45 protein-coding genes and 7 tRNA genes (2 of these 52 cut by a window edge) are annotated in these 57,671 nt (G+C 50.7%); 45 read left to right on the forward strand and 7 right to left on the reverse strand.

What is annotated here, in order from left to right:
* The 4 genes from LX66_RS11145 to LX66_RS11160 all read left to right on the forward strand — a co-directional run.
* Positions 1-451 carry the 3' portion of a DUF4129 domain-containing protein gene (locus tag LX66_RS11145; RefSeq protein WP_145713175.1) on the forward strand. 389 nt of this gene lie to the left of the window's left edge, so only the last 451 of its 840 coding nucleotides appear in the window; the start codon falls outside the window, past its left edge; the stop codon is at positions 449-451.
* A 13-nt stretch (positions 452-464) separates the two neighbouring features.
* Positions 465-1,700 carry a DUF4350 domain-containing protein gene (locus LX66_RS11150; RefSeq protein ID WP_145713178.1) on the forward strand — a complete coding sequence of 412 codons (1,236 nt, stop codon included), beginning with the start codon at positions 465-467 and terminating at the stop codon, positions 1,698-1,700.
* Positions 1,701-2,681: an AAA family ATPase gene (locus LX66_RS11155; RefSeq protein WP_145713179.1), complete on the forward strand. Its 981-nt coding sequence runs from the start codon at positions 1,701-1,703 to the stop codon at positions 2,679-2,681.
* Positions 2,682-2,754: 73 nt separating this feature from the next.
* Positions 2,755-4,095: a DUF58 domain-containing protein gene (locus LX66_RS11160; protein ID WP_145713181.1), complete on the forward strand. Its 1,341-nt coding sequence runs from the start codon at positions 2,755-2,757 to the stop codon at positions 4,093-4,095.
* Here LX66_RS11160 and LX66_RS11165 read toward each other — a convergent pair.
* From LX66_RS11165 to LX66_RS11180, 4 genes are all read right to left on the reverse strand, one after another.
* Complete coding sequence (locus LX66_RS11165; RefSeq protein WP_145713183.1) at positions 4,092-4,793, reverse strand: hypothetical protein; 702 nt, start codon at positions 4,791-4,793, stop codon at positions 4,092-4,094. The genes LX66_RS11160 and LX66_RS11165 overlap by 4 nt on opposite strands.
* Positions 4,794-4,811: 18 nt before the next feature.
* Positions 4,812-5,822, reverse strand: coding sequence for an OmpA family protein (locus tag LX66_RS11170; RefSeq protein ID WP_145713185.1), 1,011 nt, complete (start codon positions 5,820-5,822; stop codon positions 4,812-4,814).
* Positions 5,823-5,930: 108 nt separating this feature from the next.
* Positions 5,931-6,911, reverse strand: coding sequence for an NAD(P)H-dependent flavin oxidoreductase (locus LX66_RS11175; protein ID WP_244620373.1), 981 nt, complete (start codon positions 6,909-6,911; stop codon positions 5,931-5,933).
* Between the two features lie 19 nt (positions 6,912-6,930).
* Positions 6,931-7,512 (reverse strand): riboflavin synthase, encoded by a 582-nt coding sequence (locus LX66_RS11180; protein WP_145713190.1) that lies wholly within the window; start codon positions 7,510-7,512, stop codon positions 6,931-6,933.
* Positions 7,513-7,668: 156 nt separating this feature from the next.
* Here LX66_RS11180 and rpsU point away from each other — a divergent pair, with 156 nt between their 5' ends.
* The 14 genes from rpsU to LX66_RS11250 all read left to right on the forward strand — a co-directional run bounded on the left by rpsU (position 7,669) and on the right by LX66_RS11250 (position 18,057).
* Positions 7,669-7,866 (forward strand): 30S ribosomal protein S21, encoded by a 198-nt coding sequence (rpsU, locus tag LX66_RS11185; protein ID WP_145713192.1) that lies wholly within the window; start codon positions 7,669-7,671, stop codon positions 7,864-7,866.
* Positions 7,867-7,942: 76 nt separating this feature from the next.
* Positions 7,943-8,890 carry a tyrosine-type recombinase/integrase gene (locus LX66_RS11190; RefSeq protein ID WP_407643577.1) on the forward strand — a complete coding sequence of 316 codons (948 nt, stop codon included), beginning with the start codon at positions 7,943-7,945 and terminating at the stop codon, positions 8,888-8,890.
* A 166-nt stretch (positions 8,891-9,056) separates the two neighbouring features.
* Positions 9,057-9,356 carry an HPF/RaiA family ribosome-associated protein gene (locus tag LX66_RS11195; RefSeq protein WP_145713195.1) on the forward strand — a complete coding sequence of 100 codons (300 nt, stop codon included), beginning with the start codon at positions 9,057-9,059 and terminating at the stop codon, positions 9,354-9,356.
* 233 nt (positions 9,357-9,589) lie between these two features.
* Positions 9,590-9,663 (forward strand) — tRNA-Thr (locus tag LX66_RS11200).
* A 117-nt stretch (positions 9,664-9,780) separates the two neighbouring features.
* Positions 9,781-9,863: transfer RNA gene (locus LX66_RS11205), tRNA-Tyr, on the forward strand.
* Between the two features lie 116 nt (positions 9,864-9,979).
* Positions 9,980-10,052 (forward strand) — tRNA-Gly (locus LX66_RS11210).
* 73 nt (positions 10,053-10,125) lie between these two features.
* Positions 10,126-10,200, forward strand: a tRNA-Thr gene (locus LX66_RS11215).
* 54 nt (positions 10,201-10,254) lie between these two features.
* A tRNA-OTHER gene (locus LX66_RS11220) sits at positions 10,255-10,330 on the forward strand.
* Positions 10,331-10,400: 70 nt separating this feature from the next.
* Positions 10,401-11,588: an elongation factor Tu gene (gene tuf, locus LX66_RS11225; protein ID WP_145713197.1), complete on the forward strand. Its 1,188-nt coding sequence runs from the start codon at positions 10,401-10,403 to the stop codon at positions 11,586-11,588.
* A gap of 106 nt (positions 11,589-11,694) precedes the next feature.
* Positions 11,695-11,765: transfer RNA gene (locus tag LX66_RS11230), tRNA-Trp, on the forward strand.
* A gap of 101 nt (positions 11,766-11,866) precedes the next feature.
* Positions 11,867-12,058, forward strand: a complete 192-nt coding sequence (gene secE, locus LX66_RS11235; RefSeq protein ID WP_145713199.1) for a preprotein translocase subunit SecE — start codon at positions 11,867-11,869, stop codon at positions 12,056-12,058.
* Positions 12,058-12,648, forward strand: coding sequence for a transcription termination/antitermination protein NusG (nusG, locus tag LX66_RS11240; RefSeq protein WP_145713201.1), 591 nt, complete (start codon positions 12,058-12,060; stop codon positions 12,646-12,648). The genes secE and nusG overlap by 1 nt, the downstream gene beginning before the upstream one ends.
* Before the next feature lie 149 nt (positions 12,649-12,797).
* The gene (locus tag LX66_RS11245; protein ID WP_145713203.1) at positions 12,798-16,925 is read left to right on the forward strand and encodes a DUF6531 domain-containing protein; all 4,128 of its coding nucleotides are present in this window, start codon (positions 12,798-12,800) and stop codon (positions 16,923-16,925) included.
* 1 nt (position 16,926) lies between these two features.
* A complete protein-coding gene (locus LX66_RS11250) occupies positions 16,927-18,057 on the forward strand; it encodes a hypothetical protein (protein WP_145713205.1) in 1,131 nt (376 codons plus the stop codon).
* Between the two features lie 73 nt (positions 18,058-18,130).
* On the opposite strand, the gene LX66_RS11255 is transcribed toward LX66_RS11250, so the two are convergent.
* Positions 18,131-18,709, reverse strand: a complete 579-nt coding sequence (locus LX66_RS11255) for a DUF1579 domain-containing protein (protein ID WP_145713207.1) — start codon at positions 18,707-18,709, stop codon at positions 18,131-18,133.
* A 288-nt stretch (positions 18,710-18,997) separates the two neighbouring features.
* Between LX66_RS11255 and rplK the strand changes: the two genes are divergently transcribed.
* The 9 genes from rplK (at position 18,998) to LX66_RS11300 (ending at position 32,734) form a co-directional block, all read left to right on the forward strand.
* A complete protein-coding gene (rplK, locus tag LX66_RS11260; RefSeq protein WP_145713209.1) occupies positions 18,998-19,441 on the forward strand; it encodes a 50S ribosomal protein L11 in 444 nt (147 codons plus the stop codon).
* A 48-nt stretch (positions 19,442-19,489) separates the two neighbouring features.
* Positions 19,490-20,179 carry a 50S ribosomal protein L1 gene (rplA, locus tag LX66_RS11265; protein ID WP_145713211.1) on the forward strand — a complete coding sequence of 230 codons (690 nt, stop codon included), beginning with the start codon at positions 19,490-19,492 and terminating at the stop codon, positions 20,177-20,179.
* Positions 20,180-20,215: 36 nt separating this feature from the next.
* Positions 20,216-20,725 (forward strand): 50S ribosomal protein L10, encoded by a 510-nt coding sequence (gene rplJ / locus LX66_RS11270; RefSeq protein ID WP_145713213.1) that lies wholly within the window; start codon positions 20,216-20,218, stop codon positions 20,723-20,725.
* Between the two features lie 162 nt (positions 20,726-20,887).
* The gene (gene rplL, locus LX66_RS11275) at positions 20,888-21,265 is read left to right on the forward strand and encodes a 50S ribosomal protein L7/L12 (RefSeq protein WP_145713215.1); all 378 of its coding nucleotides are present in this window, start codon (positions 20,888-20,890) and stop codon (positions 21,263-21,265) included.
* A 208-nt stretch (positions 21,266-21,473) separates the two neighbouring features.
* The gene (gene rpoB, locus LX66_RS11280) at positions 21,474-25,283 is read left to right on the forward strand and encodes a DNA-directed RNA polymerase subunit beta (RefSeq protein ID WP_145713217.1); all 3,810 of its coding nucleotides are present in this window, start codon (positions 21,474-21,476) and stop codon (positions 25,281-25,283) included.
* A 127-nt stretch (positions 25,284-25,410) separates the two neighbouring features.
* Positions 25,411-29,706 carry a DNA-directed RNA polymerase subunit beta' gene (rpoC, locus tag LX66_RS11285; RefSeq protein ID WP_145713219.1) on the forward strand — a complete coding sequence of 1,432 codons (4,296 nt, stop codon included), beginning with the start codon at positions 25,411-25,413 and terminating at the stop codon, positions 29,704-29,706.
* Positions 29,707-29,806: 100 nt separating this feature from the next.
* Positions 29,807-30,526 carry a DUF4397 domain-containing protein gene (locus tag LX66_RS11290; RefSeq protein ID WP_145713221.1) on the forward strand — a complete coding sequence of 240 codons (720 nt, stop codon included), beginning with the start codon at positions 29,807-29,809 and terminating at the stop codon, positions 30,524-30,526.
* 99 nt (positions 30,527-30,625) lie between these two features.
* A complete protein-coding gene (locus tag LX66_RS11295; protein WP_158642602.1) occupies positions 30,626-31,219 on the forward strand; it encodes an OmpH family outer membrane protein in 594 nt (197 codons plus the stop codon).
* A gap of 102 nt (positions 31,220-31,321) precedes the next feature.
* Positions 31,322-32,734, forward strand: coding sequence for an APC family permease (locus LX66_RS11300; protein ID WP_145713226.1), 1,413 nt, complete (start codon positions 31,322-31,324; stop codon positions 32,732-32,734).
* Between the two features lie 503 nt (positions 32,735-33,237).
* Here LX66_RS11300 and LX66_RS11305 read toward each other — a convergent pair.
* Positions 33,238-33,771 (reverse strand): RNA polymerase sigma-70 factor, encoded by a 534-nt coding sequence (locus tag LX66_RS11305; protein WP_145713228.1) that lies wholly within the window; start codon positions 33,769-33,771, stop codon positions 33,238-33,240.
* A 121-nt stretch (positions 33,772-33,892) separates the two neighbouring features.
* Here LX66_RS11305 and LX66_RS11310 point away from each other — a divergent pair, with 121 nt between their 5' ends.
* The 8 genes from LX66_RS11310 (at position 33,893) to LX66_RS11345 (ending at position 43,683) form a co-directional block, all read left to right on the forward strand.
* Entirely contained in the window at positions 33,893-34,498 is a 606-nt protein-coding gene (locus LX66_RS11310; protein WP_145713230.1) for a DUF4254 domain-containing protein, read from the forward strand.
* A 5-nt stretch (positions 34,499-34,503) separates the two neighbouring features.
* Positions 34,504-35,538 (forward strand): glycosyltransferase family 9 protein, encoded by a 1,035-nt coding sequence (locus tag LX66_RS11315; RefSeq protein WP_145713233.1) that lies wholly within the window; start codon positions 34,504-34,506, stop codon positions 35,536-35,538.
* Positions 35,539-35,637: 99 nt separating this feature from the next.
* A tRNA-Gln gene (locus LX66_RS11320) sits at positions 35,638-35,708 on the forward strand.
* A 246-nt stretch (positions 35,709-35,954) separates the two neighbouring features.
* Positions 35,955-36,914: a FecR family protein gene (locus LX66_RS11325; protein WP_145713236.1), complete on the forward strand. Its 960-nt coding sequence runs from the start codon at positions 35,955-35,957 to the stop codon at positions 36,912-36,914.
* A gap of 213 nt (positions 36,915-37,127) precedes the next feature.
* Positions 37,128-40,217, forward strand: a complete 3,090-nt coding sequence (locus tag LX66_RS11330) for a TonB-dependent receptor domain-containing protein (RefSeq protein ID WP_158642603.1) — start codon at positions 37,128-37,130, stop codon at positions 40,215-40,217.
* Between the two features lie 54 nt (positions 40,218-40,271).
* Positions 40,272-41,660 (forward strand): hypothetical protein, encoded by a 1,389-nt coding sequence (locus LX66_RS11335; RefSeq protein ID WP_145713242.1) that lies wholly within the window; start codon positions 40,272-40,274, stop codon positions 41,658-41,660.
* Positions 41,661-41,799: 139 nt separating this feature from the next.
* On the forward strand, positions 41,800-42,582 hold the full coding sequence (locus LX66_RS11340) for a hypothetical protein (RefSeq protein ID WP_145713245.1): 783 nt from the start codon (positions 41,800-41,802) through the stop codon (positions 42,580-42,582).
* Between the two features lie 372 nt (positions 42,583-42,954).
* The gene (locus tag LX66_RS11345) at positions 42,955-43,683 is read left to right on the forward strand and encodes a hypothetical protein (protein ID WP_145713248.1); all 729 of its coding nucleotides are present in this window, start codon (positions 42,955-42,957) and stop codon (positions 43,681-43,683) included.
* Between the two features lie 178 nt (positions 43,684-43,861).
* On the opposite strand, the gene LX66_RS11350 is transcribed toward LX66_RS11345, so the two are convergent.
* Positions 43,862-45,286 (reverse strand): S41 family peptidase, encoded by a 1,425-nt coding sequence (locus tag LX66_RS11350; RefSeq protein WP_145713251.1) that lies wholly within the window; start codon positions 45,284-45,286, stop codon positions 43,862-43,864.
* A 397-nt stretch (positions 45,287-45,683) separates the two neighbouring features.
* Here LX66_RS11350 and LX66_RS11355 point away from each other — a divergent pair, with 397 nt between their 5' ends.
* The 10 genes from LX66_RS11355 to LX66_RS11400 form a co-directional block, all read left to right on the forward strand.
* Entirely contained in the window at positions 45,684-48,029 is a 2,346-nt protein-coding gene (locus LX66_RS11355) for an SLBB domain-containing protein (protein WP_158642604.1), read from the forward strand.
* Between the two features lie 6 nt (positions 48,030-48,035).
* Positions 48,036-49,130 carry a lipopolysaccharide biosynthesis protein gene (locus LX66_RS11360; RefSeq protein WP_158642605.1) on the forward strand — a complete coding sequence of 365 codons (1,095 nt, stop codon included), beginning with the start codon at positions 48,036-48,038 and terminating at the stop codon, positions 49,128-49,130.
* Positions 49,120-50,358: an oligosaccharide flippase family protein gene (locus LX66_RS11365; protein ID WP_145713258.1), complete on the forward strand. Its 1,239-nt coding sequence runs from the start codon at positions 49,120-49,122 to the stop codon at positions 50,356-50,358. The genes LX66_RS11360 and LX66_RS11365 overlap by 11 nt, the downstream gene beginning before the upstream one ends.
* Positions 50,359-50,393: 35 nt before the next feature.
* On the forward strand, positions 50,394-51,386 hold the full coding sequence (locus LX66_RS11370; protein ID WP_158642606.1) for a polysaccharide pyruvyl transferase family protein: 993 nt from the start codon (positions 50,394-50,396) through the stop codon (positions 51,384-51,386).
* A 16-nt stretch (positions 51,387-51,402) separates the two neighbouring features.
* Complete coding sequence (locus LX66_RS11375) at positions 51,403-52,422, forward strand: glycosyltransferase family 2 protein (RefSeq protein ID WP_145713262.1); 1,020 nt, start codon at positions 51,403-51,405, stop codon at positions 52,420-52,422.
* Position 52,423: 1 nt separating this feature from the next.
* On the forward strand, positions 52,424-53,701 hold the full coding sequence (locus tag LX66_RS11380) for a hypothetical protein (protein ID WP_145713264.1): 1,278 nt from the start codon (positions 52,424-52,426) through the stop codon (positions 53,699-53,701).
* Positions 53,680-54,915 (forward strand): glycosyltransferase, encoded by a 1,236-nt coding sequence (locus LX66_RS11385; RefSeq protein WP_145713266.1) that lies wholly within the window; start codon positions 53,680-53,682, stop codon positions 54,913-54,915. Before LX66_RS11380 ends, LX66_RS11385 begins: the two co-directional genes overlap by 22 nt.
* Positions 54,916-54,959: 44 nt before the next feature.
* Complete coding sequence (locus LX66_RS11390) at positions 54,960-56,456, forward strand: glycosyl hydrolase family 28-related protein (protein WP_158642607.1); 1,497 nt, start codon at positions 54,960-54,962, stop codon at positions 56,454-56,456.
* 181 nt (positions 56,457-56,637) lie between these two features.
* Complete coding sequence (locus tag LX66_RS11395) at positions 56,638-57,414, forward strand: glycosyltransferase family 2 protein (protein ID WP_145713270.1); 777 nt, start codon at positions 56,638-56,640, stop codon at positions 57,412-57,414.
* A gap of 136 nt (positions 57,415-57,550) precedes the next feature.
* On the forward strand, positions 57,551-57,671 hold the start of the coding sequence (locus LX66_RS11400) for an SRPBCC family protein (RefSeq protein ID WP_145713273.1). 308 nt of this gene lie beyond the right edge of the window; 121 of the gene's 429 nt are visible here — the first part of the coding sequence; the start codon lies at positions 57,551-57,553; the stop codon falls past the right edge of the window.

The following is a 57,671-nucleotide window of genomic DNA, read 5'->3' on the forward strand; positions in this document are numbered from 1 at the left end:
GCAGAGTATCCGCATCGTGATATATATTGTGCTGGTGACGGGGCTGGTGTTACTGCTCGTGTTTTTCCTGCGCCAGCAGGGCTACCGTTTTTCCCGGAAGCCGGTGGAAACGGATGCGGCAGGTAACATGGAGGAAGATCCCGGTGTGGGCGGCTATGAAAAGCAGGTGCAGGAAGCCATTGCCGCCGGGCAGTTCCGGCTGGCGGTACGGTACCTGTATTTACAGGCCCTGCGGCAGTTGGCGGAGCGGCAGTTGATCACCCTCACCAGGGACAAGACCAACGCAGACTACCTGCGGGTATTGTTACAAACGCCCTGGCACCGGCCATTTGCCAGCCTTACAAGAGATTATGAATATATATGGTACGGAGAAGTGGATGTGAATGCAGCGCAGTTCAGCCGTATTCACGGACAATTCCGGCAATTTATAAACGACCTGGTAAGTCAATAATTTATTTGCCTTCGTGAAATCAAAGATCTTCATTATTATCACCGGCCTGGTAGTGTTGTGCTTTGTGCTGTTGCTGGTGGCCGGCAACCAGTCGCGCAACAGCGCCGAGGCGAAGGACCTTACCCGGCAAAGCTTTTCCCACAAGGATAAGCACCCGGGCGGCTGCTACGTGGCCTTTACCTGCCTGCAGCACCTGTACAGCGGCGAATCGCTGAAGGTGATGACCAAGCCCTTTACGCGCAGCTATGAGAAAAATGACTACCTGAAAAGGGGAGATGGCAACCTGTACATACTGGTGGCCGACAAGCTGTATGCCACCACCCAGGATATAGAGAATATGCTGCGCTTTGCTGCGGACGGCAATCAATTGTTCCTGGCTGTGAACCAGCCGGACAGCCTGCTGAAAGAACGTTTAGGCATTGCCGTGGATTCTGCGTACACCTCCCTGAGCATTCCATCCAGCGTGCAGCATTTTGTAAATCCTTTCCTGGCCCCGGACACCGCCTTTCACCGCGAGGGCATTTACGGCGGGCGCTTCTTCACCCGGCTGGATACGCTCAATACCACCATACTGGGCACCAACGGCATTACCGGCCACCACGGTCCGCAGCCCAACTTCATCCGGATCAGCTATGGCAAAGGGGATGTGTTCGTGTCGCTGAACCCTTCCTCCTTTACCAATTATTTCCTGATGCACGGGCGTAACATCAGCACCCTGGAAAAGCAGGTGGCCTATACCTACAATACGCCGTCCGGGGTGTACTGGGACGAATATTACAAGTACCTGAAAGGCCCCCAGACGGATTTCAGCGAGTGGCAGGTGCTGATGCGCTATCCGGCCCTGCGCTGGGCGCTGTGGCTGTTCCTGGCCCTGCTGCTGCTGTATGTGCTGTTTGAAAGCAAGCGGCGGCAGCGTATTATACCGGACAGGCCCGTGCTGGCCAACAATTCGCTGGAATTTGTGGAAACGCTGGGCCAGCTCTACTACCAGCAGGGCAATAACCGCAACCTGGCGCAGAAAATGATCCTGCACTGGACGGAATATGTGCGCACCCGCTTTTACCTGAGCACCCAGCACCTGAACCCGGCCTTTGCAGACACGCTGGCCCGCAAGTCCGGCATGCCCTATGCGGCCGTGCGGAACATCGTGGACAGCATACATCATATACAGTTGTCGGAGCATGTTACCGACGACTTTCTACAACAGTTCTATAAAAACATACATCAGTTTTACCTAAATACGAAATAGATGGACGTTAACACTTATGAACCCAGGTCTGAGCTTTCTACCCTTCACCAGTCAGTGGAGGCCATCCGTGCGGAGATCGGCAAAGTGATAGCCGGCCAGCACCAGATGATAGACCTGCTGATCACGGGCCTGCTGACACAGGGACATGTGCTGATAGAGGGCGTGCCGGGCGTGGCGAAAACGCTCACCGCCAAGCTGCTGGCCCGTTGTGTGGATGCGGACTTTTCGCGTATACAGTTCACACCCGATATTATGCCGGCCGATGTGCTGGGCACCGCCGTATTCAACCCCCAGAGCCGGGAATTTGAATACAAGCGCGGGCCTGTTTTCAGCAACCTGGTGCTGATAGATGAGATCAACCGGGCGCCGGCCAAAACGCAGGCCGCCCTGTTTGAAGTAATGGAGGAACGGCAGGTGACCAATGATGGCGCTACCCATGCCCTGCCCCTGCCTTTCATGGTGATCGCCACGCAGAATCCCATAGAGCAGGAAGGTACGTACCGCCTGCCGGAAGCGCAGTTGGACCGCTTCCTGTTCAAGATAGAGGTGCAGTATCCTGCCATTGCCGAAGAAGTGGCCATGCTGCAGGCCATGCACCAGCATAACAGCATACCCGATATTACCCAACTGGTGAACCGGGTGGTGACCGCCACCCAGGTACTGGAGTTCCAGGCCCTGGTGCGCAAGGTGCATATTGAGGAAAAGCTGCTGCATTACATTGCGGCGCTGGTGCAGGAAACCCGCGTAAACCCCTCGCTGTACCTGGGCGGCTCTCCCAGGGCCTCGCTGGCGGTAATGAACTGCGCCAAGGCAGTAGCCGCCATGCGCAACCGCGACTTTGTAACACCGGACGATATCGTGGAAATGCTGCCGCATGTGCTGCGCCACCGCATTATGCTCACGCCCGAGCGCGAAATGGAGGGCATTGCCGCCGATGAGGTGATTGCCCAGATCGTGAAGGCCGTGGAGGTGCCGAGGTAGGAAGTAAGAAGTAAGAAGTAAGAAGTAGGAGGTAAGAAGTAGGAAGTAAGAGGTGAAATATAAATTATAAGGGATGAAACTGAAGCAGCTTTACGGTTCTCTATTTTTTGGTACCCGGTTTTACCTGTGCCTGGGCGGCAACGTATTGCTGTTCATCCTGGCCTTCTTTTTCCCGCCGGTATACAATATTGCGCTGCTGATCTTTGCGGCGCTAGTGGTATTGCTGCTGCTGGATATGGCCCTGCTGTACGCTGCGGCAGCGCCATTGAGCCTGGAACGCCGCACGCCGGTGCGCTTCAGCAACGGGGATGATAACGAGGTGCTGATCACCGTGAGCAGCCGGTACCGCTTCCCGGCTGCGCTGACGGTAATGGACGAGCTGCCTTTCCAGTTCCAGTTGCGGGACCATGTGCTGAAAACCCGGCTCAAGCCCGGCGCGCAACAGGAGTTTCACTTTACGCTGCGGCCGGTGGAACGGGGCGCCTACCAGTTCGGTAACACCAACGTATTTGCCGCCAGCCCTTTTGGCCTGGTTAGGCGCCGCTTTGTTTTTGAGAATGAGCAACTGGTAAAAACATACCCCTCTTTCTTACAGCTCCGCAATTTTGAGCTGATGTCCTTTATGAACCGGCTGAGCGAGCTGGGCGTGCATAAAAAGCGCACGGTTGGCCACAGCATGGAATTTGACCACATCAAGGAATATGTGCGCGGCGATGATGTGCGGATGCTGAACTGGAAAGCCACGGCCCGCCGGGATAACCTGATGGTAAACACCTACGTGGAAGAACGCTCCCAGCAGGTATACTGCGTGATAGACAAGGGCCGTACTATGAAAATGCCCTTTGAAGGGCTCACCCTGCTGGACTACGCCATTAACGCCACCCTGATATTCAGCAACGTAGCCCTGCAGAAGGGCGACAAGTCCGGGCTGGCTACTATTGCGGCGCAGCAAATGGAAATACTGCCGGCCAGCAATAAAAAAACGCAGTTGAACAAGCTGCTGGAAATGCTGTATGCCCAGGAAACCCAATGGCAGGAAAGCGATTATGAAAAGCTGAGCATTTCGCTCAGGAGCGCTTTATCGCAACGCTCGCTGCTGATCCTTTTTACCAATTTTGAATCCATGCCCGGCCTGCAAAGGCAGTTGCCTTACCTGCGCAAGCTGGCGCGCTACCATTTGCTGCTGGTGGTGTTCTTTGAGAATACGGCGCTGAAAGAGATGTCTGAGCAGCCGGCCCGCGGCGTGGAAGATATTTATAAGCAGGTGATCGCCCAGCAGTTTGCCTATGAAAAAAAGCTGATCGCCCGGGAACTCTCCAAGTATGGCATTATGTCCTTACTGTGCACGCCCCAGCAGCTTACCGTGCAGGTCATTAACAAGTACCTGGAGCTGAAAGCAAGGATGCTGATCTAATTGCCTTTTTTTCGCTTTCGATTGTTAAATACGTCTTGCTTATCCTGGATGATCATGGAGTCGTCATCCGCTTTTTGCTTTACAGGAACAATGGATTCGACTTTGAGGGTGGGCTTGCTTTTATACACCGCCTTTACGGTGATGAACCGGGTAGTATCGCCGGTCTTAAGCAGCAGGTCCTGCCCCAGTAGCTGACCGGCGGAGCTTTCCAGCCGTACGGCGGAAGTATCCAGCGGGTACACTTTGCCGGTGCTGAAGCGGCCTTCCACGTTCAGGTAGAAGTGGATGCCCCGTTTCAGGCTGTCGGCATAATGATTAAAACGTATCCCGGTAATGTAGGGAAGCTGCAGGGTGGTTTCAAAGGGAGGGTGGTTGCCTGCATCGGGCAGGGATACCAGCAGTTTTACCTGGTAATGCTGCTGTGCCAGCCGCTGCCGGTCAAAACGGAGGTAGCCGTTACGGAACTCGCCGTCGGGTGTGCTCACTTTAATGGCCCGCCAGCGGTAATCTCCGTCCAGGAAGCCTTCCGTTTGCCGTACATCGCCATTACTGTAGGTAATCTCCAGCCCCACCGGCGCCTGGTTGTACAGTTCCACCACGGCAGTGGTGTCGTAATAGGCCGTAACGCCTGTTACTACCGGCTGCGCCCCGAGCAGGAGGGGCTGGAGTAAAAAGATGCCGAGCAGGAATCGCTTCATCTGTTAAAAAGTTTGACCTTATTTTTTCACCAGTTCCACCCGGCGGTTCTTTGCTTTCCCGTCCTCGGTGCCGTTATCCGCAAGGGGTTGGGTCTGACCGAGTCCTTTGCTTTCCAGCCGGTTGGCGGCGATGCCTTTCCCGGTCAGCGCGTTCTTCACCGCAGCCGCCCGCTGTTCGGACAGCTCCATGTTGTGCGCAGCATTGCCGGTATTGTCCGTATGGCCTTCGATGGAAATTTTCAGATCCCCGTTGTCGGACAGCAGTTTATAGATCTCGTCCATCACCGGCTGGGACTCGGATTTGATGTCTGCCTTGTCTGTATCAAAATTAATGTATAAGGCAATATGCCCTTTGCTGTCCAGCTCCTGCTTCATTTCGTCGGCCCTGATGATGGAGGCGGTTTGCTTCATTTCGCCTTTCTGGGACACTACAATGGAACCGCCGGCGGTATTATGGCTGGTTTGCACCCATATTTCCGCCCCGGGCTTGCGGATCACGTAGGTTTTCACGTCGTCGTTCCAGATATCGGCAGGCCCGTGGTATTTATACAGCTCGTCCCGTCCCAGCCTTTCCAGCTCCGATGGGGGAATATGGCCTTCGGCCACCAGCACGCCGCCCAGGCTTTTGATCAGGTTGTCATAGTTCCTTTCAAACAGCAGGGGCTCAAACTCCTTTCGTTTGGCTTCATCATGAAATATATAGGCGGTGAAGGTACGGCCTTCAACCGGCACCAGCTTATTATCCACGAAGTGATAGATGCGGTGAAATTCCTTGTCTTCCTCTACCTGGTAGCGGAAACCTTCCGGCGTGCTGAAGTAGGGGAAGGCGCCCAGGTCCTTGTCGGAAACGGGAATACTGTTGATGTCGAAAGCCTGGCCCTGCGGCGCCGTGGTGGCCTGTGCTTCGCCGGCGGTACCGGTGCCGGCCGTCGTGTCAGCATCCTGCTGCTGGCCATTCTTGTTGTTGCTGTTACAGGCCAGGATAAATAAGGCGCTGAAGAGGAATAAAGGCTTCAGGGAATGTTTCATTCTCTTGTGTTTATTGGGTTTGATGAATTAACTGGTTAACTGCATTCCAAAACAAAGGGGTAAATATAAAAATTTATCCGGATACGGCTGCCGGTATGGTGTGGTGGGTTATACTTTATAATTACCGGCTTCTTTTAAGGCAGCGGCCAGCTCGCTGACCAGGCGGTCCACAATTTCCTGTACGGAAGTAATGTCCTCCACCATTTCCACGCTTTGCCCGGCGCTCCAGAGGTGCTGGTAGGAGCCGGGGCGGATGGCCTGTTCCAGTTTCTTCATGCCCCGCAACTGCACCAGCATTTTGAAGTATTTACGGGTGCGGGGATTGCGGCTCAGCAGTTTTTCCATCCAGTTTTGCTTATAGCCTATTTTTTTGGCGGCGGGGGTGTTGATGATGTTGCAGGGAGTGCCGGAGAGTCGTTCCGTGAGCACAATGTCCTCCATGCCGTATTCCAGGATGGCCTGCTTGTAGGCATCGCTTACAGTGGCTTCCCGGCTGGCAATAAAGCGGGTGCCGATGGAGGCGGCGTGCGCGCCCAGCACCAGCGCACTGGCCATTTGCCGGCCGGTGGCAATACCGCCGGCAGCTACCAGGAATTTGTCCGGGAATGCCTTTTGCAGCGCCGGCACCAGCACGTGCATAGGGTAGGGGCCGGCATGCCCGCCTGCCCCGGCGCAGACGGCTATAAAGCCATCACAGCCGGCCTGGGCGGCCTTTTCCGCGTGCTGCAGGTTGGTAACATCGCACAGCACTTTGGCGCCGTAGCTGTGGGCGGCGGTGATCACCTGCTTTGGATTGCCCAGGGAGGTGATGTAAAAGGGCACATGGGCGCTTACGCAGGCTTCCAGGTGCTTCAGGTACAGCGGGTTGGTCTTTTGAACGATCAGGTTTACGCCGTAAGTGCCGCGGCTGGCGGCCTGGTGCGCATTCAGCCGCTGCAGCAGGGTTTCCAGCTCACCTTCCTTCCGGAAATTCAGGGAAGGGAAGGTACCGGCAATGCCGGCGTCCATGGCGGCCTTTACCATCGGCTCGTTGCTCACCAGGAACATAGGGGCCTGGATGATAGGATGTTGTATGTTCAGGAGGTTCATGGGTTGAATATTTGATCTCCTACCTCATATTTCTTACTACATATTTCCCCAATATATCAAATTCCAGGTTAACGGTATGGCCGGGCGCAACGGCAGCTATATTGGTATGCTCGTAAGTGTAGGGGATAATAGCCACGGAAAACTCCTGGTCTGTAACATCAAACACGGTGAGGCTGATACCGTTCAGGCAGATGGACCCTTTTTCCACTAGCAGGCCGGCAAAGGCGGCGGGGTAGCGGAAGCGGTACTGCCAACTGCCGTCCTGCTCCGTTTTGGAGCGGCATTCCCCTATGCCGTCTACGTGGCCCTGTACCAGGTGGCCGTCAATACGGCCGTTGAACAGCATGGCCCTTTCCAGGTTCACCAACTGCCCGGGGACCAGCTGGCCCAGGTTGGTTTTCTGCAGGGTTTCGGCTACCGCCACGGTTTCGTAGGCGTTTTCCAGCAGGCGGGTTACGGTCAGGCAGGCCCCGTTGTGGGCAATGCTCTGGTCTACTTTCAGCTCCCGGGCCAGCGGCGTACCAATAGTGATGACCAGGTTGCCGCCGGCCTGTTGGGTGGATAATACTTCTCCTAATGATTCAATAATACCTGTGAACATAACTTTAATGTGCAGATGTACAAATGGGTTGATAACGGCGAAGATAGGGCAAATCACTGCACATTGGCCTATCTGCCCGCCTGCACATCGCGTTTGTTTTTTTAAAACAATGTCGTATCTTTGCTTTCCCTAAAAAATATTAAAGGAGCATTTACTATGTTGATTATCGATTCTAAAGATTGCGAAAACATTGACAAGGCGCTGAAGAAGTACAAGAAAAAGTTTGAAAAGGCACGCATACTGCTGCAGTTGCGCAGCCGTCAGTCTTTTACCAAGCCTTCCGTAAAGCGTCGTAACCAGGTGCTGAAAGCGGTGTACCGTCAGCAGCTGGCCAGCGGCAAGATCGAAGCTTAATCGCGCAAAGCTCTCAGCGCTCAAAATACTTGATGATTGTAAGGTTTTGTTTAACTTTACAATCATCAATTTTTTTGTGTTGAGCGAAGCACCATTACACCCGGCGGTAGACCGGTTCTTATCCTACATCCAACTGGAAAGGCGTTATTCAGCGCATACTTTTACCGCTTACCGCCAGGATCTCCATCAATTCTTTACCTTTCTTGCCAAAGAGTACGGGCAGCCGGAGCTGAATGCCATCAGCCACCAGCATATCCGTACCTGGCTGGCAGGCCTGATGGCCGAAAAACAGCAGCCGCGCACCGTTAACCGCAAAATATCCGCGCTCAAATCCTTTTTCAAGTATATGGTCAGGCTGGGGCTCATATCCCAAACGCCTATGACCCGGGTAACAGCGCCCAAGGTAAGCCGCCGCCTGCCGGGGTTTATAGACGAAAAGGGCATGCAGGCCCTGGAGGACAACCGCAGCATGCGCCGCGGCCAGGAAGACGCTTCCATTTTTACCCCGGACCTGGAAGGGCATACCCACCGGCTGATCTTTGAGCTGCTGTACCATACCGGCATCCGGTTGTCCGAGCTGATACACCTGCAGGAGCGGCAGGTAGATACCGGCAATCTCAGCATCAAGGTGCTGGGAAAGGGCAGTAAAGAAAGGATCATTCCCATCAGCAGGGAGCTGCTGGCACAGTTGCAGGACTATACGGCGCGCAAGCGGCGGGAGCTGGAAAATCCCGCGGCGGATGTACTGATCGTGCATCCCGGGAGCGGGCGCAAGCTGTATCCCAAGTACGTATACAATATGGTAAGGGGCTACCTTACCCGGCACCAGATCACCACCATTACCCGCAAGAGCCCGCACGTACTGCGGCATACCTTTGCCACCCACCTCACCAATAACGGGGCGGACATCAACGCCATCAAGGAGCTGCTGGGGCATTCCAGCCTGGCGGCCACGCAGGTGTATACCCATAATACCATCGAAAAGCTGAAGGACGTGTTCCGGCAGGCACATCCGAAGGCGTAGCGGTTTAACAATGTTAACAAATTATTAAGTGGGAATCGTGCTAAAAACAACAAAAAGCACTAAATTAGTAATGCAATCATGTACATGGTCAGTTCTTTAAAAAATAGCCTATGAAGTCATGTTTACCAATTTGATTTGAGATTGTTAAATATTAAAATTTAGTGTCATGAACGTTCAAATCCAAACGGTGCATTTTGATGCAGATTCCAAACTTATTGATCATGTGAACAAGAAGATCCAGAAGCTTTCCAATTTTTACGACCGTATCGTCAGTGTGGATGTATTTCTAAAATTAGACAATGTAGCGCACCAGATCAAAGACAAGATAGCTGAAATAAAGATCCGTATACCCCGCCACGACCTCTTTGTAAAGCATGAGTCCAAATCCTTTGAAGAATCCTTCGATCTCGCCTTTAATGCCGCCGTTAACCAGATCAAACGGCAAAAAGAGAAGAAATTTCAGTAAATCCTGAAAAATATTTTGAAGTTAATATCCTCTTTACTACCTTTGCCATCCCGATTCAAAAAGGGATCGGCGAGGGTAGTAAAGTTCTTTACTGTAGGGCATTTTAGCCAAAACAGATCAGGTAAAAAAAGAAGTGTATCCCGGAGCTGAAAAAACAAATTTTGAGATTACATCAAAGCTGTTATTTTTGCGCTTCCTTATCCGGGTGCCCTGCTACGCAAAATACTTGGTATGCCAGCATAGCTCAGTTGGCCAGAGCTACTGATTTGTAATCAGTGGGTCGGGGGTTCGAATCCCTCTGCTGGCTCAGTCCCGGCTATGCCGGGACAAGATCCAAATCCCAACAGCCAAATTCCAAACCGAATCTGGTTGTTTGAATGCGGAATTTTGGAATTTGGGTTTTGGATATTGGAATTTAACTAAAGGGCAGGTTCCAGAGTGGCCAAATGGGGCGGACTGTAAATCCGCTGTCTTTCGACTTCATAGGTTCGAATCCTATCCTGCCCACTACACGATTGAGTTCCGCTTTTGCCCTCCGCAGAGGCGGAACTTAGTTGTTGAATGATGATGATGAAACGCGGAGATTGGAACCTGGAATTTGTTCTTTGGAATTTCCATCATATGCGGGAGTAGCTCAGTTGGTAGAGCGACAGCCTTCCAAGCTGTAGGTCGCGGGTTCGAACCTCGTCTCCCGCTCGCATAAAATGTTGCATGCATAACGCGGAACGTCCTGTTCCAAAGCGCTAAGCATGCTGCATTAAGCACAAAAGCTGTTGTAGCTCAGGGGTAGAGCACTTCCTTGGTAAGGAAGAGGTCGTGAGTTCAATTCTCATCAACAGCTCCAATATTGTTTCAGTAATTCCTTTTCGGCCTGCTGATCAAAGTTTAGCATAACTAAGCGTTGTAGCTCAGTGGTAGAGCAGTTCCGGTTCTCTTGTCGGAAAAGGGCATGGGTTCAATTCCCATCAACTGCGCAAGTTTGTAAAACAGTTTTTTAAACAACTATTAATACAATCTTTACAAACCATCTAAAAAGAAAATACAATGGCAAAAGAAACCTTTAAGCGGGATAAACCCCACGTAAACATTGGCACCATCGGCCACGTGGACCACGGTAAAACTACCTTGACTGCTGCCATTACAACCATTTTGGCTAGCAAGGGCATGGCAGAGAAGAGAGGATATGACGAGATCGATGCGGCCCCCGAAGAAAAAGAAAGAGGTATTACCATCAATACAGCTCACGTTGAGTATCAGACAGCTAACCGTCACTATGCTCACGTTGACTGTCCGGGCCACGCTGACTATGTGAAGAACATGATCACTGGTGCTGCGCAGATGGATGGTGCTATCCTGGTGGTGGCCGCTACAGATGGTCCGATGCCGCAAACAAGGGAGCACATCCTGCTGGCCAGGCAGGTAGGTGTACCCCGTATTGTAGTTTTCATGAACAAAGTTGACCTGGTAGACGATCCCGAACTGCTGGAACTGGTAGAGATCGAGATCCGCGACCTGCTGAGCAAAAACGGTTTCGACGGCGACAACACCCCCATCATCAAAGGTTCCGCTACCGGCGCGCTGGCTGGCGACGACAAATGGGTAGGTGCTATCGACGAGCTGATGGCTGCTGTGGATGAGTACATTCCGCTGCCTCCCCGCCCGGTTGATCAGCCGTTCCTGATGTCTGTAGAAGACGTGTTCTCTATCACTGGTCGTGGTACCGTGGCTACCGGCCGTATCGAGCGCGGTAAGATCAAGATCAACGAACCCGTTGAGATCGTAGGTCTGATCGAAAAATCCCTGAACTCTGTATGTACCGGTGTGGAAATGTTCAAGAAGATCCTGGACGAAGGTGAAGCTGGTGACAACGCAGGTCTGCTGCTGCGCGGTATTGAAAAGAAAGATATCAAGCGCGGTATGGTTATCTGCAAACCCGGTTCCATCACTCCGCACACTGAATTCAAATGCGAAGTGTACGTACTGAGCAAGGATGAAGGTGGCCGTCACACGCCGTTCTTCAACAAATACCGTCCCCAGTTCTACTTCCGTACTACCGACGTAACCGGTGAAGTGCAACTGGCAGAAGGTGTGGAAATGGTAATGCCCGGCGATAACGTGTCCCTGACTGTGAAGCTGATCGCTCCCATCGCCATGGACAAAGGTCTGAAATTCGCTATCCGCGAAGGCGGCCGTACCGTAGGTGCCGGTCAGGTTACTGAGATCATCAAATAAGCATCTCGCTTTATAATAAAGGCCATTAGCATTTAGCAATTAGTGATTAGCGGGTTTTGTTGTAGATTTGCTAAAAGCTAAAAGCGCACCGCTAATGGCTTTTTACACGGGCATAGTTCAATGGTAGAATAGCGGTCTCCAAAACCGTTGATACGGGTTCGAATCCTGTTGCCCGTGCTTGAACCTGGTGAAAGTGAATAGTGAATGGTGAATGATATTTGCAAAAATTTGCTACATTCACTTTTCACTGTTCACTTTTCACCATTAGCAGTATTACTATGAACAAGATCAGAAACTATTTTCAGGAGTCCTACCACGAGATGGTGCACAAGGTGTCCTGGCCTACCTGGCAGGAGCTCCAGTCCTCTACCATGATCGTGCTGATAGCCACCGTTATCATCACGCTGATCGTATGGGGCATGGATGCACTCTCCAATGTAGTGCTCACTCAATACTATAAAATGTTTTAATGATGGATGCATCCAATAACCCTGGACAGGAAGTAAGCACTCCCGGACAGGAAACAAAATGGTACGTGCTGCGCGTTGTCAGTGGCAAGGAAAAGAAGGTGAAAGAGTACCTGGATATTGAGGTGCGCCGTTCAGATTGGGGCAATGTGATCACCCAGGTATTCCTGCCGGTAGAAAAAGTATATAAAGTGCAGGCCGGTAAAAAGGTCATGCGCGAAAAGAACTTTTATCCCGGTTATGTCATGATAGAAGCCATAGACGGTAAAATGACCGATGAAGTGATACAGGCCATCCGCAATGTTTCCGGTGTGATCCACTTCCTGGGAAAAGAACACCCGGTAGCCCTGCGCAAGGCGGAAGTAAACAAAATGCTCGGTAAGGTAGATGAAATGAGCGATCAGGGCATCACCATGAGCGAGCCCTTCATTGTTGGCGAAACCATCAAGATCATTGATGGTCCGTTCAACGACTTCAACGGCGTAATTGAAGAAGTGATAGAAGACAAGAAAAAGCTGAAGGTGACCGTAAAGATCTTCGGCCGCGCCACGCCCGTGGAACTGAACTTTATGCAGGTAGAAAAGATCAGCTAATAACCCAGGCTGAACGGTAATATTTTTGAGAGCGCCACAATCATGTATGTGATTGTGGCGCGTTTGTTATCTTTGAACACCCGTCCCGTTTTCCCCCCATACCTCCACGGCACAACGTTGAACCGCGTAACCCATATTAACCGGAAGCCATGTTGGTGAGTAATAAGCATTTTATCCCCGTTATAGGGCTGGATATCCATATCGTTTTATTGTTCGGTTTTCCCATTCCGCTGCCACACCCGTATATTGGTTTGGTAGTAGACCCGATGGACTATATTCCATTCATTGGCGCTACCACCAAAATTAATCACGTACCCCGCGGCAAAAGCGATACCAGCGGCATCTTCATTATCCTGTTCCATATTCCCATGGGCGGCCCCTTCCTGCTGGCGCCCATGATCGGGCATGACTCCGTGAACTTCTTCGGCAGCAAGCGCGTGAAAGTGGAGGGCAATCTCATGAGCCCTTCCGGCCATATGCTGATGACCTGTAACGACATCGGTATCCCGCTCTCGCTGCAGCCGGGAAAAAAATTCAAGCCTATTCCCAGCCTGTACCTGCCTACGTCTTTTTCCATCCCCTTGTCCTTTGGCCGGCCGGTCATGGTAGGCGGCCCTTATGTGCCGGACTGGGGCGGCGCTTTGCTGAACCTGGTGATGTCCTTTGGTTTTGGCGCGTTGATGAAAGGGCTGGGAAAGGCCGGCCGTGGCGCACTGAAAGGATTTAACCATGCCATGAAGAAAACCCTGAAAGGGAAGTTTGGCAGCAACAAGCTCAGTGCTTTCCTCTGTAAAAAAGGCTTTGAGCCGGTAGACCTTGTGCAGGGCATTGTGATCTACGATGTTACGGATTTTGAGTTGCCCGGTCCCATCCCGCTGAAATGGGAGCGTTCCTGGAACAGCGACAGCTCCCAGGAAGGGGTGCTGGGCTACGGCACCCAACTGGGCTACGATATGCGCGTACAGCCCTTTGAAGAGGAAGATGCCACCGCGGTGCTGCTGGGCGACGGGCGCAGCGCCATCTTTGAATTACTGCCCTATGCCGGCAACAGCGATTATAACCGGCATGAAAAACTGACCCTTACCCGCACGGACCTGGATGAGTACCAGTTGTTTGATCATGGGGAGCGCCTGTATTATCACTTTCGCCAACTGCACCCGCTGGACGCCCAGTACCGGCTGTACGCCATTCGCCATGAGGCAGGTTTTAAGATCAGCTTCCACTACAACAGCAAAGGTCACTTGTTGCAGGTAACGGACAGTGTGGGCCGGCGCCTGGAGATGGAAAATGACGCGCAGGGCCGCATCACGGAAGTAAAGGCCCGCCACCGTGGCCAGGAGCAGGTAATGGTGCGCTACGCCTATAACGAGGCCGGCGACCTGGCGGAAATAACCGATGCGCTGGGGCAGGCCACCCGCATCCGCTACCGTAACCACCTGATGGTGGAGAAAACGGACCGTAACGGGCAGACTTTCTATTGGGAATACGAAGGCAGCGGTGAAAAGGCCCGCTGTATCCATACCTGGGGCGACGGTGGCCTGCTGGAAGGATGGATCGAATATCACCCGGAAAAGGGCTACAACCTGGTGACCAATTCCCTGGGGCACACCACTACCTACTATTATACGCCGGACTATGTAGTGACCCAGGTAAAAGACCCCCTGGGGCATTCCCGGTTCTTTGAGTACACGGAGCATTTTGAGCTGTACCGCGAGATAGACGAGGAGGCTAACGTTACCGGGTATACGTATGACGGGCGGGGCAACCGCACCGGCATTGTACAGCCGGATGGCAGCTCCTACACCTTCCGCTATGATGCGGAGGACCGGCTGATCCTGGCTACCGATCCGCAGGGCAACAGCCGTACCTACATTTATCACAAAAATGAAAAACATAAAGGGCTGCTGCATACCATTACGGAGGCAGACGGCGGCATTACCATTTTCCGCTATAATGTGCACAACCTGCTCAGCAGGATAGAGGAGGAGCAGGAACAGCAAACCCTGCTGGCTTATGACGAAGACCATAACCTGGCTGTGCTGACTCTGCCGGATGGCGCCCGCTCCACCTGGGAGCATGACTCCTGGGGCCGCTGCACCCGGTCGGTGAATCCCCTGCTGCAGGAGCAATATTTCCGGTACGATAACCTGGGCCGGGTAACGGAAGTGCACCTGCCGGATGGCAATCATATCCGGCTGCAGTACAATGCCTATGACGAGGTGCTGCAGCTTGCAGACAAACATCACCAGGTGCGCTTTACCTATACGCCGCTGGGTAGCCTGAAAACGCGGGAGGAAAATGGCGCCAGGATCTATTTCGTCTACAACAAGGAAGAACAGTTGACCGGCGTGGTGAATGAGCACGGGGAAATCTATCGCTTTACCCGCAACCAGCGGGGAGATGTTATACAGGAGACCGGCTTTGACGGTATCAGCCGCCGGTATGAACGGGATGTAACCGGGAAGGTAGTGAAGCTGGAGCGCCCGGGCGGCCGCTGGACTGAATACGAGTACGATTACAATGGCCGCCTGACCCGTGCGGAATATGACGATGGCACCTGGGAAACGTATAGCTATGACCGTAATGGACAGCTTGTTGAAGCCATAAACGAGCATGGCACCCTCCGCTTGCAGCGCGATGTAATGGGCCGCGTGGTGCAGGAGTGGCAGAACGGCTGTACGGTCAGCAGCACCTATGGAGGGGACGGCCGGCGCAGCCGTTTACAGAGCAGCCTGGGCGCAGACATCCAACTGCAGCGTAATGCAGCCGGATACATAACAGGCATACAGGCGCAGGCAGCAGGTATGCCCACTCCCTGGACAGCCGAAATAGCACGCAACCCACTGGGGCTGGAAATAGCGCGCAGCCTGCCGGGCGGCGTAAAAAGCAGTTGGAGCTATGACAAAGCCGGCATGCCGGAAAGCCACCTGGTGAACAGCGGGGAGCGCAGCATCCGCCGCCGGCACTATCGCTGGGACGCTAACCGCCGGCTGAAGCAGATCGTGAACGGGTTGCAGAATGGCGCAGTCAGGTTCGGGTATGATGATTTTGGCAACCTGGCCTGGGCGCAATACGAAGACGGGCAATATGATTACCGCCTGCCCGATAAGGCGGGTAACCTCTACCAGACCAGGGAGCGGCAGGACCGCAGCTACGGAGCCGGCGGCCGGTTGCAGTTCACTGGGGATGCCCGCTTCCTGTACGATGAGGAGGGCCGGCTGGTAAAGAGAATAATAACCCGCACGGGCATGACATGGACCTATGAATGGTACAGCAACGGTATGCTGAAGAACGTGGTACGGCCGGACGGGCAGTCCGTGGAATTCCGCTATGATCCCCTGCGCCGGCGTACTGAAAAGCTGTACAAAGGACAATTGACCCGTTTTGTATGGGATGGCAATGTGCCCCTGCATGAGTGGCAATATCCTGCAAAGGACAGGCCCGTTACGGAAATAGACGAGCTGGGAGACATCCGGCAAAGCCATCCGGAGCCGGTGCCTGCTGCCGCACTGCTCACCTGGGTATTTGAAGAAGGCTGTCATACACCGGTTGCAAGGCTGGGCGGCAGCGGGCAGTACGCCGTGGTAGCGGACCACCTGGGCACGCCCTGCGAGGTGTATGATGTGAGCGGGAAACAGGTGTGGGCCGGGGAATTGGATATTTATGGCAGGCTGCGTAAGTTAGCAGGCGATGGCGCGCTGATGCCTTTCCGGTACCAGGGGCAGTATGAGGATGCGGAAACGGGGCTATACTATAACCGTTTCCGTTATTACGCCCCGGCGGATGGGATATACATCAGCCAGGACCCCGGGCGGCTGGCAGGCGGCTGGTCGCTATACAGCTATGTAACAGACCCGAACGTGTTCATAGATGTGTTCGGGCTGGTGCAGCAGGTGATCCGCACCATGAGCGCCGCGGAAAAGGATCTCACCATCGATAACAAGGGCCTGGTAAGAGGGCCCAACAACTCACGTGGCGCCAAATGGGTATCCATAGGCGAAACCTATGACACCGCCAAAAAGTCGGATTTTAAAGTTGTATTCCATACGGACGACAGCATCAACGATTTCCTGTCGACCAATACGCTGGACTATGAAGACATGGTAGGCGGGGAAAGTAAAAACACGGATAAAATACTTACCAAGAGCAATGAGCGGGGCGCTTATGGAATAGGTGTGGACCGGCTTGAAGGCTTCAGGGAAAAAATACAGAAGATCGAAATATTCAAAAAGGAGAAAGGGAAGTGGAAAAAGGTGCGGGAAATAAAGTGTAAATAACATGGAAAAACGGGATATCAAAGAACTGGTGGCCTACAGCGATATGCGGGCAACGGGCGCCCGGGGTGACCTGTTTTCGGCAGACGGCCTGCTGGTGAATAAAAAGCACGGGCGCGTATATGCCTGCTGCTACCGGGATGCGCCGGAGCTGTCTATTGACGACTTCCTGTCCGCAGAGTTATACGGGGAAATAGCGGCGCAGGAGGGAGGCGGGCGGCTGCACGACCTTCTTTTCCTGGCGGAGATACTGCTGGACGCGTTACGGTATGCGCCCCGGCCATCCGCCATTAACAGGCGCCTGAAGCTGTTCTGCCTGAAGAACCTGCTGTTCCTGCGCAGCACCGGGCCGGTGGAGCACCGGGAACAGTATATGGAAACACTTTTTCGCTTCCTGTTATTTTTCCATCCCGCCCCGGAAGATTACCTGGATGCGTTTTCTCTCAAAGGGGATCAATGCCTGTACAAGGGCGGGACCATCCGCCCTGTAGAGGAGCTGCATGCCCTTTTTGCGCGTCTTATTGCCCGGCGGGAACATATGGCGGCGCTGGCTCCTTTTACGGAAAAGCAGTTGGCCTTAAGCCGTGACATTACCCTGGATTTACTGGAGGGCCTGCTGTGCCCGGGCGGTCCCGTGTCTTTCCTGCCTGTTAACAAGGGGCGCAACCTGCTGACCTGGATATTTTCCGGCCCCGGGCATTTTTTTGAGCTTTACCAGGAGGACCGGGAGCGTATTTTCCTGCTGCTGGAACAGCATATAGACCACTACCTCGTAAAAAGCTGGGATAACGATCCCCGCCTGCAGGCGTCTATATATTATGGCCCGGTAAAGCAGGAAGCGGTGGAAGGATATTTCAACAGGCCAGCCAGGGTCAACCGGAAAAAGAAATACCTGGTGGAGTTCTTTACAGATATGTGCGTTTTCTATGTGCTGCGGGACCCTGCCGGCCTGGAAGGCCTGCTGGCGTATTTTAAGGACAAGCCGGCCATGCAGCGGAAAGTGATGGCCATGCTCTTCCCGCACCCGTTCTATAACGGGGAGGCCAAACTGCAACTGATCCGCAGCGGCGGCCATGAAAGGCTGCCGGAGGGTTTCTGGACAGCGCGGCTCAGAAAAATGGCGGACAGCCTGTAATAATAATAGAAAGCAGGGGAGCGCCGGCCCTGGCCGGTGTTCCGAAACCAGCCAGGGCCGGCGCTTTATACAATTATTTGCGGGTAAACACCAGTTCCATGGTCTTTGACTCCTGGCCGTTCATGGTGGAGTACATTTCCATTTTGTGAGTGTTCTCGTCCACCCACTCAAAAACTTCCCGTACATCATAGTCCTTGCCGGTGGAGGGGTCCAGCATTTTGCCGGTAAAGATGATGATCTTGCCGGAAGCGTCCGGCTTGCCCTCCATGTAGGTAATGCCGGTGCCCATGTTGTCGATCCAGGAGCTGACAAATACCTTTTTGGCATTATCATAGCCCAGGGTGCCGATGCCCTCAAAGGGCATGTCCATGAAGCTGGCGGTGTTTTGGGACTGCTGGTAGCGCCCGCCCAGTATCATGCTATACACGGTTTTGCCTGTGCTTTTCATGGGCTCGGCGCCGGGGGCCATCCAGGAGGTCATGGTGAATTCCCATTCCCCGTCTGATTTGGCCAGCATTTCGTGCATGGGGCCGGGGGTCATATAGTCCATCCAGGCTTTTTGGGCAGCCTGTTCTTCTGCAGATTGTGCCTGGGCCGGATGGAGCAGGGGCAGCAGGCACAGCAGGGTAGCTGTGAACAACAGATATTTCATAAAGGGTAAATTTGGCCTAAAGGTACATAGAACCGGGATAATTGATTATCTTTGCTACCTGTTTTGACAAGCCCCAATCATGGAGAATTGCAATAGAATTGTCAAAAATTTCCCTTATAAGCAAAAAGAATGCCCAACTTTAAATTCTTTTTGCCAACTTAATATTATTATCTACCTTTGCATCCCCTTTAAAAGGCAAAATTTAATTTAAAAGGTTAAATTTTAACACCTTTTAGTTTGGGAGTTCTGCGGTAAGCAGGACGTTTTCACCAAATTAAAACAAGTATTATGGCAAAAGAGATTGCAACGTACGTAAAATTGCAGGTAAAGGGCGGCCAGGCCAACCCTGCACCTCCTATCGGGCCCGCCCTGGGTTCCAAAGGTGTGAATATCATGGAGTTCTGCAAGCAGTTCAATGCCCGTACCCAGGACAAAATGGGGAAGGTGCTGCCTGTATTGCTGACCGTGTACACCGACAAATCCTTTGATTTTGTTATTAAAACGCCGCCGGCAGCCGTTCAGTTAATGGAAGCTGCCAAGTTGCAGAGTGGTTCCAAGGAGCCGAACCGTAATAAAGTAGGTAAGGTAGACTGGGCTCAGATCGAGGCGATCGCCAAAGATAAGATGTCCGACCTTAACTGTTTTACGCTGAAAAGCGCGATGACCATGGTGGCAGGCACTGCCCGCAGCATGGGTATTACCGTGGAAGGAGACGCTCCCTGGGGAAACTAATTATGTCAACCCTGTGTAAGCAGGAAATTCTTTAAAATCATTTGACAAATGGCAACTAAACAAAGAAAAGCGGCTGACGCAAAGGTGGACAAAAACAAGGTGTATACCCTGAAGGACGCCGCTGCGCTCGTAAAAGATATTAACTGTACCAAGTTCGACAGTTCTGTCGATCTGCATATCCGCTTAGGCGTTGATCCTAAGAAGGCCGACCAGGCTATCCGTGGTTCTGTAACGCTTCCCCACGGAACCGGTAAGACCAAAAGGGTGCTGGTACTGTGCACACCCGATAAAGAAGCCGACGCCAAAAACGCCGGCGCAGATTATGTAGGTCTGGATGAATTTATCCAGAAGATCGAAGGCGGCTGGACAGACGTGGACGTGATCGTGGCTACGCCTGCCGTAATGCCCAAGATCGGTAAGCTGGGTAAGATACTGGGTCCCCGTAACCTGATGCCCAACCCGAAGACCGGTACTGTTACCAATGATGTAACAGCAGCCGTAAATGACGTAAAGGGCGGTAAGATCACCTTTAAGGTAGACAAAGCGGGTATTATCCACGCTTCCATAGGCCGGATCTCCTTTGCTCCTGAAAAAATAGAGCAGAATTCGCTGGAACTGATCAACGCGATCATCAAGCTGAAACCGACCACTGCCAAAGGCACTTACCTGAAAGGGTTATCCATGGCCAGCACGATGAGCCCCGGTATCCTGATAGACACTAAATCTGTTCAAATCTAATCACGCCCGGGTGGCGGATTGCAAAACAAAATGGCAATGAACAAAGAGCAAAAAAGCGAAGTGATCGAGCTGCTGAAAAGCAAGTTCACACAATATAACAACTTCTATATCACCAATACGGAATCTCTGACCGTAGAGCAGGTGAATAAATTAAGAAGGGTGTGCTTTGACAAGCAGGTGGAAATGAAGGTAGCGAAGAACACACTGATCCGTAAGGCGCTGGAGTCCCTGGATGCAGAGAAATATACCGGCGTTTACGAGTCCCTGAACGGCGTAACCGCCCTGATGTTCTCCGAAAGCCCGAAAGAGCCCGCGCTGATCCTTTCCTCTTTCCGGAAAGAAAGCAACACCGACAAGCCCGTGCTGAAAGCAGCATTTGTAGCGGATGAAGTGTATACCGGCGATAATCAACTGGCTGCGCTTACCCGTATCAAGACCAAGAACGAGCTTATCGGCGACGTTATCGGTCTGCTGCAATCTCCCGCCAAGCGCGTTATCGCCGCTTTGCTGGAAAAAGCGAAGAAAGAAGAAACTCCTGCGGAGTAAGGCCCAAATCCCAAAACCCAAATTCCAAAATGCGGAGAGTTTCGCGAAGATCATTTGGAATTTGGATAATGGAATTTGGAATTTTAAACATGGCTTCCAAGTCACTATATAAACACTCTGTGTAAACAACATTTAAAAAAATTATCTAAAAAACATTATACAATGGCAGACGTAAAAGCATTGGCCGAACAATTGGTAGGCTTAACTGTTAAGGAAGTACAAGAACTGGCTGACGTACTGAAAGCCGAATACGGCATTGAACCTGCAGCCGCTGCAGTAGTAGTAGCCGGTGGTGGCGACGGTGGTGGCGCAGCCGCTGCTGAAGAAAAATCTTCCTTCGACGTTATCCTGAAAAGCGCTGGTGCCAGCAAGCTGAACGTGGTTAAGATCGTAAAAGATCTGACTGGTCTGGGTCTGAAAGAAGCCAAAGAACTGGTAGACGGTGCTCCGAAACCGGTGAAAGAAGGCGTAAGCAAGGCCGAAGCAGAAGACCTGAAAGCGAAGCTGACAGAAGCTGGTGCTGAAGTTGAGGTTCAGTAATTCTTTGATGATATACCACATTCACGGTATAGTGATCTGATTTTTAAAGGTCAAAAGTGCATCTGCACTTTTGGCCTTATTCCCGTTGGGAAAGCATCTTTTCACTATTTTTTTGATGGTATATTGACGAAGAAATCTTAATTTCCCGGATTGCGTTGTGAATTTCTGTTCACAATTTATACAAGTCATATAACTGCTAACTTCGAATATGTCTCTAAAAAAAGCCCAAGCAAACGAAAGAGTTAATTTTGGAAAGATCAAACAAGTGACTGAGACACCGGATCTGTTGGCTATCCAAATTCAATCTTTCAAGGATTTCTTCCAGTTAGAAACCACACCAGACAAGCGTAACAATGAAGGTCTTTTCAAAGTGTTCAAGGAGAACTTCCCGATTACAGATACCAGGAATATCTTTAATCTGGAGTTTCTCGACTACTTTGTAGACCCGCCGCGCTATACGATTGAAGAGTGTATTGAGAGGGGGCTTACCTATTCCGTACCGCTAAAGGCCAAGCTACGCCTTAGCTGTAACGATGAAGAGCACGTGGACTTCCAGACCATCGTGCAGGATGTGTTCTTAGGCAACATTCCCTACATGACCCCGAGAGGGACCTTCGTGATCAACGGTGCAGAACGCGTGGTCGTATCACAACTGCATCGCTCCCCTGGTGTTTTCTTTGGGCAATCCATACATCCTAACGGCACTAAGATCTACTCCGCAAGAGTGATCCCGTTCAAGGGCGCCTGGATGGAGTTTGCTACGGACATCAACAACGTGATGTACGCTTATATAGACCGGAAGAAGAAATTCCCGGTTACCACCCTGCTGCGTGCCATCGGCTATGAAACGGATAAAGATATCCTGCAGTTGTTCGGCATGGCAGATGAAGTAAAAGCAGACCAGAAAAGCCTGGAGAAATATGCCGGCAAAAAGCTGGCCGCCCGCGTGCTCAGAAGCTGGGTTGAAGACTTCGTGGATGAGGACACCGGTGAGGTGGTGAGTATCGAGCGTAACGAGATCATGCTGGAACGCGACAGCATCCTCGATGAGGCCAATATTGAGACCATCGTGGATATGGGAGTGAAAAGCGTGTTTGTACAGAAAGAAGAGGTGAGCGGCGATTTCTCCATTATCTACAATACATTAAACAAGGATACTTCCAACTCCGAGCTGGAAGCTGTTCAGCACATCTACCGCCAGTTGCGCGGTGCCGATGCGCCGGATGATGAAACAGCAAGGGGTATTATCGATAAATTATTCTTTTCCGACAAGCGCTACGACCTGGGCGATGTAGGCCGGTACAAGATCAACCGCAAGCTGGGCCTGAATACCAGCCTGGATATGAAGGTACTGACCAAGGAAGATATCATCGCCATCATCAAATACCTGGTGCAGCTCACCAACGGTAAGGCGGAAATAGATGATATCGACCACCTGAGCAACCGCCGTGTACGTACCGTGGGCGAACAACTGTACGCCCAGTTCGGTGTGGGCCTGGCCCGTATGGCGCGTACCATCCGCGAGCGGATGAACGTGCGCGACAACGAGGTGTTTACCCCGGTAGACCTGATTAATGCGAGGACCCTGTCTTCCGTGATCAACTCCTTCTTCGGTACCTCCCAGTTGTCGCAGTTCCTGGACCAGACCAACCCCTTGTCCGAGATCACCCACAAGCGCCGTATCTCTGCGCTGGGCCCCGGCGGTCTGAGCCGCGAAAGGGCCGGCTTCGAGGTGCGCGACGTACACTACAGCCACTACGGCCGCCTGTGTACCATTGAAACACCGGAAGGCCCGAACATCGGCCTGATATCCACCCTGTGCGTGCACGCCAAAGTGAACGACATGGGCTTCATCGAAACGCCCTACCGTAAAGTGAAGGAAGGTAAGGTGGATATGGACAAGGTGGAATTCCTGAGCGCGGAAGAAGAGGACCTGGTGAAGATAGCCCAGGCCAACGCCCCGCTGGACGACAAAGGCATTTTTGTAAACGATAAGGTAAAATCCCGTGAAACCGGTGATTTCCCCATCCTGGACCCGGGAGAGGTGGAATATATGGACGTGGCGCCCAACCAGATCGTGGGCCTGAGCGCCTCCCTGATCCCCTTCCTGGAGCATGACGATGCCAACCGTGCGCTGATGGGTTCAAACATGCAACGCCAGGCCGTACCGCTGATAGCGCCGGAAGTGCCCATCGTAGGCACCGGCCTGGAAGCCAAAGCTGCACGTGACTCCCGCCTGCAGATCACAGCAGAAGGCAAAGGCGTGGTGGAATTTGTGGACGCCAACGAGATCCACGTCCGCTACGACCGCGACGAGATGCAGAAACTGGTGAGCTTCGAGGACGACCTGAAGATCTACAGGCTGACCAAGTTCGTTAAGACCAACCAGAGCACCTGTATCAACCTGCGTCCCTGCGTGAAGAAAGGACAGCATGTGGTGGAAGGCGATTTCCTCACCGAAGGCTACGCTACCCGTGGTGGTGAGCTGGCCCTGGGCCGTAACCTGAAAGTGGCTTTCATGCCCTGGAAAGGTTACAACTTTGAGGATGCCATCGTGATCTCCGAGCGCGTAGCGCGTGAGGACCTGTTCACCTCCATCCACATTGACGAATACGAGCTGGAAGTGCGCGACACCAAGCTGGGTGAGGAAGAGCTGACCCCGGATATCCCGAACGTGAGCGAAGAAGCCACCAAGGACCTGGATCAGAACGGTATCATCCGCGTGGGCGCCCATATCAAGGAAGGCGACATCCTGATCGGTAAGATCACCCCCCGCGGTGAGTCCGATCCTTCCCCGGAAGAAAAGCTGCTCCGCGCCATCTTCGGCGACAAGGCATCCGATGCCAAGGACGCTTCCCTGAAGGCGCCCCCGAGCACCGAAGGGGTGGTAATAGATAAAAAACTGTTCAGCCGCGCCAAAAAGGACAAGAACTCCAAGACCCGCGAGAAAGCGGCCCTGGAAAAACTGGAAAAGATACACCAGAAGAACGAGGAAGACCTGCTGGAAGTGCTGATGAATAAGCTGCTGGTGCTGCTGAAGGATAAAACCTCCGCCGGTATCACCAATACCTACGGCGAAGTGCTGATATCCAAAGGCTCCAAGTTCTCCCCGAAGAACCTGGCCAATGTAGACTTCCAGAACGTGAACCCGCTGGGCTGGACCACCGACGATACTACCAACGACCAGATCAACTGGCTGCTGCATAACTACAACATCAAGTACAATGAGGAACTGGGCCGTTACAAACGCGAGAAGTTCAACATTTCCATTGGTGACGAGTTGCCCGCAGGCGTGCTGAAACTGGCGAAGGTATACCTGGCCAGCAAGCGTAAGCTGAAAGTAGGGGACAAGATGGCGGGCCGCCACGGTAACAAGGGTATTGTAGCCAAGATCGTGCGTGATGAAGACATGCCTTTCCTGGAAGACGGCACCCCGGTAGACATCGTGCTGAACCCGCTGGGCGTACCTTCCCGTATGAACCTCGGCCAGATCTACGAAACCGTACTGGGCTGGGCCGGTCTGAAACTGGGCGTAAGATTTGCGACCCCTATCTTCGACGGTGCCACCACGGAAGAAATAGCCGGGTTCATCGAAAAGGCAGGGCTGCCGAGCTTTGGCCACACCTACCTGCAGGATGGCGAAACCGGCGAGCGCTTCCACCAGAAGGCGACCGTGGGTGTGATCTACATGCTCAAGCTGAGCCACATGGTGGACGACAAGATGCACGCACGTTCCATCGGGCCTTACAGCCTCATTACCCAGCAGCCGCTGGGTGGTAAGGCGCAGTTCGGTGGTCAGCGTTTCGGTGAAATGGAAGTGTGGGCGCTGGAAGCATACGGTGCCTCCAACATTCTCCAGGAGCTGCTTACCATCAAGTCCGATGATATTGTAGGCCGTGCAAAAGCTTATGAGGCGATCGTGAAGGGCGACAACATACCGAAAGCCGGTGTGCCGGAATCCTTCAACGTGTTGATCCATGAGCTGCGTGGTCTGGGCCTGGATCTGAAGTTTGAATAGTCTTATAAAAAGCTGCGTAGCTTCATAGCCTTGCGCTATTAGCTACGCAGTCCTTCAGCAATAGAAGGTTTAAAATATTTGCCAATAGCCAACAGCTAAAGGCTACGCACCTAAAAGCTAATTAAAGATGGCCATTAAGAAAGAAAATCGTCCTAAATCAAATTTTAACAGCATCACGATCAGTCTGGCCTCCCCGGATGCAATCCTGGAGCGCTCTTACGGAGAGGTGCTGAAGCCGGAAACCATCAACTACCGCACTTACAAGCCGGAGCGTGATGGTTTGTTCTGCGAAAGGATATTTGGCCCTGTAAAGGACTATGAGTGCTATTGCGGAAAATATAAACGTATCCGTTACAAGGGTATTGTGTGCGACCGTTGCGGTGTGGAAGTAACGGAAAAGAAAGTGCGCCGTGAGAGAATGGGGCATATTCGCCTGGTAGTGCCCGTTGTACATATCTGGTATTTCAAATCACTGCCCAATAAGATCGGCTACCTGCTGGGTATGTCGTCCAAAAAACTGGAAACCATCGTATACTATGAAAGGTACGTGGTGATACAGGCGGGCGCCAAGCAGGAAAAAGGCCTGAACTACGGCGACCTGCTGACAGAAGAGGAATACCTGGACATACTGGACACCCTGCCCAAGGACAACCAACTGTTGCCGGATGAAGATCCCAACAAGTTCATTGCCCGCATGGGTGCGGAAGCCGTGGAAATGATGCTGGCCCGCATAGACCTGGACAGCCTTTCCTACCAGTTGCGTAACCAGGCCGCTACCGAAACCTCCCAGCAGCGTAAGGCGGAAGCCCTGAAGCGCCTGAGCGTGGTGGAAGCCTTCCGTGACGCCAATGGCCGTGTAGAGAACCGTCCTGAATGGATGGTAATGCAATATATCCCCGTAGTTCCCCCGGAACTGCGCCCGCTGGTGCCCCTGGACGGCGGCCGTTTTGCGTCTTCCGACCTGAACGACCTGTACCGCCGGGTGATCATCCGCAATAACCGCCTGAAACGCCTGATCGAGATCAAGGCGCCCGAGGTGATCCTGCGTAACGAAAAACGTATGCTGCAGGAAGCCGTGGACTCCCTGTTCGACAACTCCCGCAAATCCAACGCGGTGAAGGCAGAAGGCGGCCGCGCCCTCAAATCCCTCTCCGACGTGCTGAAGGGCAAGCAGGGCCGTTTCCGTCAGAACCTGCTGGGTAAACGTGTGGACTACTCCGGTCGTTCCGTGATCGTGGTAGGCCCCGAGCTGAAGCTGCATGAGTGCGGCCTGCCCAAAGACATGGCGGCAGAGCTGTTCAAACCGTTCATTATCCGCAAGCTGATAGAAAGAGGCATCGTAAAGACCGTTAAATCCGCTAAAAAGCTGGTAGACAGGAAGGAAGCCGTGGTATGGGACATCCTGGAAAATGTGCTGAAAGGCCACCCGGTGATGCTGAACCGTGCGCCCACGCTGCACCGTTTGTCTATCCAGGCATTCCAGCCCAAACTGGTAGAAGGTAAAGCCATCCAGTTGCACCCGCTGGTATGTAGCGCCTTCAACGCCGACTTTGACGGTGACCAGATGGCCGTGCACGTGCCCCTGAGCAATGCCGCCATCCTGGAAGCCCAGTTGCTGATGCTGTCCTCTCACAACATCCTGAACCCGCAGAACGGTACGCCTATTACGCTGCCTTCCCAGGACATGGTGTTGGGGCTGTACTATATCACCAAAGGCAGGAAATCTACCGACGAGATCATAGTAAAGGGTGAAGGCAAAGCCTTCTACTCTGCAGAAGAGGTGATCATTGCCTACAATGAAGGCTACATAGAGCTGCATGCGCACATCAAGGTAAAGGCCTGGGTACGCAACAGCAAAGGTGAGCTGGAGAACAAGCTGATAGAAACCACGGTAGGCCGCGTGATCTTTAACCAGTTCGTACCGAAGGAAGCAGGTTATGTAAACGCCCTGCTCACCAAGAAGTCACTGCGTGAGATCATCGGCGACATTATCAAATACACCGACATTCCCAAGACCGCCAAGTTCCTGGATGATATCAAGACACTTGGTTTCCGTATGGCATTCCGCGGTGGCCTGTCATTCAACATCAATGACCTGATCATCCCTGAAGTGAAGCAGCACATGATCGATGGCGCCACTTCGGAAGTAGATGAAGTGTGGGACAACTATAACATGGGTCTGATCACCAATAACGAGCGTTATAACCAGATCATCGACATCTGGTCCCGTGTGGACACCAAGGTGACGGAAACGCTGATCCGCGAGCTGGCAACAGACAAGCAGGGCTTCAACTCCGTGTACATGATGCTGGACTCCGGCGCCCGTGGTTCCAAACAGCAGATCAAGCAGTTGGCCGGCCTGAGAGGCCTGATGGCCAAGCCGCGTAAGAGCGGTTCCACCGGTTCCGAGATCATCGAGAACCCGATCCTGTCCAACTTCAAGGACGGTCTGAACGTATTGGAGTACTTCATCTCTACGCACGGTGCGCGTAAAGGTCTGGCGGATACCGCGTTGAAAACAGCGGATGCCGGTTACCTGACCCGCCGCCTGGTAGACGTGGCACAGGACGTGGTGATCACCGAAGAGGATTGCGGTACCCTGCGTGGTATTGCCACTACAGCGCTGAAAGATAACGAGGAAGAGGTAGAACCGCTGTATGACCGTATCCTGGGCAGAACCTCCCTGCACGACATTTACGATCCCCTCACCGATGAGCTGATCGTAGCTGCCGGCGACGAGATCACCGAGGATATTGCACACCGTATTGAAGAAAGCGCCATAGACACCGTAGAGATCCGTTCCGTGCTTACCTGCGAAAGCCGCAGGGGCGTGTGCGTGAAATGCTACGGCAAGAACCTGGCTACCGGTTACCTGGCGCAGCGTGGTGATGCCGTAGGTATCATTGCCGCCCAGTCCATCGGTGAGCCGGGTACCCAGTTGACACTGCGTACGTTCCACGTAGGTGGTGTGGCCGGTTCCGCTTCCGTAGAATCTACGCTGGCCGCCAAGTTCGACGGTACCATACAGTTCGACGGCCTGCGTACCACTACCTACGAGAACGCCGAAGGCGACAAGATACAGGTGGTGATAGGCCGTACCGGTGAGCTGCGTATTATGGACGTGAAGAACGACCGCCTGCTGATCACCAACAATATTCCTTACGGCTCCATCCTGCAGGTAAAAGACGGGCAGAAAGTGGCCAAGGGCGATGTGATCTGCACCTGGGACCCCTTCAACGCCGTGATCGTTTCAGAAATAGCCGGTTCCGTACGTTTCGACAGCATCATTGAAGGTATTACCTTCCGCGAAGAGGCCGACGAGCAGACCGGCCACCGCGAGAAAGTGGTGATCGAAACCAAGGACAAGAACAAGATCCCGTCTATTATCATAGAAGGTAATAAAGAAGTTAAATCCTACAACCTGCCGGTAGGCTCCCATATCGTTATTGACGAAGGGGATGGCGTAAAATCCGGCCAGGTGATCGTGAAGATACCGCGTGTGATCGGTAAGCTGCGCGACATCACCGGTGGTCTGCCGCGTGTAACCGAGCTGTTTGAAGCCCGTAACCCGAGCAACCCGGCCATCGTTTCTGAAATTGATGGCGTGGTGACCTTTGGTAACATCAAGCGTGGTAACCGCGAGATCATCATCGAAAGCCGCGAAAGCCAGGTGAAGAAGTACCTGGTGCCGCTGACCCGCCACATCCTGGTGCAGGACGGCGACTTCGTGAAAGCCGGCACCGCATTGTCCGACGGTTCCATCACCCCGGCCGATATCCTTTCCATCAAAGGTCCGTTTGCCGTACAGGAATACCTGGTGAACGAGATCCAGGAAGTATACCGCCTGCAGGGTGTGAAGATCAACGACAAGCACATCGAGGTGATCGTAAGGCAGATGATGCGCAAGGTGACCATCGAGGACCCGGGAGATACCCGCTTCCTGGAAGGCGACACCGTAGACAAATTCGAATTCTTTGAAGAAAACGACAATATCTTTGACAAGAAGGTAGTGACCGAAGCCGGCGAATCTGCCAACCTGAAAGCGGGCCAGATCGTGACCCTGCGCCAGGTAAGGGAAGAGAACTCCCTGCTGCGTCGTGCGGACAAAAAGCTCGTGGAGTACCGCGACGCCGCCCCGGCCACTTCCAGCCCGCTGCTGCTGGGTATTACCAAAGCATCACTGGGCACGCATAGCTGGATATCCGCCGCATCCTTCCAGGAAACCACCAAAGTACTGTCCTCCGCCGCCATCAACGGTAAGACGGACGACATGCTGGGCCTGAAAGAGAATGTGATCACGGGTCACCTGATACCTGCAGGTACCGGTTTGCGCGAGTTCGAGAACATGATCGTTGGTTCAAGAGAAGAATACGATATACTGTCCTCTTCCAAAGAGGTGTTCCAGTTCGACGAAGAAGAATAACCTGGTCATTTAATGTAACAAATAGTTAAAGTCCTCCTGTCGGTAAGCAGGAGGACTTTTTTTATGAGGGAATTATATTAAATCATTTTATTTTGCGCTCATGAGAAAAAATGGCCTACTTGCCGCGGGAGTGTTGTTGCTGCTGCTGGCAGCCATCGCCTGCAGCAAAAGCAGCGACAGTGATATACCCGATACCAGCGGCAACCTGCAGGTGTTCCAGATGGTGCCTGGCGACGACCAGTTTGACGTGGTGCTGGATACCACTACCATCGGCAGCAACCTGGGCTACGGCGACCATACGGACGGCTACCAGTCTTTCCGCGCCCAGAAGTACAGCCTGTGGGTCTATGCTGCCGGCAACCATGCTACCGCGCTGCTGGGGGGCGAGCTGAACCTGCGCAACGGGAAACAGTTCTCCGCCTTTCTCACTCTTGATCATACCAATACCCTGCGGCTGCTGGTAACGGAGGACGACAATACGCCTTCCCCCAGCGGTAATGCCAGGATCCGGGTAGTGGACCTTTGTGATCCCTATGTGAGGCCGGAGGGCAGCAATAACGACCAGGTGCTGCCGCTGGACTTTTACCTGGATTACAAGGACAGCACTTCGGTACCGATGTTCCGCTCAGTTACCTACGGGGCGGTAAGGGCCGCGGAGATCATGCCGCGCAGCTATGAGCTGGATATCAACTGGCAGGACTCTTCCAAGGTGTTGCAAACCGTACCCCTGCAGGTGGATTCCGGCCGGGTATACACGCTGATCACCACCGGCGATGTATTGGGCGATACATTTAAAATGTGGCAATTTGAGAATAAATAAGTTGGCATTTTCCCTTATTTTAGCCGTTCAATCTTTAAAAAACAGCAATCAACGGAGTTCAAAAATCCATTATTCAACATGCGTAATGTTCAACTAACTGTGAAAAAAGGATGTTTTATTGTTTTTGCAGCCGTACTGTTCGCCGCCTGCCAGCAGGCAGGGAAGGGCGTTACCAATACGGCCGATTCATCCGGCAAAAGCACCAGCGCAGCCCCTGGCAGTGTGGGTACCCGGATCGCTTATGTGGATCTTGATTCCGTAGAAGCACACTATGAATATTTCAAGGAAAAGAAAGCGGAGCTGGAAAAGCGGCAGCAGGCCATTGATAACGAGCTGAAGGCCAACCTGCGTTCCCTGCAGAACGAAGCGGCGGATTTCCAGAGAAAGGCCAACAACAACCAGTTGACCCAGTCCGAAGGCGAAGCAGCCCAGCGCTCGCTCATGCAAAAGCAGCAGCAACTGGAAGTAAAGCGGCAGAACCTCTCCCAGCAGTATATGGAGCAGGAAGCCAAATTCAATGAGGACCTGCAGAAAAGGCTGGATGATTTCCTGAAAAAGTTCAATGCCGACAAGAAATACGACTTCATCTTCTCCTACCGTGCAGGCGCCAGCAATATCCTGTTCAAAAATGAATCGCTGGATATTACAAAAGCGGTGATTGCAGGTCTGAATGAAGCCGACGCAAAAAAATAGTTAATAATTAATAATGAATAATTAATAATCGTTACATTACTGTTTCTGGGAAGCACCTGTGTACCTTATTATTAATTGTTAATTATTCATTATTAATTAGTCATGCATTCCACTGAAAATACGTCATTCAAGCCCAGCCTCAGTTTGCTGGATGCTACCATGATAGTTGCCGGTTCCATGATTGGATCCGGCATTTTTTTGGTCTCTGCCGAAATAGCCCGCAGTGTGGGATCAGCCGGGTGGTTTACCCTCATGTGGGTGCTGGCCGGCGTGGTGACCATGATAGCGGCCGTAAGCTACGGTGAGCTGTCCGGCATGTACCCGCGTGCCGGCGGACAGTATGTGTACCTGCGGGAAGCCTATAATCCGTTTGTGGCCTTCCTTTTTGGCTGGACACAGTTCAGCGTGATACAGACCGGCACCATTGCCGCGGTGGCGGTAGCGTTTGCCAAATTCACCGCCTACCTGGTGCCTGCCTTTGGCGAACAGAATATTTTATGGGATGCCGGCATTGTAAAGATATCCGCCGCGCAGGTGCTGGCCATTCTTTCCATCATATTGCTCACGTACATCAATACCCGGGGTATCCGCAACGGCAAGCTGATACAAACGGTGTTTACCCTGGCCAAGCTGGCGTCCCTGTTCGGGTTGATCATCTTCGGTTTCCTGATCGGCGCCCGGCAGGAGGTATGGGACGCCAACTGGCAGCATGCCTGGACAGCCATGTCCCGGCAGGAAGCAAACGGGCAGATGGTGACCTCCCTGCTCACCGGCATGGCTTTCCTGGGCGCCGTGGCCGTATCCATGAAGGGCTCGCTTTTTTCCAGCGATGCCTGGAACAATGTGACCTTTATTGCGGCGGAGATCAGGCATCCGCATAAGAATATAGGGCGCTCCCTGTTCCTGGGCACCCTGATCGTGACCATTATATATGTGAGCGCCAACCTGATGTACCTGGCCGTGCTGCCTTTGCAGGAGATTGCCTTTGCCGTGAACGACCGGGTAGGGGTGGCTGCGGCGGAACGGATCTTTGGCAACAGCGGTTCCCTCATTATTGCCGTTATGATCATGATCTCTACTTTTGGCTGCAATAACGGGTTGATCCTGTCCGGCGCCCGTATTTATTATACCATGGCGCAGGATGGCCTGTTCTTTAAGCGGGCCGGTTCGCTGAACCGTTACAGTGTGCCTGCCCAGGGATTGTGGATACAGTGTATCTGGGCCTCGCTGCTGTGCCTTACCGGCCGTTATGGCGACCTGCTGGCCCTGGTGATATTCGGGGTGCTTATTTTCTATGTGCTGACGATCATCGGTATTTTCATCCTGCGCAGGAAGCGGCCGGCGGTGCCGCGCCCTTACAAGGCATTCGGCTACCCGGTGCTGCCCATGGTGTACGTAGTGGTGGCCGTGTTGCTGGCTTTCCTGCTGCTGGTATTTGAGGCCAGTTACACCCTGCCGGGGCTGGGTATTATCCTGCTTGGCATCCCTTTGTATTATATTTCGCGAAAATTGTAGCTAAAATGAACAAAAAAATAGGATGAATGACACAAAGGTTGTACGAAAAAGTTTATAAAAACCGGGTCACTGCGGTGGTTTTTACAGTGAACTGCATTAATTTGCACATAACAGCACACAGGAACCCAAAAATAGTTTTAAGTGGTGTAACCCTGGATTGATTAACACGTATGAAAAGAAAACCCGTTGCCAGCTTTAAGATGCTATCTATACCTATTTTTATTGCCATAGCGTCCTATGCTCCCCAGGGTTGTCTCTTATCATATCAGACTTTCGATAACTTTAAAAATAAATGTAATTAAAGATATAACTAGGTGGTTAAAGAAGCGTGAAGGTATTTTAGCCCCAAGATAACCATTAAAAGCCTACACGATTTGCATTCTCGAACATTCACATGACAATCTTTTACAATAAGCGTAAGGTTTCCACCTTACGCTTTTTTATTGATGAGACGGGTGAAGGGATGTGTTGGAATGATATACAGGAAGAGATGTAAGCCGGCCTTATTTGATCTCCATATCGTAGTACGCCATCATCTCCCGCCGGATAAATTGTAAGGCCAGGTTTAGATGATTTCTGACGGTAGCGGGCGAGAGGCGCAGTTGCTCGGCAATTTCGCGGTGGCTGTGTCCTTTGTCCCTGCTTAGCAGGTATACGTTCCGGCGTTGCTCCGGCATTTTTTCTATTACTTTCTGTATCTGCTGCCTGAATTCTTTGCGCAGCAGTTTCTGTTCATCGGGGTTGTCAGCAGCAGGCGCTGGTTGTTGTGCCGACATTTGCGCCAGCGTTTGTTTTTCACGGTATAGTTTACGCACCTCATCCACCACTATGTGTTTTGTAAATACAAACAACAGTGGAAAAACATCCTGCCCCTCCTGTACTTTGTGTATATTTTCCCAAAGCCTGATGAAGCATTGCTGTGTAATCTCCTGTGCACGTGTAACGTCTCCTGTAAGCTTATAGGCAAATCTGAACACCTTATCATGGTTATTTTCGAAGATCTGCTGAAAAAGCACTTTTGACGGGTTATCAGACATAGATATAGATTATTGTGTATTTAGCGATTTGCGACTATCAGACTTTAAATGTAGCATGTATTTGTTACTACAATGTTAAGAGAAGGATGGAGAGGTGTAGCAATTTATTTACATTTGTCGCATGTTTACATCACTCTGTAACCAGGTGTTTAGCTGCAGTATACAGGACTATCACGTAAAGGATGACGTGCACCAACCTGCAGCAAACCCGTACGATAAAAACAGCATTGAACACCTGCTGTACCTGAAAAACTGGATAGATACGGTGCAGTGGCACCTGGAAGATATTATCCGGGACCCGGCCATTGACCCGGTAAAGGCGCTGGAGATCAAGCGCTGGATAGATCGCTCCAACCAGGAACGTACGGATGTGGTGGAATATATTGACAGTTACTTCCTGGAAAAATATAAAACGGTGCAGCCGCTGCCCAACGCCAGCATCAACACCGAAAGCCCGGCCTGGGCCATAGACCGGCTGTCCATACTGGCGCTGAAGATCTACCACATGCAGGAAGAGGCGAACCGGGCAGATGCTGATGCAACGCACCGCGACGCCTGCCAGCGCAAGCTGGATGTACTGCTGGTGCAGCGGCAGGACCTGGGCGCCGCTATCGAAGAGCTGCTGGCGGATATTGCCGCTGGCAGAAAATATATGAAAGTGTACCGGCAGATGAAGATGTATAACGACCCTTCCCTGAACCCTGTGCTTTACGGGGCCCGCAAGTGAGCAGCATGCAAAAGACCATTCTTGCTATCCGTTTTTCCGCACTGGGGGATGCCGCCATGACCATACCTGTTATGAAACAGGTGCTGGCCCAAAAACCCGGCCTCCGCATTGTTTTTGTGTCCAATAAAAACTGGAGCGCTTTATGTAAAAACATTCCCGGTCTTACTTTTTTCCCGGCCGACCTGAAAGGCAGGCATAAAGGATTACCGGGCCTGTATCGCCTGTTCCGGGACATTAGCCGGGCGCACCGCATACAGGCGGTAGCGGACCTGCACGAAGTGTTGCGTTCCAAAATAGTGCGTACTTTTTTCAAGCTGAAAGGCATGCCGGTAGCGATCATAGACAAGGGACGCGCTGCCAAGAAAGCACTGACCCGCAAAGAGCATAAAGTATTACAGCCACTCACCTCCACTATAGAACGTTATGCGGCCGTTTTCCGGCAGTTGGGCTTCCCCTGCGATCTGCAGGGTGCACCGGTATTTGCCGCGCCCTGGCCGTTGAGCGACCGCATCACCGCCGTTACGGGCCCTGCTGGTGGGCATACCTGGATAGGTGTGGCCCCTTTTGCCACTTACCAGGAAAAGACCTACCCGCCGGAAAAGATGGAGCAGGTGCTGGCCGCGCTGGCGCAGCAGCCGCAACATAAAATATTGCTGTTTGGAGGAGGTGCGCAGGAAGTAGCGCAATTGACCACGCTGGCTCAACGATATCCCCGGACGGTGGTAGTGGCTGGTCGTTTTTCCCTGGAAGAGGAGCTGGCCATCATCAGCCGCCTGCAGGTGATGATCAGCATGGACTCCGCTAATATGCACCTGGCCTCCCTGTTTGGCGTGCCGGTGATATCCATCTGGGGCGCCACTCATCCTTTTGCAGGTTTTATGGGGTACGGGCAAACGATGGACCGGGTAGTGCAGTTGCCCGACCTCTATTGCCGGCCCTGTTCGGTATTTGGCAACAAGCCCTGTTTCCGGGGAGATCATGCCTGTATGGAGTGGATAGCGCCGGAAAATGTAGTGGAAAAGGTGTTGGAAGTGCTATGAAACCCGCTGTAAGTGATTGATTTTGTGTAGATAAAAAAATCGGGTTTATTTTTTTGAAGTAAGGAAAAAAAAACTAATTTTGCCATCCCAAAACAATGATGCCCGATAGTATAATGGTAGTACGACAGATTTTGGTTCTGTTTGTCTAGGTTCGAATCCTGGTCGGGCAACTGGAGAGCAAGAACTAAAAACAGTTCAACGACGCTCAAAGAACATCAAACCCGCTACAGCAGCAGCTTGTAGCGGGTTTTTTCTTTCCTTCCATATGCTAACTGTTACCCAGGCCTGCAGGTGAAAATGCTGCTTTGGAAGGGTAGCATGTGCAACGCCTTTGTTTATCACGGCTAATATTAACAAATTGTGAACTCCGGTATGCTCATTAGTATCAGTTGTTATTGTAAACGTACTCCTTCTGTATGCAAATTAACAGGCAGTTATTGGAAAGATATTTCAAAGGGGAGTGCACCCCGGCAGAAGTAGAACAGGTAGAGATCTACCTGTCACAGGATGCTACCCCTGAAATGGACGCCTACCTGCTGGAAACATGGAAGGAATCCGCTGAGGAAGATATGCCTGTTACGGCACCGGTTGCTCCCAAAAAGATCGCAAAGCAATACCGGCTCTGGTACAATACGGCCGCAGCCGCCGCAATATTATTGCTGATCAGCGTTAGCGCCTGGCTCTGGCAAAAGCAGGGAGGAAGGGCTGTGAAGCCGCTGGCCGTACAATGGGATACCATTTATAATGGCGGTAATACTATACGGGTAGTATCTATGCCGGACGGCTCAAAAATATGGTTGAATGCCTATTCCGCCCTTGCCTATACAGCAGACTATAATGTAGGCGCCCGTGAATTGTGGTTAGAGGGGGAAGCCTATTTTGATGTAGCAAAGATGGAAGGGCGGCCGTTCAGGGTACATACCGGGGAACTGGTTACCACCGCGCTGGGCACCACTTTTAATATTGCTACTTCCAACCGGGCAGACAGCAGCATTGCAGTAAGCTTGCTGGAGGGAAAGGTGGCTGTAAACGCCGCCGGTTTTTCCTGTGTGCTCCAACCTGGACAACTATTACTGTACAATAAAGAAACAGTATCTCCTGCTATCACGCAGTTTAAGCCGGCAGAAGTGCTGGATTGGAAAAATGGGAAACTGGTATTTGAAAATGCTGCCCTGGAAGATGTGTTCGCTAAACTCCAGGCACGTTATGGCTGCACTATCCACCTGCAGAGTAAAACATTAACAAAGAAAAAAGTATCCGGTGTTTTCCACGCAAGTGAAACGGTTGCACAGATCCTGCAAGGATTGAGCTATGTGCACAACTTCAACTATGAGTATGTAACAGACAGCAACAGTTATATAATCAGGAAAAAATAAGCAACAATAATATACCTGGGATAATCTAAACTAATCTAAACACAAATAGTCACTAACAGTATGCAAAAATCTACAAGGAGATTTTGTACAGGGAAACGTATGTCCATTATGATGATGCTCAGCTTCAATTGCTTTTTATTGAATGCGCAATCGATGATGTTAGCTGCACAGTCCTATCATGCACTAAATGACAGGATACAGCTTAAACAGGGAATGACAACCGTTGCTGCAGTAGTTGAAACCCTAAAGCAGCAAACAACCTATACTTTTGTTTATGATCCGGAGTATTTGCAAAAGTGCGCATTGCCGGACGATGGATTTATCAGGGAACGGTCGCTGTCAGGTATACTGTCTTTCCTGGATCAAAACACCCCCGTAGATATCGCCTTTGCAGATAATACTGTAGCTATACGCCAGGGAAGGGCCGACAAGCCGAAAGCGCAGGAGAGGGGCCATGTAACAGGTAAGGTAGTGGACAACAAGAACCAACCCCTCCCGGGTGTAACCATCCGGGTAACAGGTGCGGCAGGTGGCAGAGGCACCGTTACGCAGGTGGATGGTTCCTATGACCTGGAGCTGGAGCCTGGCACTTATACATTGGAGTTCAGCTTTATTTCCTATAGCACGCGGCGTATAACAGAAGTAGTCGTAAAGGAGAAAGGCGTAACATCATTGAATGTAGTGATGACAGCTTCCTCCGCTGCCCTGAAAGAAGTGGTGGTAACGGCCAGCTACCGGAAGGCTTCCGTAGAAGGATTGTATGCATTGCAGAAGAATAATGCAGCGCTTTCTGACGGTATCAGCGCGGAGCAGATCGCCCTTACGCCGGATAACAATGCCGCCCAGGTACTGAAGAGGGTAAGCGGCCTCACTGTGCAGGACGACAAGTTTGTGACCGTGCGTGGATTAAGCGATCGTTATAACAACGTACTGTTGAACGGATCCGCGCTGCCCAGTACAGAACCTAACCGCCGTAATTTTTCCTTTGATATTATTCCCAGCGGGCTAATTGATAATATTATTGTGAATAAGACCGCTACGCCGGACATGCCGGGTGAATTTGCCGGCGGCCTGGTGCAGGTAACCACTAAAGACATACCGGACTTTAACTATGCCAGCGTAACAGTTGGCTCCGGCTACAATACCAATAGCGTTGGCCGGGATATGTACAGCACCAAAAGAGGCCAGAACGATTACCTGGGTTATGACGATGGTAACCGCAACTGGTGGCGGAACGGCACCTGGGACCGTCACGAATATGTGAATGCGGATGCTGAAAAGAGAGGGGAAATGAACCGCCGCATTCCCAACAACTGGGGCCTGTATAGATATAACTACAGCCCGGTGCAGAATTACCAACTGAACGCCGGGCGTAAGATATCCCTGCGCAACGGCGGCCGGATAGGGCTTACAGGGGCAGTAATGTACCGTCATGAAGAAAAGATAGAAGACGAGGAGCGGCGTACTTACCTGGGCGACCAGTATGACTTTGCCGGAAGTTCCTATTATTTCCGTTCTGCAACCGGGGCGCTGCTGAATGTAGCTTACCTCAAAGGTGGGCATAAAGTAGCCTTGAAGAACTTATACAACCACCTGTTTACCACGGAAACCAACGTGTACAACGGTACTATACAGGGTTTTGGCGGCACTTATGCAGGGACCTATACCGGTATAACACTAATCAATGATATCCGTCAGCACCGCCTGGAAGGGGAGCATGCCCTGGGTAAAAAAGGCATTAAGCTGGAGTGGAACGGCGATTGGGTGAATGTACGGCGCAGTCAGCCTGATTCCCGTAACCTGCTGGGCTTCCGGGAACCTACAGATCCGGAGGGTTATTACTATTACAACTTCAATGACGGAACCGGTTTCCTTGGCAGGGGGGGCTCTATTTTTAATTCCTACCTGGAGGAAGACCGTTATAACTGGTCGGCTAATGTGTCACTGCCATTTACGGTAGCCGGGCAGAAGCAGAAAATAAAAGCCGGGTACGCTGGCTTTTACCGGGAAGCAGACTATCAGAGCGTAGGTATGATTGTAAGAGGCAGCGCGGCATACGCAGAAGAAAGCAAAGGTTTGCCGGATCATGAAGCATTGGATCCCAGCTTTTTCAAACCGGGTTATTTGTACTACTTCCTTACCGGCCCCCGCAGCTCTGCAACGGGAGACGATTATACCGGCATGCAACGCCTGCAGGCCGCTTATGCCATGCTGGACCTGAATTTCCTGAAACATTTCCGATTCATTGGCGGGGTGCGTATGGAAAACAACCACGCAGAAGTACATACTGTTACATTTGGACCTACGTCCGGCCTTCCTGTAGACTCTACCGTGGTGTTTGACAAGGTAGACTGGCTGCCTTCTGCCAACCTGATCTACAGTCTGACCCCGAAGATGAACATACGCCTGGCTTACGCAGAAACGCTTTCCCGCCCGGAGTTCCGGGAGAGGAGTTCCTATATCTATTATGAGTTTAAGGAAAGAACGGAATATAAAGGCGCTTATGGCCTGAAAGATGCGCGTGTGCGTAACCTGGATTTGCGCTATGAATTTTACCCTTCTGTGGGAGAGGTAATCTCCGTATCAGGATTCTATAAAAGATTTGAATCCCCGGTAGAGCTGGTGGTAGGTGGTGTGCAGGGAGGAGGGCAGATTTACTACTACTTTAACCTGCGTAGCTCTACTGCTACCGGAATGGAAATTGATTTCCGCAAATCATTTGACTTTATTAATCCTGCCAGCAATTTCTGGCGGAACCTGTACATCAGTGGCAATGGCTCGTGGATGAAGGCAAACGTGCGCTACAATACCGAAGAGATGCTGAGGGCTGCCAATGGTGAAGGCGGCACCAATTTCGGCGAACTGCCCCCGGATTCCAGGAACCGTCCTTTACAGGGCCTGTCTCCTTACGTAATTAACGGAGGCGTAGGCTATATGGGCAAGCCGGTGGGCATCAATGTAAGCTATAACCGTTACGGTCGCCGTATAGCAGCGGGTGGGTTGTACCCTTATGCAGATCAGTACGAGAATCCGCGCGATGTGCTGGACCTGCAACTGAGCACCCGCCTGCTGAAGGATAAGCTGGACATCCGGCTGAACCTGAGCGACCTGCTGCAGCAGCACTTTATCATTTACGATAACGTAAAACTGAATGAGAATGGTGGGGTACCTAACAATACTGATCCCAAGGAAAATGTGAATAACGATCCCCGTGGGAATGGCTACAACCCGGACCTGGACTATACCCGTTATAAGAGCTATCGCGGTACCGGCGTAACACTGAATGTTACCTACAATTTTTAGAAAGTTCGTTGCATCATATAAAACCCTATTAAAAAAAAACAAAAAAAGTTAACCATGAAAAAAGCCCTTGTTTATTGCGGTGCACTGGCAGCATTAGCCTTCGGCGCCTGTAAAAAAGAAGCTCAGCAGCCTGTTGCAGAGCGTCCCCTGAGCGCTGGTGTTACATACCTGGCCAACGGCGATACCTTACCGAACATTATTGAGGGGGGTGATACAATAAGACTGGAAGGAGCTTGCAACACTTTCTACCTGGATGGTAAATGTTATGTAAAGCGTGGTGGTGTGCTGGTGATCAAGCAGGGTGTAACTGTTAAAGGTATCAGCAAGCCTACTCCTGCAGAAGCTTCTGCCCTGGTAATTACCCGTGGCGGTAGAATATTTGCAGATGGTACTGAGACCCAGCCAATCATCTTTACGTCTACCGTTGATTCTGTAGGTAAATGGGGTGGTGTTGTGATCCTGGGTCAGGCTCCCATTAACCAGGATACTACTACCGTTACCATTGAAGGTATCGATCTGCCTTCTTTACCTGCTGGTGTAGATGTACACTTTGGTGGTAGCAACAGTAGCGACAACTCCGGCCGTTTTAACTATGTGAGGATTTACAATGCCGGTGCTGCTATTTCTCCGAACAATGAGCTGAACAGCCTGACCCTGGGTGGCGTGGGAAGCGGAACCCAAATTCACCACGTACTGGCTGCCAATGGCGCTGATGACGCTTTTGAATGTTTTGGCGGTACGGTAAGCCTGCGGTACATCATTGCCCAGTCTACCAACGATGATGCTTTTGACTTTGATTTTGGTTACAGGGGCGCTATCCAGTTTGCACTGGCTGTTGTTAAATCTGTAGACAATACTTTCAACGGCGATGCCAACGGTATTGAATCTGATAATGACGGTACCGGTTCTTCTGCTACTCCGCAGACCCGCCCGGTTATTTCCAACATGACTATCATAGGCGGAAATAGCGCTGCAGTTACTGGCACCGTTCGCGGTACCCGCTTTAGAAGGAATTCATCCGGCATCCTGTATAACTCTATCATCATGGGTTATAACACCGGGTATGCAGAAATTGCAATCCAGAGCGTAAGGCATAACCTGATACAGGCCTTTACCACTGGTGCAACTCCTGCACTGGATGCTTCCAATAAAGTATGGGTAGGTGGTAATGCAAATGACAGCATTCGCCTGAGGAATCCGTTTGGCAGCTTACCGACTGTATGGATGTTTGGTCAGCCCAATTCTCCTGCTACCTTTGATGCAAGACCTGATACTACTGTAGGTTCACCCGCAGCAACCGGTGCCGTGTTTAACGAAGCTCCGATCAATGCGTTTGTTGGTGGCAGCGGTATGACTGCTGTTTCCTACAGGGGTGCATTTGATCCGGCTGCTGCTAATGGTACAGCCTGGATGGCATTTGCACTTGATAACACATGTAACTAATGGCATAAACCACTTTTAAACTATGGTGCAATGAACTGGACCAGGTAGCCGGCTTACTCCGGTTACCTGGTTTTAAAAATAAACAAGTTAAAAAATGATGAAAAGGTTTATTTACAGGCAGATGAGACGTTGTAAAAACATGATAAAACAAAGCGCATTGTCAGCAATATGCCTGGCCGCTATATTGGTAACGATTATTTCCTGCCAGAAAGATGGAGAACTGCGGGAAGCGCCGCAGGTAACCGATGCTTTCATCAGGGTTATTTCTTCCAGGACAAATCCTGTGTTCAGCGTTTTTGTAGATGACAAGCTACTGGGAGACAGCCTGGGCAACAATGGTGAACTTAGAACAACAATTGTAAAAACAGATGGCAGCCAGCATTTTGTAGTAAAAGAGTTGTCTTCCAATACCATTTTGGTAGATACTATGGTGGTGCTGGCCCGGCCTGACTGTGTACTGTCTGTACTGGAATCTGATACCACTGCACCGCCCCTGCTTTTTGTAAGCGGCGGATCGGATATCCCGGAGGATAGTGCTAGGCTGGCTTTTTATGTAGGAGATCCGGGTATCCCCACGCCGGTAGATCTTTATCTCTACCAGTCCGATTGGGCATCATACACTTTGGATACGGTGCCTGTTCATATATACAGAAATCTGAACAATTATTCAGTTACTGATTTTATCACCGTTGATATGAGTCATGGTGAAATTGGGTACAGCATATTGGTAAAGTATAGCGGCACTGATCAACTGGTGCCTGGTATAACCAATAATACCGGTGTTATGTGGGATAATCCAGGTTCTGGAGTAAGAGTGTCTATATGCGTCCTGCCAGGCAGCGGTCCATCAAACGTGCATAACATTGCAAGGCTGGTGAAAAGCGGGAATTTTTATCTGACCGGTTGCATGATCTCTTTTTGAATAAATAAGCATACAATGGCTTCTACAGAAGCTTAACATATATCCATCGCCTTCCATTGTTTGTTAACTATTTAATGAAAAGCCCTGACAGATTTGTGAAACCAGTAAGATCTTTAATGGAGCCTGTCATTTGATAAAAAGATACCGTCACCTGACAGATGGATCGGAACACTTTATAGATAGATAGTGGCACCTGACAAGTAGGCAGTGAAAGAGAGCAGATGGATGTCGCCACCGGTCAGATGGAGACCGTCAGGCCGGGAAAAGAAAGCGCCATTCAGGCAAATTGAAATATTTACAGCGGCAGTTAAAAGATATTGTGTATGAGATAGCTGAAAAGACAAACTATTCAAGAATGAAAACCCTGTTTTTATGCACCGGCTTATTGACCATATCAGCTATTGGCGGATGCTGGCGGCAGGCATTGTAGCCCTGGCCCCGGTAATGGTTTCCTGCGAAAAGGAGGATGCTATGTCCGCGCCGGCGCCGGCCAACATACAAACTGTGCCCTACCAGGATACCCTGCGTGGGGTAATAACAGAAAATACCCTGTTGATCAACAATCGCACCTGGTACATAGACGGGCTGGTGTATGTAAGCAATGAAGCTACCTTAACCATAGAACAGGGTACTGTTATAAAAGTAGTAACAGGTAAAAGAGAAACTATACAGCCGCGCCTGAATGGCGGGCTGGTGATAACCCGGGGAGCGAAAATAATGGCGCGGGGTACGCCTGTCCGTCCGATACATTTTACAGTAACAGACAGCTCGGATAATAGCCATAATGCCTGGTGCGGTATGATGTTGCTGGGCCGTGCGCCGGTAAAGAAAACCCCGGCCAGACAGGGTACGCTTATTTTGCCTTCCGGCAATGGCCTGGCCTATGGAGGAGATATCCCGGAAGACAGCTCCGGTGTACTGGAGTATATTCGATTTGACTATTTGCAGATTCCACCAAATAAAATTAAAAAGACACAACAAAGATCATTACAACCCGGCCTGCTTTTGCTGGGAACCGGCAGCCATACTATTGTAAAAGACGTAGTGATGCGCCCCGTGAGCCATGAACATCATTTGAAGCAGGAGGAGCATCTGCCGTAATGGGTTTAGACCATCTAATTATCCCCCAACCAAAAATATTATCATGCCAAACTTAATTGCGAAAACCCTGTTTCAAGTCTTAATCATTAAAAGGAGCAACAATTTCTTTTCCTGATTAGTTTAGATTTTATCTTCATCAAAAAAGTAGACAGGCTGTTTTTACAGCCTGTTTTTTTATTTACCGGGTCAAAGCGGAGGGTATGCGCACAATGCTCCCGGCTGCGGGCTGTTCACGGGAATCAAAGTATACCCTGGACGATGATATGATCTGCCCGGGAACCGTTTGCCGGCCATTGCCACTTAAAATGGAAATAGCTTTCGCCAGCAGCGGCTCGTTTTCATCACCAATAGGGGAAAGCGGCTGGTGGCTCAGTTCATTCACAACGTATTGCGGGGTAAGACCTTGTGTATAGCCGCCTGCTCCACTGGTGTTGGAAAGGTTATAGGTAATGGGCTGCAGTACCCAGGGGATACGCTTCGGGCTGCGCATATCCGAGATAATGACTGCTCCCTTGTCCTTACCATAAGTGCTTTGACCGATCTGTACTACCTCTGTAAAGGGCTTCAGGTTATTGATCACCAGTTCAGCCGCAGAAGCAGTCTGCGGGCCGGATAATATAAATACGCGCGGCAGGGAAAGCTGGCCGGGCTCCAGGGAGCTGAAGGAGATGGGTTCGCCGAATTCGGGAACAGACAGCGCCGATTTAAAAGTAATGTTCCTTTGCCCCAGGTTAGCATTACCACTATATTTTGCAAAGATGGTTTCCTCGTTGATGCCTGGTGCTATCAGCGCTGTTAGCATGGCAGCAGTGGCCACGCTGCCACCGGAATTATAGCGGAGGTCCAGCACCAGCTCGGTGACGCCCCATATCTTGAACTGCTTGAAGGCGCCTAGCAACTCCAGGCTGTATGCATCATGAAAAAGATTATAGAAGAGATATCCCACTGTTTTACCACCCACCTGCAGTGCCTTCAGCTCATGAATGGGATACTGGATCTGGGTTTTTTCATTCAGCGAAATGGCATTGCCTTCTGTAATGGTATCGCCGTTCACGGCAGCAGGTGTAAGGGAGCCCGTGCCGGCTGCCAGCCATGCAGCACTGAGTGCAGCGGCATTGGTACCGTTTAGGGGAGTACCGTTAATACGTGTAAAATAATCGCCCCGCTTTAAACCCTGCTGCTGGGCAGGAGAGCCGGGCAGTACGTAAGTTATTACGCCAATAGCTCCGGTGGCTGCATCAGGCCAGTCAATAACGGAAAAATCAATCCCGAACGTGTACAGCATGGTTTTAGGATAGGTAGACAGATCCTCAGGATCATAGATGACTGAAAAACGGTCCGATGTATACTTCAGGCTGTTAAAAAAAGCAACCGTAGGCTGAGTGTCTGCTTTTGCAGGCAGGTACTGGTTCCAGAGGTAAAAGTAACGCATGCTATCCAGTATCCAGTTATTGATCTCCTGCTGGGTCACCGGCCCGGTAGGCGGCGCCACACCGTTATCTTTCCGGCAGGCGGCAGTCAGTATGATACACAAAAAGACGGGCAACATTTTGCGCAGCAAATGGTTATAGGAAGGCCACGCTTTTGAAGGGTTATAGGACATAGAGCTTTGGTAATTTGTAAGGCTAAATATCGGGAATGAATGTTACTTCAAAGTTACCTATCCGGGACGTTATCATAATGTTACCTTAATGTTATGAAATGTGGACCCTGTCCGGTTGTAGCGCTAAATATGCTAATTTTAACAGCTTTATGATCGATCTGTCCCTCCCTGTCAGATCTCCAGGAAATGACCCTGTGGCTATGATAAATATGAATCCACAAAAGTACAGCGCTATAATTCAATGTTTAGAAAACTCTTATTGTTACAACTATGTTTGTTAACGGTTTTTTGTGCGCTCACTTTTGCACAAGTACCGTCAGCAACACCTGAAAACCTGTTAAAACAAACCAAAGTAGATGACTGGTCCGATGCCCAGGTACGGCAGTTAGTGACAGCCATGAAGCAACAAGGTATTCCCTTTGAGCAGGTGAATGAATATGCCGCGGCAAACGGTATGTCCGATAAAGAAGCGGCCAAACTGGCAAAGCGCATACAACAATTGGGACTGGACAGGGAGCTGCAGGAAAAGAAAACCGCTAAGAACGCCAATGACGAAAGCTACGAGCATGAATATGCGGATCGAAAGGATAGTACGGACTACTGGGACCGGCAATTGCAGGAGCTGAAAAACAAAGAGGAGTATGAACGGGCGTTGCGCCGCAGGAAGATCTTTGGTACAGAGCTGTTCAGTAATGACAACTTTACGTTTGAGCCCGACCTGCGTATGCCGCCCCCGCCTGACTACCGCATATCGCCGGATGATGAGCTGATCATAGACGTATATGGTTATACAGATGTCCAGCATCAGCTAAAAGTGACCCCCGAAGGTTATGTGCGTATCCCTTACCTGGGGCCGGTGTATGTAAATGGTCTCACCATGGAGGAAGCCCGTATCCGCATTACGGAACGGCTGTCCACCATGCACGGGAGCATAAAGAGCGGTACTTCCCTTGTACAGGTATCCATGGGTAAGATACGCAGCATCCGTGTGCTGCTGATCGGCGAGGTAGCGCGCCCCGGTTCCTATACGCTGCCAGGCCTGGCCACCGTGGTCAATGCCCTGTACGTCTCCGGCGGTCCCGGTGAACATGGATCTTTCCGCGATATACAGGTGATACGCAAAGGGGAAGCAGTGGCCACCTTCGATCTTTATGATTTCCTGGTCCGCGGTAGCCTGGCCGGCAATATCGTATTAAAGGACCAGGATATTGTAAAGGTAAATGCCTGCCGGTACCGCGTGGAGATGATCGGGGAAGTAAGACGCCCGGCCATCTTTGAGGCAAAAGAAAATGAAACGTTACAGCAACTGCTGGAGTATGCCGGCGGGTTTACTGAAAAGGCCTACCGGAAAGTGGTCCGGGCAAACAGGGCAAACGATGAGCAGCGCGAGCTGGTAAACATTCCGGCCAGCCAGGTAGATAGTTTCCTGGTAAGGGCCGGCGACCGGTTCTTTGTGGATTCTATCCTGGACCGTTATACCAACCGCGTTACCATTACGGGAGCCGTATTTCACCCCGGGGACTATGCGTTGGAAGAAGGCATGACAGCCGCAGACCTGATCCGCAGGGCGGCCGGTCTAAAAGAAGAGGCGGCCATGGCCCGTGGCGTGATCCGCCGCCTCCAGGCAAACTATACGCCGGCCATCATTGATTTTAGCGTGGAGGATGTCATGAGTGGCCGTCAAAGCCTGCCCCTGCAGCGGGAAGACAGTGTGGTCATCTATTCCGGGATAGCGCTGCGGGAGCCTTACCTGGTGGACATAAAAGGCGAAGTGAATGCTCCCGGCCAGTATATGTATGCAGACAGTATGCAACTGGAAGACCTGATACTGATAGCCGGGGGATTAAGTGATGCAGCCTCCCTGAAGCGCGTGGAGATAGCCCGGCGTATACGGCATACCAATGGCGATACCGCAGATACCCGCATGGCCATTATCCGTCAGTTCGATATCAATGCAGACCTTAGCCATACGCCCGGCGCCGCCGCTTTTGTATTGCAGCCTTTCGATGAAATAACGGTGCGGAAAGCGCCCGGTTATACAAAACAGGCTTATGTAGCAATAGACGGCGAAGTGATGTATCCCGGCAGTTATGCCATTAACAGCAAAGGAGAACGGATATCGGATGTATTGCGCAGGGCAGGCGGTTTACGGCCGGAAGCCTACCCGGAAGGCGCGCTGCTGATGCGGAAAACATTTATAAATGAATCCGATAGCGCCTTCCTGACCAACAGGCTGGAGCTGTTCTACAATAAGCTGCAGGACAGTACAGATATCACGCGCCTGATGAATGCCATGAAGCGGAAGGAACAGTTGCTGGGTATCAACCTGAACGAGATCATCAGGAATCCCGGCGCCGGGTACGACCTGCTGCTGGAAGAAGGGGATATGCTGAAGGTCCCCAAGAAACTGCAGACCGTGCAGGTTTTTGGAGAGATCTATTTCCCCAAGAAAGTGCAGTTTACAAAGAACATGCGTTTCAGGGATTATATCTCCGGTGCAGGTGGGTTTACCAGCCAGGCCTTAAAAAGACGAAGCTACATCGTATACGCCAATGGGGAGGTAAGGAATACAAAAAAGGTCTTCTTCTTTAACAGTTACCCGAAAGTAAAACCGGGCGCAGAAATATATGTGCCTGCCAAAAAAGATCACAGGGGGCTGAGCGGACAGGAAGCCATCGGTATCGCCAGCGGGCTGGCCTCCGTGGCGTTGATCATCGTAACATTGCTGGACAGAATTCAATGACAACATATGACTATAAAGTCTTTTCCATACAAGATGATAGTACAGCAGAAAGAAGAAATGTCGCTCCGGGAGCTGGTATTGAAAATACAGCGGTGCTGCAGGTATGTATTAGGCAAATGGATGATCATTGGTATTTGCGGGGTAGCCGGTGCGGCAGCAGGGACTATGCTTGCATTGCTGGATGAGAAAAAATTTGCCGGGGAATTGACGTTCGTGCTGGAAGAAAGCCGGTCAAGCCCGCTGAGCGCCTATGCAGGGGTAGCCAGCCAACTCGGGGTGGACCTGAACACAGGTTCATCAAACGGTGTGTTTGAAGGGGATAACATCATGAAATTTCTGAGCTCCAGGCTGATGGTGGAAAGAACATTGCTTTTTCCCGTGATCACAGGAAAGGACAAGAAGACCCTGGCGGACCTGTATATGGAATTTAGCGGGCTGCAGGAAAAATGGAGCCGGCATAAGCGGCTGCAGGGAATAAATTTTCCCGCGGGGTATAAACGGGCAAAGTTCAGCTTGTTGCAGGACAGCATACTGAATGTTTTACAGGAGCGCATCGTGGAGAATAACCTGGAAGTCAGCAAGCCGGATAAGAAATTAAACTTCATATCCGTAAAGTGTATTTCGCGCAACGAGCTGTTTTCCAAAGTATTTACGGAGCAGTTGGTAAAGGAAGCCACGGATTTTTATATCGAAACAAAGACCATGCGCAACAAGGCTAATACGGAAAGGCTACAAGGCCAGGCAGATTCCCTGAAAACGGTGTTGAGCAAAAAGGTATATACGGCTGCCAGTGTACAGGACCTGTATTTTAACCCGGCAAAGCAGGTGGCAGGTATCAGGGCGGAAGAGGAGCTGCGCGATAAGTTGATCCTCCAGACCATGTACGCGGAAGTGGTAAAGAACCTGGAAATAAGCAAGATGGCAATGGCACAGGAAACGCCCGTTATACAAATAGTGGATACGCCCATTTTGCCTTTAAAGATCAAAAAACTGGGAATCCTGAAGGGGATATTCCTGGGCGGGATACTGGGAGGGCTGCTTGCCGGCGCCTTTTTCCTGGTGAAATATACTTACCGGCGCATTTTAAGAGATGAAGTATAAAAAGCTATTGCAGAACTTCAGTTACTTAGGCTTATTACAGGGGGTTAACATGATAGCCCCACTGCTGACCTACCCCTACCTGATCCGTATATTACAAGAGGAAGTATATGGACTGGTGATTTTTGTCAGTACCATTGTTTCCTATTTCTCCATTTTGATCAATTTTGGATTCCAGATATCAGCTACCAGAAAGATTGCACAAAACCGGCACAGAAAGGAGAAACTGGATGAAGTAGTGGCATCGGTAATAATGGGGAAAATGCTGCTTTTGCTGGTGTCTTTATTGTTATTCGCTGTTATAGTATTCACAGTGCCCTGGTTTTCCAGCCATATGCTACTATGCTTTTTAAGCATCATGGCCTGTTTGAATGACGTATTGCTTCCTTCGTGGTTCTTCCAGGGAGTGGAGGATATGAAATATGTGACAGTAGTAAATGTGTTGGGGCGTATTGTTTCTATTTTTTTCATTTTTTTTCTGATACATAACAGCAGTGATTACCTGTTGGTGCCTGTCATCAATTTCGCAGGAGGCATCGTGGGGGCATTTTTTGGCATTTATGTTATGTATGCAAGATATAATGTACGGTTTAAACCGCAGCCGTTTTACCGGGTGTTGTTTTATTTGCGTGAAAGCTTGCCCATATTTGCCAATTTTGTGACAGCAGTTATAAAAGACAGAACCAATATTATTTTCATTGGGTTCTTTCTGGGGAATAAGAGTGTAGCCTATTATGATCTGGCCAGTAAAATAGTGACGGTGTCGCTGGGGATTTTTTACAATATATCAGCGGCGGTCTTTCCCAATGTTGCACAGTCAAAGGATACAGCCTTATTTAAGAAGGTAATAAAGTTTGTATTCCTGTCCAGCATCATGGTTTATATATTCTTTTATTTCTTTAGTTACGATATAGTGCTACTGTTTGGCGGTGAACGGATGCTGCCTGCGGCGCCTGTGTTACAGATATTAAGCATAATGGTGATCTTATCCTCCTTAAGCTCACTGGTGGGTATGCCTTTGCTGATTAACGGAAGGTATAAGGACTTTTATAAGTCTTCTCTCCGCACCACTGTATTTTATCTGTTTACTGTGCTTTTGTTATACTTGTTCAATATGATAAGCATCATCAACATAGCTATTATGCTGGTGATAACAATAGTGTTCGAGATCATCAGCCGTTATCGGTTTTGTTCCAGGGCAGGTTACAGGTACTGGATATATGCAGGGTGACTCACCTGTTTATGAACTCATTTAATCAAACAGCCATGATAGCAACAGGTTTTGTGAACCAGGCGCAGATCGCAGCATTAAAGGATAAAATAAAGGATACTTTATCTCCTCTTGTTGAAGGCGATTATGTATTGCTGGATGTGCCCAATCACAGGAATATAGGGGATAACATGATCTGGAAAGGAGAGCTGGAATTCCTTTCGGGTCTGCCGTATAAGCATTTGTATACGGCTAACATGCATACCTGCCGGTTCAACAGGATACCTACTGCTGCCGTCATATTGATACATGGCGGCGGTAATTTCGGGGATATATACCCGGAAAGCCAGCAGTTCAAGCTATCCCTTATTGAGCGGTTCCCGGACAATAAGATCATTATATTCCCCCAGACAGCTTACTATAAGGAGCCCCGGCGGTTAAAACGCGAGGCGCGTGTGATCAATGCTCATAAAGACCTTCACCTCTGTTTGCGGGATCATGTTTCGTATGAAATGATCAGTCGGTACGTAGATAAGGAGAAGCTGCTGTTGCTGCCGGACATGGCTTTTTGCCTGGACCTCAGCGCGCATCATACGGTTGCAGCAACCGGGCGGGTCCTGATCTTGAAAAGAACGGACCATGAGCTGAGCGATGATTTTAACCTGGCTGATCTTATGACTGACTGCGGGGAAAAAGCCGTAGAGATAAGGGACTGGCCCTCCTATGGCAATACACAGGCACATACCCGGTGGATCACCCGGTTTGACAGTATAGAAAGGCGGTTGAGCGAAGTGATGGTACGCTTGCCGGGATTACAGGCGCTGGTAGACCCCGCCTTTGGGCTACGCTCCCCGAAGAATATGGATAAGTATGTGCAACAAGGGATCGGCTTTATCAACAGGTACGACAAAGTGGTTACCACCCGCCTGCATGGTTTTATACTGGCCGCCCTACTGAACAAAAAGGTCAGGATACTGGATAATTCCTACGGAAAGAACATCAATTTTTATAATACCTGGTTGAGCACATTCAGGCATGTAGAGATATGATTTTCAATGATAACCTATGAGCCGTCACCCGCTTGTTTCAGTCATTATTCCCTGTTATAACGGCGCCTCCTATATCCGGCAGGCGCTGGAGTCCATCAGTGCGCAAACCTATCAGCAACTGGAAATACTGGTGCTGGATGACGGTTCTACCGATGGCAGTTATTCTGTCATTACCGAATGCTCCCGCCAGGATGACCGCATAAAGGTGATCCGGCATGAGCGGAACGAAAAGCTGATCGCAACACTGAATAAAGGCATTGAGCTGGCACAGGGCAAATATATAGCGCGTATGGATGCAGATGACATCGCCCTGCCGGACAGGATAGAAAAACAGGTGACATTTATGGAGGCCCACCCGGAGGCAGGCATATGCGGAACCTTCATGGCGGTGTTTGATGAACAGGGACGGCGACGAAAGAGCAGGCTGCCGGTAACCCCCGGCAGGATAAAGGCATATTTGTTTACGGCATGCGCATTCTTTCATCCCACGGTTATGATACGCCGGGAAATATTATGCCGGTGGGAGCTGAGATACGAACAGCAGTATTACCGGGCAGAGGATCATGCTTTGTGGCTGCATGTAACAGAACGTGCGGAGGGGGCTAATTTACCCGTGGTGTTACTGAAATACCGCCTGCTCGCCGACAGTGAAACAAGGCAGGCAGAGAGGGACCGGGAAGCGCGCAGAAAAGTGCTGATGCAGATCCACCAGTTGGCTTTGTCAAAGATCGGGATAGCGCTTTCGCCGGAAGAGCAGTTGCTGTATTCCTGCAGCATGGTGAGGATGGACATTGAGTTGGCGAAGCACAAGCCGGTCCGCGAGCTGATAGGTCTGTATAAAAAGATACTAACGGCTGCCAGTCGGAGCGGGTACGTAAATGTGAAATACCTGGGGCAGTACCTGGCAGTGCGGTTCATAGCATTTTTATATTATTCAGGGCAGTTCAGGAAGCCAAGGCATTTACTGGATGCCCTGCGAAGCGATTATTTCTACACGGGTGTTTATTTATTCATCAGGGAAAAACGAGCTTATTAAGATGGGGTTCTTCAGGTTATTGCTGGCTTTTCTCATTATATTCAACTTTCCCGTTCCTGTTGCGTACAATTCGGCAGCGGCAGCATTTTTGCTGGCTACAACCTACTATGTGATCAATGACAGGAACCCGCTGCCGTATTTTAGGCTCACTTACATCTTATATATCCTGGCCGGTCTCGTCTTTATAACACTTGCTTCGGCGATTCCTGCTGTTCTGCATTTTACCTTTGATTTCAGTATCCTGAAGGCTTTTGCGCTGCAACTATTCCTCATGTTGGTATTGGTGTATTGCATGCCTGTACTGCTCGGTGACCCATGGGAAAATGCAGGCGCCGGTTTTGATACGGCTGCTACCCTGCTGGTGTCCGTTTTTACGGTACAATCCGTCATACAGGTACTGGCGTTTATTTTTCCGCCAGTTGCAGATATGGTCCATTTCTTCCAGAAAGAATCTGTGGCCGGCAAAGACTATGGAGGAATAAGGGCGCTGGCCCTTAGCGGTAATCCCTTTTTTGACCTGTCGGCCGCCTATGCCGTCTGCTATATCGTGTTTGTGAAACTTGCGGTCAACCGGGCGCGAATGGCCATACAGGTAACCGATGTTATTTTTTTCTTATTACTGATCGTGGGAACCTTTTTTGCGGGAAGAACCGGGTTCATTGGCCTGGGAATTGCGTTGCTTACAATGGCAGTGTATGCAAGAGGTACGCCTTTCAAGGTCTTTTCTTTTTTAAAGGTGTTTTTCGTGTGCCTGGTACTGGTATGGACGCTGCCCTGGTTGCTGCCTGCCGATACCCGGGACTTGCTGTTTGACAAGTTGTTGCCTTTCGCATTTGAATTCTTGTATAGCTACCTGGAGCAGGGAAGCGTTGCAACGGCATCTACAGACGTGCTTTCCACTATGTATTTCCCCATTGGTATTAATACTTTTCTTTTTGGGGACGGCAGGTACCTGATGGCAGATGGCAGCTATTACCTGTATACGGACGCCGGCTACATGCGGCATATCCTGTATTATGGCATCTTTGGCCAGTTGCTGCTGGTGGGGTACCAACTCCTGTTCTTTCTGAAGCCGTTGCTGATCAGCCTTGGAGGGGGATTTGAAAAAAGGCCCCGTAATGATCTTTTTTTCTGGATGGTATTGCTGGCCGTGTTGTTTGTGCTACACTACAAAGGTGAGGTAGTAGGCTTTATGCCGGTCATAGCATTAATGTTGCTGTTGCTGGGAACTGGTTATGTAAAGGATAAATATGAAGCATGGTCAATATTTTACACATAGGTGAATTCGCCGGCGGAGGGGGAGACGGTACCGTGTTCCGGAATACGGTGCAGGCCCTGGAGCAGGCGCCTTTCCGCGGGCGTTGCAGGAATTATGTGGCCTGCCGGAAAACGGAGGGGCTCGCGGTTAAGGTGGATCTTGATATGGGATTCCCCGGCCCAGTGGCATTTTTATCGCATATTTATTCCCGGGGTAACTTCAGGAAGCTTAAAAAGTTTTTGTTGGAGATCCAACCGGATATTATTCATCTCCAGCACTATTCCAATTTATCGCCGGCGGTACTGCATGCTTTATATAGCTATAAGAAAAGGCGCCCCGAAGTACGTGTTGTGCAAACTACGCACACGTTTGAACGGGTATGCGCCAACTTTGCCGGATATGATTTCAGAAAGCGGAAACGCTGTATGGATTGTGCCAGGGATAAATACAAATACAGGATCTTCTACCGCTTATGCAGCCGGGGTGGAGCCGTGCATTCCTGGGGGAAAGGCCTGACCGCGCTGATTGCTGATTTTTTTTATAACAAGGGGTTGGTGGACAGCATTATAGCTCCTTCAGCATTTTTAAGGCATGCATTGGAACGAAGCGTCAATAACCGCACGCCTCTGCAAACTATCAGCAACCCCATCTCCGACGCATTTTTAAACAGGACGGCGCCTGCTGCGGATAAGCGGGATCTGTTGGTAGCTTTTGGGAGGCTTTCCGGGGAGAAGAATTACGCCTTGTTAATAGAAGCGCTGGCCCGGTATAAGCAGCAATACTATCACAGGCGCCCGATCCGGGTTAAAATAATAGGTGAGGGGGCTGAGAAGCCCAGGTTAGTATCCATGGTGAAAGAGAAGGGACTGGAATTTGTGCAGTTTCTGCCATTCCTTCCGCAGGAGGAGCTGGCAGAGGAAATAAAAGCCGCCCGGGTAGCTGTCTTGCCTTCAAAGTGCTTTGAGACGTTTGCCCTGTTTGTTATAGAAGCGCTCATGATGGATATCCTACCGTTGGTGGCAGGCCATGGGGGAATGCTGGAAACGGTGGAGCGTTTTGGATGTGGCGCTACCTTTGCAAGCGATGATGTGCACAGCCTTACAGAGCGCCTGTTTCATTGTTTTGAAAATTATGAAGCATTAACCAGCGGATTGGTGGCGGCCAAGGAGAAGATAAAGGCATCGCTTGGCAGGGACCTGTATGCCGGGAAGTTGTGGGAAGTGTACCGTGGCTGAAGCCAGGTTAGTTTATGCATAACCCCCTAAAATGTAATCATATCATGGAAAACAAATTCATTAAGACATTACTGACAGCTTGTTGTATGCTGGTCAGCTATGGCCTGGTAGCAACCTGTTACATGGCAAAGCAGGATGAGCAGGTGTTGAATGTCACCAGTTTCGGCGCCATACGGAATGACGATACGGATGACAGGGCCGCTATCCAGGCATGCATTGATAAAGCGGCAGATGCTAAAAGGGTCTGCTATATACCCGCTGGCAGGTACATCATTAACGGAGACCTGTGGCTGCCGTCCGGCGTTACCATGAAGGGTGACGGGGGAAAGAGCGTGCTGGATTTTAAAAAGGGCGCGTTGAGAATATTAAAGAACAAGTTAAAGGAGTTTAGCTATACCAATAACTACAATAACGAGATAGTACCGGGTGAGCAACTGGCCGCGCTCCGTGCCGGCGCTAACAGCGGCGCTACCTCTCTCCGGTTGGAAAATGCGGGAAGTATCGCTGTAGGAGATTTGATTTACATATATAATAATAAGCGGGATAGCTGGACGGTACTGGAAGACAAAAGCAAAACCGCATTATGGAATAGTCCCGGTACGGAAATGGCCAGGAAGGAGCTTTTTATAGTAAAGGGGAAACAGGGGAATACGCTGGTGCTGGACCAGCCTTTGAAATTCTCCTATAAGCAGGGCGCCACTGTAGGGAGGCATGTAGGAGCGCAGCAGGTAACGGTCACCGACCTGGCGATCAGCAATTATGCCGCGCCCTATGCGGTGATGTTGGAGCAACCCAGGCAGGTAATTCTTAAAAACCTGCATATGGATGCAAACGGGGGCATATTGTTATCGCATATGGCATATAAGTGCCAGGTACTCAATTGTAATATAAACGTTACAAAGAACCGGGCCATACTGGTGGAGAACTTTTCTGCAGGGAACCTGGTCAGTAATAATACCGTTAACTATACAACCGGTGGCGATGCCGCTATCATGGCATTAATGTGCTCCTATGATAATACTATTACTGAGAACAAAGTAACAGGCCATGGAACCAGGGGTACCGATGAAGGCGGAATATTTATCCATGCTTTATGCTATGGCAATAAAGTATATAACAATACTATAACCGGAACAGCAGAAGGGGTGGGCGCTTACTATGGAGCCATGGATAATGAGTTCTATAATAACAGCATAAAAGGGGTGAGGGTAGGGATCATTTCCTATTATGCAAGGAATAACGACTTCTATAAAAATGATATTGTTATTCAAACCCTGAGAGCCGGCAATACTGTGGGCGCATTGATATTTTGCTCTGACGGGATCACTCTTACCGGCAATACGATCAGCGGTAATATTCTCTTTGGCGTGCAACTGCAGGCCAGCAATGCCTGCAGGGTAGCTGGCAACAATATTCAGGGCATATCACCGGAAAAGTATTCTTTCGGGATAAAGGTGATACCCGGTAAAAATAAAGGTGCTGAAAATCAACTTGGAAATAACCGGATCAACAAGGTTAAAACCCCGGTAGCTACCCAGTAACGGTGCTGCATATACCTGTTTTGATAACCCGGTAAACCCCCTGTATTAACAAATTGTAAACTCCGGTATTTACATTGGTATCTGCTGCATCCCCAAACGTACTCTTTTTATTACAAACATGATAAGGCAGACCGGTAGCCAACCTTCGGATACGGGAAAGAATTACTATCCAAAATATTAATTGGGTTTCAATACAATGTCAGCACCGTTAGTATCTATTATTACGCCGGCTTACAATGTTGAGAAGTATATTGACGCAACTATCACCTCAGTCATTAAGCAGACCTATGAAAACTGGGAGCTGATAGTAGTAGATGATCATTCTGGGGATGATACGTTTAGTATTGTAAGCAGCTATGCACAGCAGGACAAAAGAATAAGAATTGTAAAAACGCCGGAGAATGGTGGCGCTGCCGCTGCCCGCAACTTTGGTATCGAACTGGCCAGGGGAGCTTACATAGCATTCCTGGACAGCGATGACCTCTGGATGCCGGACAAGCTGGAAATACAGATCCGCCAGATGAGGGCAAAAAATGCCTTGTTCTCTTTTACAGGCTACCAGGTAATCAATGAGTGCAGCAAATACATTAAAACGATCCATGTGCCGAAGAAATTTGGTTACAGGAAGTTGCTGCAGGGGTCCTATATTGGTTGTTTAACCGTTATTTACAGCGCTGAAAAGCTTGGTAAGATGTTTTTCCCGGTTTATGATGGCCCGGAGGATTATATATTGTGGCTAAGAATATCCAAAATGATCAGGGCACAACAGATAATAGGTATTAATATGCCCCTTGCCATGTACAGAAAGAGGAACGGCAGTATATCTTCCGATAAAATAAAGGCGGCTGTATTCCAATGGCAGGTGTACAGGAAAGTAGAACAACTGAACATAATGGATTCGCTCGCCTATTTCCTTTCCTATGCAGTTAAAGGGGTTATCAAGCACTACCTGGCGTAGCATATCAGCCCGATTCCCCTCATGTCATATTCCGCCTCTTCAATGTCGTATTTACCCCCGGCGGGTTATATTTAACGTTTGTATGTTTGCATTACAAAATCAACGAACAATTGCTAAAAACAAAAACACAACGTATATGCAGACCTCCAACAAAACCACTGTAACTGTAGAAGCTACTGTTAATGCCCCGGTAAGCAAAGTATGGGAATTCTGGGGCGGCCCCGCCCATATTATGCAATGGTGCGCCGCTTCCGAAG

Origin of the sequence: Chitinophaga japonensis, assembly GCF_007830125.1 — a bacterium.
In the GTDB taxonomy this organism is placed as follows: Bacteria; Bacteroidota; Bacteroidia; order Chitinophagales; family Chitinophagaceae; genus Chitinophaga; species Chitinophaga japonensis.

Coding starts and splice junctions, on each gene's coding strand:
- LX66_RS11155 (WP_145713179.1), top strand. CDS start 1,701: ATGGACGTTAACACTTATGAACCCAGGTCTGAGCTTTCTACCCTTCAC.
- LX66_RS11160 (WP_145713181.1), top strand. CDS start 2,755: ATGAAACTGAAGCAGCTTTACGGTTCTCTATTTTTTGGTACCCGGTTT.
- LX66_RS11165 (WP_145713183.1), bottom strand. CDS start 4,793: ATGAAGCGATTCCTGCTCGGCATCTTTTTACTCCAGCCCCTCCTGCTC.
- LX66_RS11170 (WP_145713185.1), bottom strand. CDS start 5,822: ATGAAACATTCCCTGAAGCCTTTATTCCTCTTCAGCGCCTTATTTATC.
- LX66_RS11175 (WP_244620373.1), bottom strand. CDS start 6,911: ATGAACCTCCTGAACATACAACATCCTATCATCCAGGCCCCTATGTTC.
- LX66_RS11180 (WP_145713190.1), bottom strand. CDS start 7,512: ATGTTCACAGGTATTATTGAATCATTAGGAGAAGTATTATCCACCCAA.
- rpsU (WP_145713192.1), top strand. CDS start 7,669: ATGTTGATTATCGATTCTAAAGATTGCGAAAACATTGACAAGGCGCTG.
- LX66_RS11195 (WP_145713195.1), top strand. CDS start 9,057: ATGAACGTTCAAATCCAAACGGTGCATTTTGATGCAGATTCCAAACTT.
- tuf (WP_145713197.1), top strand. CDS start 10,401: ATGGCAAAAGAAACCTTTAAGCGGGATAAACCCCACGTAAACATTGGC.
- secE (WP_145713199.1), top strand. CDS start 11,867: ATGAACAAGATCAGAAACTATTTTCAGGAGTCCTACCACGAGATGGTG.
- nusG (WP_145713201.1), top strand. CDS start 12,058: ATGATGGATGCATCCAATAACCCTGGACAGGAAGTAAGCACTCCCGGA.
- LX66_RS11245 (WP_145713203.1), top strand. CDS start 12,798: ATGTTGGTGAGTAATAAGCATTTTATCCCCGTTATAGGGCTGGATATC.
- LX66_RS11250 (WP_145713205.1), top strand. CDS start 16,927: ATGGAAAAACGGGATATCAAAGAACTGGTGGCCTACAGCGATATGCGG.
- LX66_RS11255 (WP_145713207.1), bottom strand. CDS start 18,709: ATGAAATATCTGTTGTTCACAGCTACCCTGCTGTGCCTGCTGCCCCTG.
- rplK (WP_145713209.1), top strand. CDS start 18,998: ATGGCAAAAGAGATTGCAACGTACGTAAAATTGCAGGTAAAGGGCGGC.
- rplA (WP_145713211.1), top strand. CDS start 19,490: ATGGCAACTAAACAAAGAAAAGCGGCTGACGCAAAGGTGGACAAAAAC.
- rplJ (WP_145713213.1), top strand. CDS start 20,216: ATGAACAAAGAGCAAAAAAGCGAAGTGATCGAGCTGCTGAAAAGCAAG.
- rplL (WP_145713215.1), top strand. CDS start 20,888: ATGGCAGACGTAAAAGCATTGGCCGAACAATTGGTAGGCTTAACTGTT.
- rpoB (WP_145713217.1), top strand. CDS start 21,474: ATGTCTCTAAAAAAAGCCCAAGCAAACGAAAGAGTTAATTTTGGAAAG.
- rpoC (WP_145713219.1), top strand. CDS start 25,411: ATGGCCATTAAGAAAGAAAATCGTCCTAAATCAAATTTTAACAGCATC.
- LX66_RS11290 (WP_145713221.1), top strand. CDS start 29,807: ATGAGAAAAAATGGCCTACTTGCCGCGGGAGTGTTGTTGCTGCTGCTG.
- LX66_RS11300 (WP_145713226.1), top strand. CDS start 31,322: ATGCATTCCACTGAAAATACGTCATTCAAGCCCAGCCTCAGTTTGCTG.
- LX66_RS11305 (WP_145713228.1), bottom strand. CDS start 33,771: ATGTCTGATAACCCGTCAAAAGTGCTTTTTCAGCAGATCTTCGAAAAT.
- LX66_RS11310 (WP_145713230.1), top strand. CDS start 33,893: ATGTTTACATCACTCTGTAACCAGGTGTTTAGCTGCAGTATACAGGAC.
- LX66_RS11315 (WP_145713233.1), top strand. CDS start 34,504: ATGCAAAAGACCATTCTTGCTATCCGTTTTTCCGCACTGGGGGATGCC.
- LX66_RS11325 (WP_145713236.1), top strand. CDS start 35,955: ATGCAAATTAACAGGCAGTTATTGGAAAGATATTTCAAAGGGGAGTGC.
- LX66_RS11330 (WP_158642603.1), top strand. CDS start 37,128: ATGACAACCGTTGCTGCAGTAGTTGAAACCCTAAAGCAGCAAACAACC.
- LX66_RS11335 (WP_145713242.1), top strand. CDS start 40,272: ATGAAAAAAGCCCTTGTTTATTGCGGTGCACTGGCAGCATTAGCCTTC.
- LX66_RS11340 (WP_145713245.1), top strand. CDS start 41,800: ATGATAAAACAAAGCGCATTGTCAGCAATATGCCTGGCCGCTATATTG.
- LX66_RS11345 (WP_145713248.1), top strand. CDS start 42,955: ATGCACCGGCTTATTGACCATATCAGCTATTGGCGGATGCTGGCGGCA.
- LX66_RS11350 (WP_145713251.1), bottom strand. CDS start 45,286: ATGTCCTATAACCCTTCAAAAGCGTGGCCTTCCTATAACCATTTGCTG.
- LX66_RS11355 (WP_158642604.1), top strand. CDS start 45,684: ATGAAGCAACAAGGTATTCCCTTTGAGCAGGTGAATGAATATGCCGCG.
- LX66_RS11360 (WP_158642605.1), top strand. CDS start 48,036: ATGACTATAAAGTCTTTTCCATACAAGATGATAGTACAGCAGAAAGAA.
- LX66_RS11365 (WP_145713258.1), top strand. CDS start 49,120: ATGAAGTATAAAAAGCTATTGCAGAACTTCAGTTACTTAGGCTTATTA.
- LX66_RS11370 (WP_158642606.1), top strand. CDS start 50,394: ATGATAGCAACAGGTTTTGTGAACCAGGCGCAGATCGCAGCATTAAAG.
- LX66_RS11375 (WP_145713262.1), top strand. CDS start 51,403: ATGAGCCGTCACCCGCTTGTTTCAGTCATTATTCCCTGTTATAACGGC.
- LX66_RS11380 (WP_145713264.1), top strand. CDS start 52,424: ATGGGGTTCTTCAGGTTATTGCTGGCTTTTCTCATTATATTCAACTTT.
- LX66_RS11385 (WP_145713266.1), top strand. CDS start 53,680: ATGGTCAATATTTTACACATAGGTGAATTCGCCGGCGGAGGGGGAGAC.
- LX66_RS11390 (WP_158642607.1), top strand. CDS start 54,960: ATGGAAAACAAATTCATTAAGACATTACTGACAGCTTGTTGTATGCTG.